The sequence below is a fragment of the Brevundimonas sp. BAL450 genome (assembly GCF_015767455.1).
Taxonomy (GTDB): domain Bacteria; phylum Pseudomonadota; class Alphaproteobacteria; order Caulobacterales; family Caulobacteraceae; genus Brevundimonas; species Brevundimonas abyssalis.
Map to the genome: position 1 here is coordinate 1 of NZ_JADWOW010000061.1, position 57,671 is coordinate 57,671.

The 57,671-nt window shown below is 69.0% G+C and carries 48 protein-coding genes and 1 tRNA gene (1 of these 49 running past the window's edge); 17 read left to right on the plus strand and 32 right to left on the minus strand.

What is annotated here, in order from left to right; genetic code table 11:
- Window positions 1–374: 374 nt before the first annotated feature.
- Genes IWC96_RS14185 through IWC96_RS14205 form a run of 5 tightly spaced genes read left to right on the plus strand, consistent with a single transcriptional unit; the run spans window position 375 to window position 6,440 of the window.
- Window positions 375–1,052 (plus strand): SDR family NAD(P)-dependent oxidoreductase, encoded by a 678-nt coding sequence (locus IWC96_RS14185; protein WP_196839128.1) that lies wholly within the window; start codon window positions 375–377, stop codon window positions 1,050–1,052.
- A 3-nt stretch (window positions 1,053–1,055) separates the two neighbouring features.
- Window positions 1,056–1,895, plus strand: coding sequence for a CoA ester lyase (locus tag IWC96_RS14190; protein ID WP_021697353.1), 840 nt, complete (start codon window positions 1,056–1,058; stop codon window positions 1,893–1,895).
- Window positions 1,896–1,933: 38 nt separating this feature from the next.
- A complete protein-coding gene (locus IWC96_RS14195; protein ID WP_231379105.1) occupies window positions 1,934–3,214 on the plus strand; it encodes a capsular biosynthesis protein in 1,281 nt (426 codons plus the stop codon).
- Window positions 3,211–5,256: a capsular polysaccharide biosynthesis protein gene (locus IWC96_RS14200; protein ID WP_045319026.1), complete on the plus strand. Its 2,046-nt coding sequence runs from the start codon at window positions 3,211–3,213 to the stop codon at window positions 5,254–5,256. Before IWC96_RS14195 ends, IWC96_RS14200 begins: the two co-directional genes overlap by 4 nt.
- 26 nt (window positions 5,257–5,282) lie before the next feature.
- On the plus strand, window positions 5,283–6,440 hold the full coding sequence (locus IWC96_RS14205) for a beta-ketoacyl-ACP synthase III (protein WP_370541145.1): 1,158 nt from the start codon (window positions 5,283–5,285) through the stop codon (window positions 6,438–6,440).
- 226 nt (window positions 6,441–6,666) lie between these two features.
- Here IWC96_RS14205 and IWC96_RS14210 read toward each other — a convergent pair whose 3' ends face one another.
- Window positions 6,667–7,203, minus strand: a complete 537-nt coding sequence (locus tag IWC96_RS14210; RefSeq protein WP_196839130.1) for a porin family protein — start codon at window positions 7,201–7,203, stop codon at window positions 6,667–6,669.
- Window positions 7,204–7,444: 241 nt separating this feature from the next.
- Between IWC96_RS14210 and IWC96_RS14215 the strand changes: the two genes are divergently transcribed.
- Entirely contained in the window at window positions 7,445–8,692 is a 1,248-nt protein-coding gene (locus IWC96_RS14215) for an SGNH/GDSL hydrolase family protein (protein WP_021697358.1), read from the plus strand.
- The gene (locus tag IWC96_RS14220) at window positions 8,692–9,606 is read left to right on the plus strand and encodes a polysaccharide deacetylase family protein (RefSeq protein WP_045319027.1); all 915 of its coding nucleotides are present in this window, start codon (window positions 8,692–8,694) and stop codon (window positions 9,604–9,606) included. Before IWC96_RS14215 ends, IWC96_RS14220 begins: the two co-directional genes overlap by 1 nt.
- Here IWC96_RS14220 and ppdK read toward each other — a convergent pair.
- The 6 genes from ppdK to IWC96_RS14250 form a co-directional block, all read right to left on the minus strand.
- Window positions 9,603–12,293: a pyruvate, phosphate dikinase gene (gene ppdK / locus IWC96_RS14225; protein ID WP_196839131.1), complete on the minus strand. Its 2,691-nt coding sequence runs from the start codon at window positions 12,291–12,293 to the stop codon at window positions 9,603–9,605. The genes IWC96_RS14220 and ppdK overlap by 4 nt on opposite strands.
- Before the next feature lie 166 nt (window positions 12,294–12,459).
- Window positions 12,460–14,370, minus strand: a complete 1,911-nt coding sequence (gene dxs, locus IWC96_RS14230; RefSeq protein WP_021697360.1) for a 1-deoxy-D-xylulose-5-phosphate synthase — start codon at window positions 14,368–14,370, stop codon at window positions 12,460–12,462.
- A gap of 81 nt (window positions 14,371–14,451) precedes the next feature.
- Window positions 14,452–15,291, minus strand: a complete 840-nt coding sequence (fghA, locus tag IWC96_RS14235; protein ID WP_021697361.1) for an S-formylglutathione hydrolase — start codon at window positions 15,289–15,291, stop codon at window positions 14,452–14,454.
- Window positions 15,288–15,671, minus strand: coding sequence for a VOC family protein (locus IWC96_RS14240; protein WP_021697362.1), 384 nt, complete (start codon window positions 15,669–15,671; stop codon window positions 15,288–15,290). Before IWC96_RS14240 ends, fghA begins: the two co-directional genes overlap by 4 nt.
- A gap of 27 nt (window positions 15,672–15,698) precedes the next feature.
- Window positions 15,699–16,304, minus strand: coding sequence for a bifunctional 2-polyprenyl-6-hydroxyphenol methylase/3-demethylubiquinol 3-O-methyltransferase UbiG (locus IWC96_RS14245; protein ID WP_021697363.1), 606 nt, complete (start codon window positions 16,302–16,304; stop codon window positions 15,699–15,701).
- Window positions 16,305–16,308: 4 nt separating this feature from the next.
- Window positions 16,309–17,415, minus strand: a complete 1,107-nt coding sequence (locus IWC96_RS14250; RefSeq protein WP_021697364.1) for an S-(hydroxymethyl)glutathione dehydrogenase/class III alcohol dehydrogenase — start codon at window positions 17,413–17,415, stop codon at window positions 16,309–16,311.
- Window positions 17,416–17,474: 59 nt separating this feature from the next.
- On the opposite strand from IWC96_RS14250, the gene IWC96_RS14255 reads away from it, so the two are divergent.
- Window positions 17,475–18,185, plus strand: a complete 711-nt coding sequence (locus tag IWC96_RS14255; protein WP_196839132.1) for an NAD-dependent deacylase — start codon at window positions 17,475–17,477, stop codon at window positions 18,183–18,185.
- Between the two features lie 87 nt (window positions 18,186–18,272).
- Complete coding sequence (locus tag IWC96_RS14260; RefSeq protein WP_196839133.1) at window positions 18,273–18,905, plus strand: DUF6498-containing protein; 633 nt, start codon at window positions 18,273–18,275, stop codon at window positions 18,903–18,905.
- A gap of 45 nt (window positions 18,906–18,950) precedes the next feature.
- Here IWC96_RS14260 and IWC96_RS14265 read toward each other — a convergent pair whose 3' ends face one another.
- Entirely contained in the window at window positions 18,951–19,523 is a 573-nt protein-coding gene (locus IWC96_RS14265; RefSeq protein ID WP_021697367.1) for an OmpA family protein, read from the minus strand.
- Between the two features lie 303 nt (window positions 19,524–19,826).
- On the opposite strand from IWC96_RS14265, the gene IWC96_RS14270 reads away from it, so the two are divergent.
- Window positions 19,827–20,639, plus strand: coding sequence for a hypothetical protein (locus IWC96_RS14270; RefSeq protein WP_148291468.1), 813 nt, complete (start codon window positions 19,827–19,829; stop codon window positions 20,637–20,639).
- Window positions 20,640–21,286: 647 nt separating this feature from the next.
- Here IWC96_RS14270 and IWC96_RS14275 read toward each other — a convergent pair.
- The 3 genes from IWC96_RS14275 to IWC96_RS14285 are packed head-to-tail and all read right to left on the minus strand — an operon-like array spanning window position 21,287 to window position 24,602.
- Window positions 21,287–22,060, minus strand: a complete 774-nt coding sequence (locus tag IWC96_RS14275) for an RNA methyltransferase (protein ID WP_021698773.1) — start codon at window positions 22,058–22,060, stop codon at window positions 21,287–21,289.
- A gap of 36 nt (window positions 22,061–22,096) precedes the next feature.
- Entirely contained in the window at window positions 22,097–23,560 is a 1,464-nt protein-coding gene (locus tag IWC96_RS14280) for a sulfotransferase (protein ID WP_196839135.1), read from the minus strand.
- A gap of 4 nt (window positions 23,561–23,564) precedes the next feature.
- Window positions 23,565–24,602: a hypothetical protein gene (locus tag IWC96_RS14285; RefSeq protein ID WP_021698500.1), complete on the minus strand. Its 1,038-nt coding sequence runs from the start codon at window positions 24,600–24,602 to the stop codon at window positions 23,565–23,567.
- 280 nt (window positions 24,603–24,882) lie between these two features.
- Here IWC96_RS14285 and IWC96_RS14290 point away from each other — a divergent pair, with 280 nt between their 5' ends.
- The 3 genes from IWC96_RS14290 to IWC96_RS14300 all read left to right on the plus strand — a co-directional run bounded on the left by IWC96_RS14290 (window position 24,883) and on the right by IWC96_RS14300 (window position 27,911).
- Entirely contained in the window at window positions 24,883–26,364 is a 1,482-nt protein-coding gene (locus tag IWC96_RS14290; RefSeq protein ID WP_196839136.1) for a SulP family inorganic anion transporter, read from the plus strand.
- 10 nt (window positions 26,365–26,374) lie between these two features.
- Window positions 26,375–27,223 (plus strand): universal stress protein, encoded by an 849-nt coding sequence (locus tag IWC96_RS14295; RefSeq protein WP_021698498.1) that lies wholly within the window; start codon window positions 26,375–26,377, stop codon window positions 27,221–27,223.
- Window positions 27,224–27,341: 118 nt separating this feature from the next.
- The gene (locus IWC96_RS14300; RefSeq protein WP_021698497.1) at window positions 27,342–27,911 is read left to right on the plus strand and encodes a methyltransferase domain-containing protein; all 570 of its coding nucleotides are present in this window, start codon (window positions 27,342–27,344) and stop codon (window positions 27,909–27,911) included.
- Window positions 27,912–27,913: 2 nt separating this feature from the next.
- Here IWC96_RS14300 and IWC96_RS14305 read toward each other — a convergent pair whose 3' ends face one another.
- The 3 genes from IWC96_RS14305 to IWC96_RS14315 form a co-directional block, all read right to left on the minus strand.
- The gene (locus IWC96_RS14305; RefSeq protein WP_021698496.1) at window positions 27,914–28,627 is read right to left on the minus strand and encodes a hypothetical protein; all 714 of its coding nucleotides are present in this window, start codon (window positions 28,625–28,627) and stop codon (window positions 27,914–27,916) included.
- Window positions 28,627–30,261 carry an alpha-D-glucose phosphate-specific phosphoglucomutase gene (locus IWC96_RS14310; RefSeq protein ID WP_196839137.1) on the minus strand — a complete coding sequence of 545 codons (1,635 nt, stop codon included), beginning with the start codon at window positions 30,259–30,261 and terminating at the stop codon, window positions 28,627–28,629. The genes IWC96_RS14305 and IWC96_RS14310 overlap by 1 nt, the downstream gene beginning before the upstream one ends.
- A gap of 127 nt (window positions 30,262–30,388) precedes the next feature.
- Window positions 30,389–31,063: a nitroreductase family protein gene (locus IWC96_RS14315; protein ID WP_021698493.1), complete on the minus strand. Its 675-nt coding sequence runs from the start codon at window positions 31,061–31,063 to the stop codon at window positions 30,389–30,391.
- A 141-nt stretch (window positions 31,064–31,204) separates the two neighbouring features.
- Between IWC96_RS14315 and IWC96_RS14320 the strand changes: the two genes are divergently transcribed.
- Both IWC96_RS14320 and IWC96_RS14325 read left to right on the plus strand, forming a co-directional pair.
- Entirely contained in the window at window positions 31,205–31,729 is a 525-nt protein-coding gene (locus IWC96_RS14320) for a 3D domain-containing protein (RefSeq protein ID WP_021698492.1), read from the plus strand.
- An 86-nt stretch (window positions 31,730–31,815) separates the two neighbouring features.
- Window positions 31,816–33,279, plus strand: a complete 1,464-nt coding sequence (locus IWC96_RS14325) for a sodium:alanine symporter family protein (protein WP_021698491.1) — start codon at window positions 31,816–31,818, stop codon at window positions 33,277–33,279.
- Window positions 33,280–33,336: 57 nt separating this feature from the next.
- On the opposite strand, the gene IWC96_RS14330 is transcribed toward IWC96_RS14325, so the two are convergent.
- The 5 genes from IWC96_RS14330 to IWC96_RS14350 form a co-directional block, all read right to left on the minus strand.
- On the minus strand, window positions 33,337–34,071 hold the full coding sequence (locus IWC96_RS14330) for a TlyA family RNA methyltransferase (protein WP_045319377.1): 735 nt from the start codon (window positions 34,069–34,071) through the stop codon (window positions 33,337–33,339).
- On the minus strand, window positions 34,068–36,833 hold the full coding sequence (locus tag IWC96_RS14335; protein ID WP_021698489.1) for a valine--tRNA ligase: 2,766 nt from the start codon (window positions 36,831–36,833) through the stop codon (window positions 34,068–34,070). Before IWC96_RS14335 ends, IWC96_RS14330 begins: the two co-directional genes overlap by 4 nt.
- Before the next feature lie 92 nt (window positions 36,834–36,925).
- On the minus strand, window positions 36,926–37,582 hold the full coding sequence (locus tag IWC96_RS14340) for a DUF2497 domain-containing protein (protein WP_196839138.1): 657 nt from the start codon (window positions 37,580–37,582) through the stop codon (window positions 36,926–36,928).
- A gap of 144 nt (window positions 37,583–37,726) precedes the next feature.
- Window positions 37,727–39,307, minus strand: a complete 1,581-nt coding sequence (locus IWC96_RS14345; RefSeq protein WP_196839139.1) for a TolC family outer membrane protein — start codon at window positions 39,305–39,307, stop codon at window positions 37,727–37,729.
- A 127-nt stretch (window positions 39,308–39,434) separates the two neighbouring features.
- Window positions 39,435–40,064, minus strand: coding sequence for a protein-L-isoaspartate O-methyltransferase (locus IWC96_RS14350; protein WP_021698294.1), 630 nt, complete (start codon window positions 40,062–40,064; stop codon window positions 39,435–39,437).
- Between the two features lie 186 nt (window positions 40,065–40,250).
- On the opposite strand from IWC96_RS14350, the gene IWC96_RS14355 reads away from it, so the two are divergent.
- Window positions 40,251–40,324, plus strand: a tRNA-Cys gene (locus tag IWC96_RS14355).
- Between the two features lie 35 nt (window positions 40,325–40,359).
- Here IWC96_RS14355 and IWC96_RS14360 read toward each other — a convergent pair.
- The 6 genes from IWC96_RS14360 to IWC96_RS14385 all read right to left on the minus strand — a co-directional run bounded on the left by IWC96_RS14360 (window position 40,360) and on the right by IWC96_RS14385 (window position 43,625).
- A complete protein-coding gene (locus tag IWC96_RS14360; RefSeq protein ID WP_021698295.1) occupies window positions 40,360–41,154 on the minus strand; it encodes an RNA methyltransferase in 795 nt (264 codons plus the stop codon).
- Between the two features lie 571 nt (window positions 41,155–41,725).
- Complete coding sequence (locus IWC96_RS14365) at window positions 41,726–42,022, minus strand: hypothetical protein (protein ID WP_196839140.1); 297 nt, start codon at window positions 42,020–42,022, stop codon at window positions 41,726–41,728.
- An 11-nt stretch (window positions 42,023–42,033) separates the two neighbouring features.
- Entirely contained in the window at window positions 42,034–42,282 is a 249-nt protein-coding gene (locus IWC96_RS14370) for a hypothetical protein (RefSeq protein ID WP_196839141.1), read from the minus strand.
- Window positions 42,266–42,598: a hypothetical protein gene (locus IWC96_RS14375; RefSeq protein ID WP_196839142.1), complete on the minus strand. Its 333-nt coding sequence runs from the start codon at window positions 42,596–42,598 to the stop codon at window positions 42,266–42,268. The genes IWC96_RS14370 and IWC96_RS14375 overlap by 17 nt, the downstream gene beginning before the upstream one ends.
- Complete coding sequence (locus IWC96_RS14380; protein ID WP_196839143.1) at window positions 42,595–43,371, minus strand: N-acetylmuramidase family protein; 777 nt, start codon at window positions 43,369–43,371, stop codon at window positions 42,595–42,597. The genes IWC96_RS14375 and IWC96_RS14380 overlap by 4 nt, the downstream gene beginning before the upstream one ends.
- Complete coding sequence (locus IWC96_RS14385; protein WP_196839144.1) at window positions 43,368–43,625, minus strand: hypothetical protein; 258 nt, start codon at window positions 43,623–43,625, stop codon at window positions 43,368–43,370. Before IWC96_RS14385 ends, IWC96_RS14380 begins: the two co-directional genes overlap by 4 nt.
- 106 nt (window positions 43,626–43,731) lie before the next feature.
- Here IWC96_RS14385 and IWC96_RS14390 point away from each other — a divergent pair, with 106 nt between their 5' ends.
- Window positions 43,732–44,871, plus strand: coding sequence for a tetratricopeptide repeat protein (locus IWC96_RS14390; RefSeq protein ID WP_196839145.1), 1,140 nt, complete (start codon window positions 43,732–43,734; stop codon window positions 44,869–44,871).
- Here the strand turns inward: IWC96_RS14390 and IWC96_RS14395 are convergent.
- From IWC96_RS14395 to IWC96_RS14425, 7 genes are all read right to left on the minus strand, one after another.
- Window positions 44,856–48,131 carry a hypothetical protein gene (locus tag IWC96_RS14395; RefSeq protein ID WP_196839146.1) on the minus strand — a complete coding sequence of 1,092 codons (3,276 nt, stop codon included), beginning with the start codon at window positions 48,129–48,131 and terminating at the stop codon, window positions 44,856–44,858. The genes IWC96_RS14390 and IWC96_RS14395 overlap by 16 nt on opposite strands.
- 71 nt (window positions 48,132–48,202) lie before the next feature.
- Window positions 48,203–52,051 (minus strand): LPD38 domain-containing protein, encoded by a 3,849-nt coding sequence (locus tag IWC96_RS16265; protein ID WP_196839147.1) that lies wholly within the window; start codon window positions 52,049–52,051, stop codon window positions 48,203–48,205.
- Window positions 52,048–54,312: a transglycosylase SLT domain-containing protein gene (locus tag IWC96_RS14405; RefSeq protein ID WP_196839148.1), complete on the minus strand. Its 2,265-nt coding sequence runs from the start codon at window positions 54,310–54,312 to the stop codon at window positions 52,048–52,050. The genes IWC96_RS16265 and IWC96_RS14405 overlap by 4 nt, the downstream gene beginning before the upstream one ends.
- Before the next feature lies 1 nt (window position 54,313).
- Complete coding sequence (locus IWC96_RS14410; protein ID WP_196839149.1) at window positions 54,314–54,766, minus strand: hypothetical protein; 453 nt, start codon at window positions 54,764–54,766, stop codon at window positions 54,314–54,316.
- The gene (locus tag IWC96_RS14415; RefSeq protein WP_196839150.1) at window positions 54,766–56,931 is read right to left on the minus strand and encodes a hypothetical protein; all 2,166 of its coding nucleotides are present in this window, start codon (window positions 56,929–56,931) and stop codon (window positions 54,766–54,768) included. Before IWC96_RS14415 ends, IWC96_RS14410 begins: the two co-directional genes overlap by 1 nt.
- 3 nt (window positions 56,932–56,934) lie before the next feature.
- Window positions 56,935–57,564 carry a hypothetical protein gene (locus IWC96_RS14420; protein ID WP_196839151.1) on the minus strand — a complete coding sequence of 210 codons (630 nt, stop codon included), beginning with the start codon at window positions 57,562–57,564 and terminating at the stop codon, window positions 56,935–56,937.
- Window positions 57,565–57,653: 89 nt separating this feature from the next.
- Window positions 57,654–57,671, minus strand: the final stretch of a protein-coding gene (locus IWC96_RS14425) for a hypothetical protein (RefSeq protein WP_196839152.1). 369 nt of this gene lie beyond the right edge of the window; only the last 18 of its 387 coding nucleotides appear in the window; the start codon falls outside the window, past its right edge — the gene reads right to left on this strand; it ends in the stop codon at window positions 57,654–57,656.

Sequence of the window (57,671 nt, forward strand, 5' to 3'; positions counted from 1 at the left end):
GCCCGCCCCCGCCCCGCGCTTCTCCCGCACCCCCGGCGCCATCCAGGGCCCGCCTGCAAAAGCGGGCGAAAACGGCCAGGCGGTGCTGGCGCGCTGGTCCGGGGGGTCTATTTAATCCCGCTGTCTGAGAGCGGTGTACAATGGCCTCCGCAGACCCGACCGCTTGAGGCGATTTCGGACAATTCGCACTATTCGCACTCTGTTTTTTCGCCCGTTCCGGAGTCCGAATATCCGTCCACCGGTCGTCGATTTCGGACTATTCGCACTATTCGCACCCTGTTTTTTGCCGACCAGGCTCTGAAACTCTCCGATCCGGCGGTGGAGCCCCCTGACCCCACGCCCTATGGTCCCGCCCAGCCTTGAAGGAGCCACCCATGTCCCGACCCGTCATCGTCATCACCGGAGGCCACGGCGCTCTCGGTTCCGCGGTCGCCAAGGCGGCGGGCGAAGCCGGCTGGACCGTGGCGGTCATCGACCATGCCCGCCAGGAGACCCAGGGCGCCGACATGACCCTCTCCGGCGTCGACCTCACCGAGCCGGGCCAGGCCCAGCAAGCCATTCAGGCGGTCGCCGAACAGCTCGGCCGCATCGACGCCCTGCTCAACATCGCGGGCGGCTTCGTCTGGCAGACCACCGAGGACGGCGATCCCGCCGCCTGGGGCCGCATGTACGCCCTGAACGTGACCACGGCCCTGAACGCCAGCCGCGCCGCCCTGCCCATGCTGAAACAGGCGACCGACGGCCGCATCGTCAATGTGGGCGCGGCGGGGGCGCAAAAGGCCGCCGCAGGCATGGGGGCCTACGCCGCCTCCAAGGCGGGCGTCCACCGTCTGACCGAATCCCTGGCCGAGGAGCTCAAGGAGACGTCCGTCACCGTCAACGCCGTCCTGCCCTCCATCATCGACACCCCCGCCAACCGCGCCGACATGGGCGAGGCGAACGCGGACAAGTGGGTCAAGACCGCCGATCTGGCCGCCGTCATGCTGTTCCTGGCCTCGCCCGCCGCGCGGGCCATCACCGGCGCCCTGATTCCCGTCACCGGCCGGGTCTGAGCCATGACGCCCCGCCGCAGCGTCCTCTACCTGCCCGCCTCCAACCCCCGCGCGGTTGAGAAGGCCCGCACCCTGCCCTGCGACGTGGTGGTGCTGGATCTGGAGGACGCGGTCGGCCCGGACGACAAGGCCGCCGCCCGTGACGCCGCCGTCGCGGCCCTGCGCCAGGGCGGGTTTCAGGCCCGCGAGGTGGGGGTCCGCGTCAACGGTCTGGACACCGAATGGGGCGACGCCGACCTGACCGCCCTGTACGCCGCGTCACCGGCCTTCATCGTCGCCCCCAAGGTCTCCACCGCCGATCAGGCCGCCGCCTTCACCGCCCGCCTGCCGGACGGCGCCGCCCTGTGGGCCATGATCGAGACGCCCCAGGCCCTGTTCCATCTGGACGCCATCGCCGCCACAGCGCGCATGGGCGCCCTGATGCTGGGGGTCAACGATCTGGCCGCCATGCTGCGCAGCGCCCCTTCGCCCGACCGCGAGCCGCTCAAGACCGCCATGAGCCTGACCGTCGCCGCCGCCCGGGCCCACGGCCTGTCCCCCATCGACGGGGTCTTCAACGCCCTGGACGACGACGCCGGCTTCGAGGCCGAATGCCGCCAGGGCCGCCTCTACGGCTTCGACGGCAAGAGCCTGATCCACCCCCGTCAGATCGCCCCCGCCAACGCCGCCTTCGCGCCGTCCGCCGACGACATCGCCTGGGCCGAGGCCGTGGTCGCGGCCTTTGACGACCCTGCGCACGTCGGGAAAGGCGTCATCCGCGTCCACGGCGCCATGGTGGAAAGGCTCCATCTGGCCCGCGCCCGTGACACGCTCGCCTTGCATGATCTCGCCGGAACACTCTAAGACATCACAGACTCGTTATCCTCAGGCTCCAGAACTCATTGTCAGTCGCCTCGCCATCCCCGTCCGCCGGAGCCGATCCGGACGCCAGCGACGAGCCGTCTGAAGCCATTCCCGGTCTGGCCGGACGGCGCTTCCTGATCATCTCGGCGCCCTTCGGCTCCTATTCGCGCAAGCTGGCCTGCGTGCTGCGCGCGAACGGCGCGGTGGTGCGCCGCATGATCTTCAATGCGGGGGATCTGCTGGACTGGGGCTCGCGCGATGCGGTCAAGTTCCGGCGCGGCGGCGACGCCTGGCCCCACGCCCTGGCCGGGCTGGCCGAGACCTACACCGATCTGGTCCTGTTCGGCGAAGCGGGGGTCTACAACCAGACCGTGATCGAACAGGCCGAGCGCCTGAAGGCGTCCGTCTGGGTCATCGAGAACGGCTACTTCCGCCCCCACTGGGTGACCATGGAGCGCAACGGCGTCAACGCTCGCTCGACCCTGCCCCGCTCCGCCGACGGCTATCCCGCCCCGGCGCCGCGCGAGCCGCCCTTTCAGGAGGCCGGGACCATCCTGCCGCACCACGTGTGGAACCTGGCGCGGTATCACACCGTGCAGGTGGCGGGTCGTGTCCTGTTCCCCCGCTACGTCCGTCCCTACACCCGCCACGCACTGGTTCAAGCCGGGGGCCACGCCTGGCGCTACCTGAAACTGCGCCTGGCCTCTCCGCTCGCCACCGACACCGATGTGATCGCGGGACGCGGCCCGTTCTTCATCACCTGCCTCCAGCGCGAGGGCGACACGACCCTGCTGCGCTACTCCGACTACGTCACCAACACGGCCTTCCTTGAGCATGTGGTCGCCGACTTCGCCACGCATGCGCCGCCGCAGGCCCGTCTGGTCGTCAAGAACCACCCGCTGGACCCGGGCCTGGTGAACTATCAGGCGGTCGTGCGGCGGCTGGCGCGGCGCCACGCCCTCGAGGGGCGCGTGGACTTCATCGACGGCGGCAATCTGGCCGCCCTCTGCCGGGCATCCCTCGGCATGGTGGTGAACAACTCCACCGCCGCCTTGTCCGCGGTGGGCTTCGGCACGCCGGTCAAGGTGCTGGGGCAGGCGTTCTTCGACTTCGAGGGCCTGACGGACCAGCAGCCCCTGTCCCGCTTCTGGACCGCCCCGCAGACCCCGGACCACGACCTCTACGTCCGGTTCCGCGAGCATGTGCTCCACCGCACCCAGATCAACGGCAGCTATCATAACCCCGCCATGCAGGACGTGACCGCCCGCCGCATGGCCATGGCTTTCGCCGGGGGCTGGGACCGGGCCCAGGTCCAGTGAGCACGCGCGCGCCCGCATGGGTCTGCGCGCCCGGCGTCCGCCGCCTGCCCAATCTCGCGGCCTTCCTCCCCGAACACGACCTGCGCGCCCTGCCCGGCCGCGACGTTCAGGCGGTGCTGGGCTGGGGCATGAAACCCACCGCCGCCCACGGGCGCCGCTGGTCCGAAAAGCACGGCGTGCCCTATGTGGCGCTGGAGGACGGCCTGCTCCGCTCCGTGGGTCTGGGCGAGGCGGGCGCCACATCGCTCAGCATCGTGGCCGATGATCTGGGCGTCTACTATGACGCCACGCGGCCCTCGCGGCTGGAGCAGTTGATCGCCGGGGCTCCGGCCTGGATGTCCCCCGACCTGCGAATCCGCGCCCGCGCCCTGATCGACCGCATCGTCGAGAGCGGCGTCTCCAAGACCAATTTGGGCGGCCCGCTGAACGCTGGTCTGCTCAAGCCCGGCCGCCGCATCCTGATCGTGGACCAGACGCTGGGCGACGCCTCCATCGGCTTCGGCCTGGCCTCGCCCCGATCCTTCATCGACATGCTGGACGCCGCCCGCCGCGACGAGCCCCGCGCCCAGCTGATCGTCAAGCGCCACCCGGCCGTGGCCGCGGGCCGCAAGCAGGGCTGCATCCCCGCCGACCTCCTCGGCGACGTCACCCTGATCGACACCGACGTCCGCCCCGCCGACCTGCTGGCCCAGGTGGACGCGGTCTATACGGTCACCAGCGGCCTGGGGTGGGAGGCGCTGCTGCGCGGCCTGTCCGTCCGCTGCTTCGGCGCGCCCTTCTATTCCGGCTGGGGTTTGACCACGGACGCCGTGGACACCGGCCGCCGGGGCCAGTTGCGCGATATCGAATCCATCGCCGCCGCCGCCCTGATCCGCTACGCCCGCTATGTGGACCCGGTCACCGGCCGCGCCTGCGAGGCGGAACAGGCGCTGGAGCGCCTCATCGCCCTGCGCGACCGCGCCGACCGGCTCGCGGGACTGAACGCCTGCGTCGCCTTCGCCCCGGCCAAGCGCCCGCCCGTGCGCCGCCTGCTGAACTCGCCAAAGGGACCGGTGCGCTATTTCGCCTCCGCCGCCCGCGCCCGCACCGCCGCCGAAACCGAAGACGGGCGCATCGTCTGCTGGGCCTCGCGCACCGGCGCGGATTTCGAGCAGGCGACCGAGGGCTTCACCGGTCCGATCCTGCGCATGGAGGACGGCTTCATCCGCTCGCGCGGGCTCGGTTCGGACTTCGTCGGCGCCCTGTCCGTGACGCTGGATGATCTGGGCGTCTATTACGACGCCACGCGCCCCTCGCGGCTGGAGACCCTGATCGAACAGGGCGGCTTCTCGCCGACCCTGCTGGACCGCGCCGCGCGCCTTCGGGAGCGGATCGTTTCGGCGGGGCTCAGCAAGTACAACCTGCCCGCCCCGGCCGGGGCCTTCGACGCCTGGCCAAAGAAGCGCCAGCGCATCCTGATCGTCGGCCAGGTGGAGAACGACCAGTCGATCCTCAAGGGCTGCGCCCACATCCGCACCAACGCCGGACTGGTGGCCGCCGTGCGGGCGGACCATCCGGACGCCTTCCTGATCTACAAGAACCACCCCGACGTGCTGGCGGGCAACCGTCCCGGCATGCTGGACGGCGCGGCGCTGGACGCCGTGGACGCCTCGGCCGACGGGCTCGACATCATCCAGTGCCTGGACCACGCCGACCGTCTGGCCACCCTGACCTCCCTGTCCGGCTTCGAGGCCCTGCTGCGCGGCAAGCCCGTGACCACCTACGGCACGCCGTTCTTCGCCGGCTGGGGCCTGACCGAGGACCGCGTCCCCTGTCCGCGCCGCACACGCCGGGCGAGCCTGGACGAACTGGTGGCCGCAGCGCTGATCCTCTACCCCGTCTATGTGGCCCCCAACGGCTGGCCCTGCGAGGCCGAGGATCTGGTCGAGGCCCTGATCACCGCCAAGGGCGTTCCGCCGCCCCGGGCGCCCGCCAACCAGATCGCCCGCTGGTGGACCGGCATCCGCGCCAGTCTCGACCGCACGCCGCCGCCGTCCTATTGATGGGCCTCGTCAAGGAAACGAACCCAGTGAACGATTCTCCCAGAGCGGTCATAGCCGCCACCGGCCTGCACACGCCCGAACACGCGCTCTCGAACGCTGAACTGGTGACGGCCTACAACGCCTTCGCCGAGCGCTTCAACGCCGCCAACGCCGAGGCCATCGCCGCCGGCGAGCTGGAGGCGCTGACGCCGTCCTCGTCCGAGTTCATCGAGAAGGCCTCGGGCATCAAGTCCCGCTTCGTGGTGGAGAAGTCGGGCATCCTCGATCCGGACCGCATGGTCCCCCACATCCCCGAACGCTCGAACGACGAGCTGTCGGTGCTGGCCGAAATGGCGGTCAAGGCCGCACAGGAAGCCATCGCCCGCTGGGGCAAGCCGGTCAGCGAGATCGGCGCCGTCATCTGCGCCGCCTCCAACATGCAGCGCCCCTACCCCGCCATGGCCATCGAGGTGCAGCAGGCCCTGGGAATCGAGGGCTTCGCCTTCGACATGAACGTGGCGTGCTCCTCGGCCACCTTCGGCCTCAAGACCGCCGCCGACTTCATCGGCTCGGGCTCGGTCAAGGCGGTGCTGATGGTGAATCCCGAGATCTGCTCGGCCCACCTGAACTTCCGCGACCGCGACAGCCACTTCATCTTCGGCGACGTGGCCACCGCCGTGATCGTCGAGGCCGCCGATCAGGCCACCGGCGGCTGGGACATCCTGGGCACGCGGCTCAAGACCGTCTTCTCCAACAACATCCGCAACAATTTTGGCTTCCTGAACCGCGCCGCCCGCGACGACGTCACCGCCATCGCCGACGGACCGCGCCCCGACGGCATCACCGACAAGCTGTTCGTCCAGCAGGGCCGCAAGGTCTTCAAGGACGTGGTGCCCATGGTCTCCGAGATGATTGTGGATCACGCCCGCGATCTGGCCATCGATCCGACTGCCCTCAAGCGCCTGTGGCTGCACCAGGCCAACATCAACATGAACGAGATGATCGGCAAGCGCGTCTTGGGCCGCGAGCCGGCGCCGGGCGAGAACGTCATCATCCTGGACGACTACGCCAACACCTCGTCGGCCGGATCGATCATCGCCTTCCACCTGCACAACGAGGGATTCGCGCCGGGCGACACCGGCTTGATCTGCAGCTTCGGCGCCGGCTATTCCGCCGGCTCGGTGTTCGTCCGGAAGCGCGCCTGACGCTCAAGCCGCAAAGCCCCGAGGGCCAAGGGTTAGCGCCACAAGGCGCTCAAGCAGCGAGCGGCCGCGTCGCGAGCGTTAGCGCCCCAACATGCGCTCAAGCAGCAAGGCCCCGCGGGCCGCGCGATAGCGTCCCAACAACGAGAAAGGCGCGCTTCCTCTCCGAAGCGCGCCTTCCCTGCTCGATAGCGGGGCTCCGTCGCCGGAGCCCCGATGTCATCCGGCCTTAGAAGCGGCGGATGTAGCTCACCGAGTAGACGTCGGCTTCGCCGCCGTCGTCGGTGAAGTCGCGACGGGTCCAGTCGCCGCGGACGCCGTTCTGGCCGTCGAAGAAGTAGTTGGCGCCGACGCCGTAGTTCCAGCTTTCGCCGTCTTCGGTGACGCTGACGCCCGCGGCCGAGGCCTCGAGTTCAGTCGTGCCGTAACCCAGGCGGGCGAACAGCTCGAAGTTCGGGTTCACCGGCAGGAAAGCCACGCCATAGGCGGCCAGGTCGTAGTTGTGATCGATGTCGGCGGTGACTGCGCCAATGGTGACTTCGTCGTCACGGACGCCGAACGAGCCTTCGCCTTCGAAGCCGAAGTACGGCGTCAGCTTGGCGCCGAAACGGCCGGTGATGGCGCCGAGTTCGACATCGGCTCCGTCAGCTTCCATGTGCGAGTAACCCAGCGAACCGTAGTATTCGGGCGCGGGCCAGCTTTGCGCCATGGCGGGCGCGGCGGTGAACATGGCGATAGCGGCGGTAGAGAGAAGAATCGTTTTCATTTAGTAACACTCCGTGAGCAGCGACTTCTTTGGTCGCCAGCCCCAAATCCCAGCGAATGTTCAAATAGGTATCCCATGAGGCAGTTCCAAGGCCAAACGATTACACAAGCGTAACGGTGGCCCAAAAGACACACACCGCGTTCTGCGGCCCCCTTGACGATGTGGGTGGAAAGCCGGACCCTTCAGGCCTGATAGCGCTACCACGACATTGAGATCGCGGCGCGCGACAGGGAGGACGATCATGATCTCGAGACGCCGCCTGGTGAGCGCGTTCGCCGCCCTCGGCCTCATTCTGGCGCCGGTCGCGGCCCTTGCCGATGACGGGCGATGGGTCGGCGCTTGGGCGTCGTCCCAGATGGTCGCGGAGAACGAACACGCCCTGCCCGACAGCGCCATGGACGACGTCACCCTGCGACAGGTGGTGCGTCTGACCGCGTCCGGCGACCGGATCCGGGTCCGGGTCTCGAACGCCTTCGGCGACGCGCCCCTTCGCATCGCCCGCGCTGCGGTAAGCCGACCAACGACCCGCGACGGCGCCATAATCGATCCGGCCATGGTCAGGCGCCTCACCTTCGCGGGCCGGCCCGACGTCATGGTCCCGGCCGGGGCCGAGTTCGTCTCTGATCCTGTGGACTTCGAGGTGGAGGCCCTGTCGCATCTGGCCATCACCCTTCATGTGGCCGACGCCCCTTCGCGCCTGACCGCCCATCCCGGCGCCCGGGCCACCAGCCGCATGGCGTCGGGCGACCAGACGGGCGCCGCCGCCCTGACCGATGAGACCACCTTCACCCGCTGGTATCTGCTCTCCGGCGTGGACGTGCTGGGCCCGCCAGAGGCCGGGGCGATCGTCGTGCTGGGCGACTCCATCACCGACGGCTATGGGGTCCAGCCGGACACCGACGCCCGCTGGCCCGACTTTCTCGCCGAGCGGCTGCAGGCTGATTCCCGCGCGTCCCACCTCAGCGTGCTGAACCACGGCATCGGCGGAAACCGGGTGCTGCGCGACGGTCTGGGCCCCAACGCCCTGGCGCGGTTCGAGCGAGACGTGCTGGGCCAGACCGGCGTGACCCACCTGATCCTTCTGGAAGGCGTCAACGATCTGGGTGTCCTGACCCGCGACGCGCCGGCGACGCCCGAGGCGCATGCCCAGCTGGTCGCCGACATGATCGCCGCCTACGCCCAGATGACCGCCCGGGCGCGGGAGCGGGGGATCACCGTCATTGGAGCCACCATCACGCCCTACGGGGGCTCGGACTACTATCATCCGGACGCGCAGAACGAGGCGGACCGGCAGGCGATCAACGCCTGGTTCCGGACGCCCGGCAATGTGGACGCGGTGATCGACTTCGACGCGGTCATGCGCGATCCGGAGCGGCCCACGCACCTGCGGGCCGAGTACGACAGCGACGGCCTGCATCCGTCCATTGACGGGTACCGCGCCATGGGCGAGGCGGTGGACCTGACGCTGTTTCTGACGCACGAAGACTGATGCGCTTCGCCCTGATCGTCCCTTTCATCGTTTGGGCCGCCCCCCTGTGCCTGCCCGCCGCCGCGGGGGCGCAGCAGATCGCCATCACCATTGATGACGCGCCGGTGCACGGCCCTGTGCCGGAGGGCGAGGCCTATGTGGGGGTCGCCGCCCGCATGATCGCGGCGCTGAGCGAGGCGGGCGACGCCCCGGCGACCATCTTCATCAATGGCGGGCCCGTCGAGCAGAACCCGGACGCCGCCGCGGCGCTGGACCTGTGGCGGGCGGCGGGCCACCCGCTCGGCAACCACACCTGGACGCACCAGAACCCGAACGCCATCGGGGCGGACGCCTACGAGGCGGAGATCCTGCACAACGAGCCGCTGCTGGCCGTGCTGATGGGCGAGCGGGACTGGCGCTGGTTCCGCTATCCGTTCCTGGCCGAGGGCGAAGATCCGGTGCTGCGCGACCGCATCCGGGCCTTTCTGGATGAGCGGGGCTACCGCGTGGCCTCGGTCACCATGAGCTTCGACGACTGGGCCTGGACCGAGCCCTATGTGCGCTGCCGGGCGCAGGGCGACGACGCGGCCGTCGCCCGGATGGAGCGGGCCTATATACAGGCCGCAGACGCCGCCTTCGACCACTCCAGGGCCATGGCCCGCGCGCTGTACGGCGAGGACATTCCCTATGTCCTGTTGCTGCACACCGGCGCGTTCCACGCCCGCATGCTGCCTCAGGTGCTGGCGTTGTATCGCGGCAAGGGCGCGACGTTCGTCTCCCTCGAAGAGGCGCAGAGCCACCCCTTCTATGAGGCGGACATTCGGGTCACGCCGTCGGACGGACCGCTTTATCTGGAGACGGCGCTGGCGGCGCGGGGACAGACCGCACCGCCCAAACCCTGGGACATCGCCTGGCTTGAAGAGGTCTGCCGCTAGCGATCCTTTTCGCGCTCGGTGCCCGCCTGCGCATGCAGCGCGGCCTGGGCCGCCGCCAGCCGCGCGATCGGCACGCGGTAGGGCGAGCAGCTGACGTAGTCGAGACCGGCTTCCTCGCAGAAGGCGATGGAGGACGGGTCGCCGCCGTGCTCGCCGCAGATGCCCAGCTTGACGTCCGGGCGCACGGCGCGGCCGCGCTCGGCGGCGATGCGGATCAGATCGCCGACGCCTTCCTGGTCCAGCCGCACGAAGGGATCGGTCTCGAAGATGCCCTTGTCCATGTAGGCCTGCAGGAAGCGGCCGGAATCGTCGCGGCTGATGCCGAAGGTGGTCTGGGTCAGGTCATTGGTGCCGAAGCTGAAGAACTCCGCGTTCTCGGCCAGGTCCCCGGCGCGCAAGGCGGCGCGGGGCAGCTCGATCATGGTGCCGACCTGATAGTCGACCCTGTCGCCTGCCGCCGCGAACACCGCCTCGGCGGTGCGATCGGTCAGCTCGCGCAGATATTTCATCTCCAGACCCAGCGCGACCAGCGGGTGCATGATCTCGGGCGTGGGCGCGGCGCCGGACTCGGCCTTCACCGCCAGCGCGGCCTCGAGGATGGCGCGCACCTGCATCTCATAGATCTCGGGATAGGCCACGCCCAGCCGGCAGCCGCGATGGCCCAGCATGGGATTGGTCTCGGCCAGATCCTTCGCGCGGCGCTTCAGCTTGGCCGCGTCCAGACCCGATGACGCCGCCAGGGCGTCGATGTCCTCGTCCGAGTGGGGAATGAATTCGTGCAGCGGCGGGTCCAGCAGCCGGATCGTCACCGGCAGGCCGGCCATGATCTGGAACAGCTCGGTGAAGTCCGCCTTCTGGAACGGCTCGATCTTGGCCAGGGCCGCGCGACGGCCCTGTTCGTCGTCGGCGAGGATCATCTCGCGCACCGCCGCGATGCGGGTCTCGTCGAAGAACATATGCTCAGTGCGGCACAGGCCGATGCCCTCGGCGCCGAAGCCCCGCGCAGTCTTGGCGTCCAGCGGAGTCTCCGCATTGGCCCGCACCTTCAGGCGGCGGACCTTGTCGGCCCAGGCCATCAGGGTCTGGAAATCGCCGGTCAGTTCGGGCTCGATCATGTCGACCGCGCCCTCCAGCACCTCGCCCTTCGAGCCGTCGATGGTGACGATCTCGCCCGCGCGGAACTCGCGACCCCGGGCACGGAACAGGCCCGCCTCCTCGTCGATGTGGATTTCTCCGGCGCCGGAGACGCAAGGCCGTCCCATGCCGCGCGCCACCACCGCCGCGTGGCTGGTCATGCCGCCCCGGGCCGTGACGATGCCGCGCGCCGCGTGCATGCCGTGAATGTCCTCGGGCGAGGTCTCCTCGCGCACCAGAATGACCGCGTCGCCCAGCTGGCCCAGACGCTCGGCCTCGTCGGAATCGAACACCACCTTGCCCGTGGCCGCGCCGGGGCTGGCGGGCAGGCCGGCGGCGATGACGTTGCGCTGGGCCTTCGGGTCGAGGGTGGGGTGCAGCAGTTGGTCCAGCGCCGAGGGATCGACCCGCTGGATGGCTTCTTCCTGGCTGATGACGCCCTCGGCGGCCAGATCCACGGCGATCTTCAGCGCGGCCTTGCCGGTGCGCTTCCCGTTGCGGGTCTGCAGCATGTAGAGCCGGCCCTGTTCGACCGTGAACTCGATGTCCTGCATGTCGCGGTAGTGGCTTTCCAGCTTGCCCACCACGTCCACGAACTGGCCGAACACCTCCGGCATGGCCTCTTCCATGGAGGGCGCGCTCTCGCCCATCTCCTCGCGGCCCGCCTTGGTCAGGGACTGGGGCGTGCGGATGCCGGCCACCACGTCCTCGCCCTGGGCGTTGATCAGGAACTCGCCGTACAGCTTCGCCTCGCCCGTGGACGGGTTGCGGGTGAAGGCGACGCCGGTGGCCGAGGTCTGGCCCATATTGCCGAACACCATGGACTGGATGTTCACCGCGGTGCCCCAGCTCTCGGGGATGTCGTGCATGCGGCGGTAGAATTTGGCCCGGTCGTTCATCCAGCTGTCGAACACGGCGCCCACGGCGCCCCACATCTGGGCGGCGGGGTCCTGCGGGAAAGGCTCGCCCTGCTCGCGCTCGACCACGGCCTTGTAGTCGGCGACGACCTTCTCCCAGTCACCGGCCGTCAGCTCGGTGTCGACCGAGACGCCGAGGCGGTCCTTGTGGTCGTCCAGCACCTCCTCGAACAGGTCATGGCCGATGCCCAGCACCACATTGGAGTACATGGTGATGAAGCGGCGATAGCTGTCCAGGGTGAAGCGCCGGTCCCCGGACAGGGCCGCCAGCCCCTCCACCGTCTGGTCGTTCAGGCCCAGGTTCAGAACCGTATCCATCATGCCCGGCATGGAAGCGCGGGCGCCCGAGCGCACCGACACCAGCAGCGGATTGGCCGCGTCGCCGAAGCGCTTGCCGGTCAGGGTCTCGACCTGTTCCAGCGCCGTCTTCACCTGGCCCTCCAGATCGGCGGGGTAGGTCTGGCCCTGGGAGAAATAGTGGACACAGGCCTCGGTGGTGACGGTGAAGCCGGGCGGCACCGGGAGCCCGAGGGAGGACATCTCCGCCAGGTTGGCGCCCTTGCCGCCGAGGAGGTTCTTCATCGAAGCGTCGCCGTCGGCGGAGCCGCCGCCGAAGCCGTACACCCACTGGGTCATGTCTGCGTCGTTCCTGAGTTCAGTCTGTGGAATGGGCGGGGTTGGTCCCCGCCTCTGAGCCGGCGCGAAGCTAGCGCGGCAGTGCAGCAAAGGCCACGCCGCGCCGTAACAAATCGTGAGCGATCGTGACGGTTCCTTCTCCGATCGGCGGAGAGGAAAGCCGGCGTCAGGCCCGCGCCTTTGCGCTCGCCGCATCCACGCCCAGCGCGGTCAGGGCGGTCGCGGCGATATGCTCCGCGTTCAGACCGGCCTGGGCGTACATGGTCTCGGGCTTGTCCTGGTCCTGGAACACGTCGGGCAGATGCAGGGTCCGCACCTTCAGTCCCGCGTCCAGCGCGCCCTTCTCGGCCAGCATCTGCAGCACGAAACCGCCGAAGCCGCCCATGGCGCCCTCCTCGACCGTGATCAGGGCCTCGTGCTCGCGGGCCAGACGCAGGATCATGTCCTCGTCCAGCGGCTTGGCGAAGCGGGCGTCGGCCACGGTGGCGGACACGCCCCGCGCCGCCAGAGCCTCGGCCGCCTTGAGCGATTCCTGCAGCCGGGTGCCGAGCGAAAGGATCGCGACGGTCGTCCCCTCACGCACGATGCGGCCCTTGCCGATCTCAAATGGGGCGGCCAGTTCGGGAATCTCCACCCCCACCCCGTCGCCGCGCGGATAGCGGAAGGCCGAGGGCCTGTCGTCGATCTCGAGGCTGGTGGCGATCATGCCTGCCAACTCTGCCTCGTCCGAAGCCGCCATCAGCACCATGCCCGGCAGGGCGCCCAGGTAGCCGATGTCGAACGACCCCGCGTGGGTCGGCCCGTCGGCGCCCACCAGACCGGCCCGGTCCAGGGCGAACCGCACCGGCAGCGACTGGATCGCAACGTCGTGCACCACCTGGTCGTAGCCGCGCTGCAGGAAGGTGGAATAGATCGCCGCGAACGGCTTCATGCCGTCCGCCGCCAGCCCTGCGGCGAAGGTCACCGCGTGCTGCTCTGCGATGCCCACGTCGAAGGTGCGGTCCGGGAACGCCTGGCCGAACAGGTCCACGCCGGTGCCGCCCGGCATGGCGGCCGTGATGGCGACGATGGACGGGTCGCGCTCGGCCCGCTTGATCAGCTCGGTCCCGAACACCTTGGTGTAGCTGGGCGCATTGGAGATGGACTTGGACTGCTTGCCCGACACCACGTCGAACTTGACCACCCCGTGGTACTTGTCGGCGCTGTTCTCGGCGGGCGCATAGCCCTTGCCCTTCTGGGTCACCACGTGGACCAGAACCGGCCGGTCCGTGATGGCCGCGGCGTTCTTCAGCACCGGAACCAGCACATCCATGTCGTGGCCGTCGATGGGGCCGACGTAATAGAAGCCCAACTCCTCGAAGAAGGTCCCGCCCGTGACCATCCCACGGGTGTATTCCTCGGCCTTGCGTGCGGCATCGCGGAACGGGCGCGGCAGATGCTCGGCCATCTTCTTTCCGAAGCGCCGCATGTTCTGATAGGCGCCGCCGGACACGAGCTTGGCCAGATAGGCGCTCATCCCGCCGACCGGCGGGGCGATGGACATGTCGTTGTCGTTCAGGATCACGGTCAGCTGGCCGGTGGTCTCGGCCGCGTTGTTCATGGCCTCATAGGCCATGCCGGCGGACATGGAGCCGTCGCCGATGACCGCCACCACCTTGTTGCCGGACTTCTTCTGGTCCCGCGCCGCCGCGAAGCCCAGGGCCGCGGAGATGGAGGTGGAGGCGTGCGCCGCGCCAAACGGGTCGTAGTCGCTCTCGGCCCGCTTGGTGAAGCCCGACAGGCCGCCGCCCTGACGCAGGGTGCGGATGCGGTCGCGCCGTCCGGTCAGGATCTTGTGCGGATAGCACTGGTGCCCGACGTCCCAGATCAGGATGTCCTTGGGCGTCTCGAACACATGGTGCAGGGCCACGGTCAGCTCGACCACGCCCAAGCCTGCGCCCAGGTGCCCGCCGGTCACGGACACGGCGTCGATGGTTTCGGTTCGCACCTCGTCGGCCAGCTGTCGCAACTGGGCGACGCTGAAACCACGGGTGTCAGCGGGAAAGGCGACGGTGTCGAGAAGCGGAGTGTCCGGCATAGGCCCTTCTAGTCCGTGATCGGCGCGGAGGCGATAGCCCCTGTGGCCGCATGGACATCAACGCACGGCAGGCGGATCGGATCAGCCCTTCAGCCGCGCCGCATGGAAGGCCACGTGATCGTCGATGAAACTGGCCATAAAGAAGTACGAATGGTCGTAGCCCGGCTGCATCCGCACGGTGAGCTTCTGGCCCGCCTTGTCGGCCGCCGCCTTGAGCAGTTCGGGCTTGAGCTGGTCGGTCAGGAATTGGTCGCCGTCGCCCTGATCCACCAGAATGTCGTCGTAGACCCCCGAAGCCGCCCCGGATTCCAGCAGCAGCGCCGCGTCGTGCTTCACCCATTCCGCCCGGTCGTCGCCCAGATAGGCGGTGAACGCCTTCTCGCCCCAGGCGCATCGGGTCGGCGAGGCGATGGGGGCGAAGGCCGAGACGCTCTGGAACAGCTCGGGATGGCACAAGGCCAGGGTCAGGGCCCCGTGCCCGCCCATGGAGTGGCCGAAGACGGAGCGCGTCTTCGTCGTCGGGAACCCGGCGTCGACAAGGGCGATCAGCTCGTCCGTGACGTAGCTCTCCATGCGGAAGTGCGGCGCCCAGGGCGCCTGGGTCGCATCCACATAGAACCCGGCCCCCTGCCCCAGATCATAGGCGTCGTCGTCCGCCACGCCCTGACCTCGCGGCGAGGTGTCGGGCGCCACAATGATCACCCCATGCTCGACCGCCGCCCGATACGCCCCGGCCTTGGACGTAAAATTATCCTCGGTGCAGGTCAGGCCCGACAGCCAGATCAGCACCGGAAACGGCCCCTCCCCCGGCGGCGTGAACACCGACAGGGTCATGGGCGTGCCGGTGATCGCGCTGTCATGACGGCAGTACCGCAGCGTGCCGCCGTGGACGATATGGGTCTTGGTGGTTTGCAGGGTCATTTCGGCCTGTGCATGGCGCAGATCTTGTTGCCGGACGGATCGCGCAGATAGGCCAGCACCAGCTTCCCGAACGCGCCGTTGCGCTCGCCGGGCGGGTCCTCGATGGCCGTGCCGCCCGCCGCGACGCCGGCGTCGTGGAAGGCCTGGACCATCTCGGGGGTTTTCGCATGAAAACCGATGGTGCCGCCGTTGGCGTGGCAGGCGGGCTCGCCGTCGATGGGCGCCCCGATCGCGAAGGCCCCTCGGTCCGTGCGCCACCAGAACCGCCCCTTGGGGTCCGGCCCCTGCGCCCCCGGAATCCCCAGCGCGCCAAGCGCCGCGTCATAGAACCGGCGTGACGCCTCAATGTCGTTCGCCCCGACGGTGATGTGCGTGAACATAGGTTTCCTCTCTCGTTCCTGCTGGTCTTAGCGGGCCAAAGACAGCCACGTCCATCTGACTCCCATGGCGCGATTGCCGGCCTGCAGGGACTCCGCCTGGGCAGCCAGCCGCACCGACAGACCATGGCGGCCTGCCAGGGCAATGGTTTCGTCGGCGGTCGTTGCGAACACGGGCCGGGTCGCGGCCCCAGGGCCGTGCCGAACCGAAAGGATGATCTGGCCGCCGTCCGCGACGAGGGCGGCCAGATTCGCCATGGCGGGAGGACGCATCGTTTCGTCCAGATGCTGCCAGACCGCCGAGAGAACGATCAGATCAAATTGCTCGCGCAAGGCCCGGACGACGTTCAGATGCGGCAGCCGGTCGTCCAGCCAGCGGACCCGATCCCCCCGGAGTCGTTCCCCGGCCTGACGCAAGGCCTCAACGGGCTCGACCGCCGTCGCCTCATGGCCCTGCTCGGCGAACCAACCCGCGACGTAGCCTGTGCCCGCGCCCACATCGAGCATCCGCCCCGCCGTCGTCGGCAGGACAGTCATCACCGGGGCCAGAAGCCGCGCCGGATCGAACCCTTCCATCCGGCCGATCTGATCCGCCGAAGCATCCGCATAGCCGCGCAGGACCGTCTCGACCGTCATGGCCTCAGAACACCACCACGCTGCGGATGCTCTTGCTCTCATGCATCAGGTCGAAGGCCTTGTTGATGTCCTCCAGCGGCAGGGTGTGGGTGATCATGGGGTCGATCTCGATCTTGCCGTCCATGTACCAGTCGACGATCTTCGGCGTGTCGGTGCGACCGCGCGCGCCGCCGAAGGCCGAGCCGCGCCAGACGCGGCCGGTGACCAGCTGGAACGGGCGGGTCGCGATCTCCTTGCCCGCCTCGGCCACGCCGATGACGATGCTCTCGCCCCAGCCCCGGTGACAGGCCTCCAGCGCCTGACGCATCACCGTGGTGTTGCCGGTGCAGTCAAAGGTGTAGTCGGCCCCGCCGCCGGTCATCTCCACCAGATGGGCGACCACATCCGACACATCCTTCGGATTGACGAAGTGGGTCATGCCGAACTTGCGGCCCCACGCTTCCTTGTCAGGGTTCAGGTCCACGCCCACGATCATGTCGGCGCCCACCATCTTCAGGCCCTGGATGACGTTCAGCCCGATGCCGCCCAGGCCGAACACCACGCAGTTGGCGCCCGGCTCAACCTTGGCCGTGTTGACAACCGCCCCCACGCCCGTGGTCACGCCGCAGCCCACGTAGCAGGCCTTGTCGAAGGGCGCGTCCTTGCGGATCTTCGCCAGGGCGATCTCGGGCAGCACGGTGTAGTTGGAGAAGGTCGAGCAGCCCATGTAGTGGGCGATGGCTTGGCCCTTGTAGCTGAACCGGCTGGTGCCGTCGGGCATCAGGCCCTTGCCCTGGGTGCCGCGAATGGCGGTGCACAGGTTGGTCTTGCGGCTGAGGCACGACTTACATTGCCGACATTCCGGCGTGTACAGCGGGATGACGTGGTCGCCCACCTCCACCGAGGTCACGTCCGGCCCGACTTCCACCACCACGCCCGCGCCCTCATGGCCCAGGATCGAGGGGAAGATGCCCTCGCTGTCCAGCCCGTCCAGCGTATAGGCGTCGGTGTGGCAGATGCCCGTCGCCTTGATCTCCACCAGCACCTCGCCCGCGCGCGGTCCCTCCAGATCCACCTCGACGATTTCGAGCGGACGTTTGGCTTCGAATGCGACGGCGGCGCGGGTCTTCATGGGCAGGCTCCAGAGTGATGGCCCCCTTCTAGGCCATGCCGGGGATGCTATGAAACCGCATGAGCAAACGAAATCTCGTCGTCCTGACCGGCGCCGGCGTCTCGGCTGAGTCCGGCGTGCCCACCTTCCGGGCGGCGGACGGGCTTTGGCTGGGCCATCGGGTCGAGGACGTGGCGACGCCCGAGGCGTTCGCGCGCGATCCGGCGCTGGTGCAGGACTTCTACAACAAGCGGCGCCGGCAGCTGGCGACCGTCCACCCCAACGCGGCCCACCGGGCCTTGGCCGCGCTGGCTGCGCGGTGGGAGGGCGGCTTTCTGCTGGTGACCCAGAACGTAGACGACCTGCACGACCGCGCCCACGCCGAGACGCCGCCGGCGCCGGGGTTCGACCTGATCCACATGCACGGCGAGTTGAGGAAGGCGCGCTGCACGACCTCGGGCGTGGTCTGTGACTGTCCCGACGATCTGGAGACGGACCACGCCTCGCCCCACCATCCGGCCGGACGGCTGCGCCCGCACATCGTCTGGTTCGGGGAGATTCCGCTGGAGATGGACCGCATCGAACAGGCGCTGAGCCGGTGCGACCTGTTCCTGTCGATCGGCACCTCCGGCGCGGTCTGGCCGGCGGCGGGCTTTGTTCAGGCGGCGCGGATGGCGGGCGCGCGGACGGTCGAGATCAACCTGGAGCCCACGGCCGGGCGGCGCCTGTTCGATGAGGGCGTCTACGGCCCGGCGTCCCTGACCCTGCCCGCCTTCCTGGAGGCGCTCTGAGCGTCATCTTCCGTCAGCGGTCCGCGCCTTTTCGTCGGCGCCGCCACAGGCCAGTGTGCCGTCATGGCGGGCGATGTGATCACAGGCATGGGACGACGGTTGGGCGGGGCGCGGCTTCTGCTGATCGTCCTGCTGAACCTGATTCCGGTGGGCGGGGTGCTGTGGCTGGGCTGGGACGCCGGGCAGATCCTGATGCTCTACTGGGTCGAGAACATCATCATCGGGGTGATGAGCCTGATCCGCATCCTGACCGCCCGCCAGCCGGACACCCTGGCGCCGGGTTCGACGCAGATGGGAACGATCGGCGTCGGCTGCTTCTTCATCGTCCACTACGGGCTGTTCACCCTGGTCCACGGCGTCTTCACCATGATGCTGGCGGCCAGGATCATCGACGGGGGGGACGGCCTGTGGGAGCGGGTGTTCGCCAATCCGAGCTTCCACTTGGCCGTGCTGGGGGTGATGGGGCTCCAGGTCGTGATCCTTATCCGCGAGTGGTGGTCCAGCGGCCTGTGGCGCCGGTCCACGCCCGGGATGGAGATGTTCCGCCCCTATGGCCGCATCGTGGTGCTGCATGTGACGGTGCTGGCCGCCGCCTGGTGGCTGAGCGGAACGGCCGCGCCGATGGGGGCCGTGCTGATCCTGTGCCTGATGAAGGCGGTGGTGGAGCTGGCCCTGACTGCGGTCATCTCCCCCGCCGCGCGCTCACCGCAGGGAGCGTGACCGGAGCCGGACGACGCGCGCCCAGCCCCGCATCACGTCACGCTGTCAGCTCAGGACGACGATGGCCACGCGGCGGTTCTGGGACCGGCCTTCGGGGGTGTCGTTGGGCGCCACCGGTTCGCTCTCGCCGTAGGAGATGGTGGACATGCGGTTCAGGGCCACGCCCTGACGGTTCAGATAGCGGCGCACGGCCTCGGCGCGGGCCTGACCCAGTTCGTCGTTGTAGGATTCCGGGCCGGTGGAGTCGGTGTAGCCCTGGATCTCCAGATAGACGTTGGCGTTCTCGGCGCGGAGGCGCTGGGCCAGCTCGTTGAGGCGCTGCTCGGCTTCGGGCGACAGGCTGTCCACGTCCGTGGGGAACTTCACCGAGTCATCGGACAGGACCACCTCGTAGAGGAACTTGCCCTCGGCCAGCACATGGGCGTCGTTGGCGCGCTGGAGGGCCTGTCCGGCGGTGCCCTCGACGCCGGTGAGGCGCGTGTCGGTGGCCGTCACGCGATCATCGACCACCTGTACGTTGTCGCGCACGAACTGGTGGCTGGCGCAGGCGCCGGCCATCAGACCCACGGCGGTGATGGTCGCGCCGACCTTCAGCGTGCGGCGTGTGGAAGTGTTCAAGTCAGGTCTCCATCCCAGTGGGGGCGCCAGTCCCATCGTCGCGCGCCGCCACGTTTTTCGGCACGAAAGGCCGCTTGATGACGGGGTTTTGACCAGAAAATGTCAGCTTGGCCGTAGTATTTCGTCCATCCGTGCAATAATCGTGTTCGATCAGGAACCCGCGCCTGAGCAGACGCGTTGGGCCGCTCAGAGGCCAAGGGGCCGGGACGCGGTCCTCCTTTCAGCGATCACTGATCTCATTTTCGCACCCTGCCCGACCGCCGGCGCCACGATGCTGACGCGGACGAACTTTTTTCTGTGGGCGTGAGCGATTTTTCTCGATCCGGTGCGCGCCGCCCCCGCTGGAGCCGCCTGGCCGTCCGGTCCGGCGTGTTCCTGATCGTCGCCGGGGTCGAGGTCGCGCTGTTCCTGACCCTGTCCCGCATGGGTCTGATCGAGCCGCCGCTTGCGCCGCCGCCCGTCGTTGTAACCCTCGTCAATCCGCCGCCAGTTCCGCCACCCCCGCGGGTCCCCGAACCGGTCCTCGAGGATTCACCCGCTCCCGCCGACGCGGCGCCGCCGGACACGGCCCTGCGCGTCGCCCCGCCCTCGCCGCCACCACCGCCCCTACGCCCGCCGCGCTTGCCGCCGCCGGAGGTGGAGACTGTCCCCATAGCGCCCTCTCCCCCCGCCCTGCCGGTGCTGACGTCATCGCAGACGGCGGGCGCGCGGACGGCGGGTCGCGGCGCGGGCGGCGGGGCCGGCGGCGCGGGATCGGGATCGGGCGCGGGCGGATCACGCGGCGGCTGCGACATGGTCAGCCGCCTGCAGGATGCGTTGCGCGGCGATGCAGACGTACGCGCCGCCATCGACGCCGCCAGCCGCCAGCTGAACGCCTCGGGCCGGGCCATCCAGGTCTGGGACGGCGACTGGCTGCAGAACGGCGACGAGGCGGGCAAGGGTCTGGCCGGGGTGCGCCAGGCCATCGCCATGGAGGTCGCCTTCGCTCCCGCCGACTGCCGCACCGAGGCCATGCGAGGGCTGGTGCTGCTGACCTTGGGTGACGGCGCCGGCGCCTCCCGCATCGCCCTGGGCGCCCCGGCGTGGCGTTGGTCGGACCTGCTGGAGATCGACTGACGGGGTCTGGGGCTGTGAGACTCTGGCGGCGAAAAAGAGTGCAATGAGAGTCTCACTTTTCGCCGCCAGAGCCCCTTGTCATCCCGGCCGGAGCGAAGCGGAGAGCCGGGACCGGACGTCCTTGATAAGCCCGCCCGGAAAGCCACGAGGCTGAGCCGGGCGACAGGGTGACGGAACCCTGGCCCCGGATCGACGCGCTGCGTCATCCGGGCCTGACAAGGCAGGAGCGCGCTTCCCGTCCCGGATAGCGCCTGCGGCGCTTCCGGGATGACAAGGCGGGTCATGGGACCGCCCGGTGAGACTCCAGGCGCGAAAAAGAGTGCAATGAGAGTCTCACTTGGCGTCGGACAGCGGGGGCCGAGGCCATCCCATAGACCCCGCTCATCCCGGCGAAGGCCGGGATCCAGATCATAAGGCGGGGTGGCTGGAGACGGGCCCCAACGCATCTCCGGCTTCCTCCGGCGCGCGCCATCTGACCCCAGCCTTCGCTGGGGTGAGCGGAGGGGTGGAGGGGGCGGTGTCCCGGGCTCATCGCACCATGATAGGGGACCTGACACGGGCGGGATGAAATCGACCGCGATCGGTGGCCAATCCCTTGTGTGCAAGGGCATTGGGCGGCGGAAATGCGGGATTATCCCGGCCTCCCGCTACTCGCCGCGCGCCTTCTTCTCCGCCAGCTTGGCCAGCACGCGGCCGCGGCCCTTGGACAGGGCGTGGATCACGCCGCGGAAGGTGGCCACCTCCTGCTCGGTGAAGGCGGCGCGGCCCAGCATGACGCGCAGGTTCTGGCTCATGGAGCGCTTCTTCTCGGGCGGATGGAAGAAGCCGCCGGCGTCCAGCTCGGTCTCAAGATGCTCGTACATGCCCAGCAGCAGGTCATTTGAAGCGGGCGGCTCGCCCTGGCGAAACTTCGGCGGCGGGGCGTCCAGCACCAGGGTGCGCCACTCATAGGCGTTGATGGCCACGGCCTGGGCCAGGTTCAGGGAGTGGTGGCGCGGGTCGATGGGGATGGTGACGATGCCCGAGGTCAGGGCGATGTCGGTGGTCTCCAGCCCGGCCCGCTCGCCGCCGAACAGCAGCCCGGCCTTCAGGCCCGAGGCGGTGTCGTCATAGAGCACGCGGGACGCCTCGCGCGGGGTGCGCACCGGCTGGCGCGTCTCGCGGGGGCGGGCGGTGGTGGCGAAGACGGTGTTCAGGTCGGCGATGGCCTCGGCCACGGTGTCGAACACGCGCACGCCCTCCAGCACCCAGTCGGCGCCCGAGGCGGTGGCCCAGGCCCGGTCCTGGGGCCAGCCGTCGCGCGGGGCGACCAGCCGCAGGTCCGACAGGCCGAAATTGGCCATCACCCGCGCGACGGAGCCGATGTTGTCGGCCATCTGCGGCTTGTCGAGGATGACGGCGGGCGGGGTCAGGTCGGTCATGCCGCTCCCCTACAGCGCCGGGCGCGTCGGCGAAAGTCAGGCCCGGCCCAGGGCGGCCTTCAGCGGTCCCAGATGGGGCGCGTAGTTGCGCCACCGGCCCGAGGCCCGGCGATAGAGCGGCTCGCGCACCTGCCACACGCTGGCGGTCCGCACGGCGTTGTCCAGGGCGTGGAACGACAGGCAGCCGTCCTCCCAGGCCAGACCGCAGAAATCCAGCAGCCCGCGCACCTTCTCCTCCGGGTCGGCCACCAGGGCGTCGTAGTCCAGGGTGTGGATGTCGTCGGGCCACAGGGATTTCCAGTGGTCCATCAGCCGCTCCTGCTGGATCAGCCAGTGGGCCGTGTCCTCCAGATCCAGCGCCCACGGCATGGCGTGGCTCAGGTGCAGGAACCAGCACGACAGGCAGTTGTCGAGCGGGTCACGGCGGGTGTGGATGATGCGCGCCTGCGGGAACAGGGTCTTGATCAGGCCCAGGTGAAGGAAATTGTCCGGCCGCTTGTCGGTGATCACATCGGCGCCCGGCAGGCGCGTCCGGAAACCGTCCAGATAGGCCGCGCGCAGGGAGGCGATGCGGCCCTCGTCCAGTGTCTTCAGGCTGTCGGGCCAGGGCTGAAGGTCGCGCCGGACCAGAGCGGGCAAAAGCTCAAGCTCGCCCCCTGGGGTGACCCGGCTGTGCGCGGCCAGGATCTGCTCGGTCAGGGTCGAGCCCGAGCGGAACATGCCGCAGATGAACAGGGGCGCGTCCTCGCCGCCCTCGCCATCCCCGGCGTCGGGAAAGGCCGCGATCAGCTGGTCGACCACCGTCTCCTGCGCCGCCCGGTCATAGCGCGCGCCGGGCGGCCCCGGGATCAGGCGGCTGTCGCGGTTGGCCTGTGCGTACGTCGCGAAGGCTTCGTCATACGCCCCGGCTTCGTCCAGCATCCGGCCGAGGGCGAAGCCCAGATCGGCCCGCGCCATGCGCTCGTCCGGCGAACCCGTGCCGATGGCCTTGAGGGCGGCGCGCAGCCGGCCGATCAGCGGATCGTCCGGCCCGGACGCCCGGGCGACGCCCGCCAGCCGCGCCAGGGCCAGCACATTGCCCGGCTCCAAGGCCAGCGCCTGCTCATAGGCCGCGCGCGCCGGATCGCGCCGGCCCCGGTCCTCATGCAGATTGCCCAGATTGAGCCAGGCGGGGGCGAAGCGGGGATTGAGTTTCAGCGCCTTGTCCAGCTCGGCCTCGGCCTCGTCGGGGCGGTGCAGGTCCTCCGACAGGATCACGGCCCGGTTCAGCCGCGCCTCTTCCGGCCCGCGCACGCCCAGCTTGAGCGCCCGATCATAGGCGTCCAGCGCCGCCTCGTGCCGCCCGATCCGGCGTCGCAGCCGGCCCAGATCGAACCAGACGTCGGCCAGCTCGGGCCGCAGCGCCAGCAGGGCCTCGAACGCCGCGACAGCCTGCTCCAGCCGCCCCGCATTCTGGTGATCGAGCGCCTGTCTCAGCCAGTCTTCGGGCGATTGCGCCAAGAGATCAGTCCGTCCCGATCATGGCGTCCCAGGGATCGGCGGTCCCCGCCTCCACCTCAGCCACCGCGACGGCGGGCCAGCCGACGCGGGCGCCCGCGCTCTCGCGCCAGGCCAGCACGATCAGGTCGCGCAGCTCGCCCGCCCCGGCGCCCAGCCGCTCCACCGCGAAGGCCCCGCCGCGCGGATCCCCCTCGGCGAAGGCGCCGTCGCGCTCGAGCCGGTAGAAGGGCGTCACCTGGGCCACACCCTGGCCGAGATAGCGGGCGGTGCGGCGCTCGATGGCGGCTTCGCCCAGGTCGGGCTCGGGCATGGCGCTCTCCACCAGATCCAGACGCGCCACGCCGCGCACATAGGCGCCTTCGAACAGGCCGTGGGTGCGGCGCGAGGTGGTGAAACCCTCGGGATTCGGGGTGTCCCGATCCCAGCCGTTGTAATGGATCGAGGTGTGCAGCGGCTGGCTGGCGTCGCCCACATAGTGGGACCAGACCCCCAGGTCGCGGATCAGCAACGCCTCGCGGCGACGACGATCCTCGGCGTACCAGGCGCGCCTGCCCGGATCGGTCTCGCGCGCCTCGGCGGCGTTCAGCACGCGCCAGTAGGCGAAGTCGCGCACCAGCTGCTGCCAGCCGTCGATCAGGGCGTAATAGAGATACCCGGCGTCATCCACATCCAGGCCGGCCTGGGTCAGGGCCGCTTCATACTCGCTGCGCAGCTCGGGCATGGCGTCGATGTGGGGGCCGGCGGCGGTCAGCACATGGCCGTTGTCGTCGAAGTCGATGAAGTGGGCCGTGTCGCGCTCCCGGGCATGGGTCCGCGGCCCGCCCTTCCAGCGGTCGGGCTCGCGGGTCAGTTCGCCCACCTCGGTGGCGGCCTCGGTCGTTCGCAGGAAGGCGGGGATCTCGTCCGGCAGCGAGCGCATGGCCGCCACCGCGATCAGCCGGTGGCCGGTGGCGCCCCAGGCCCCTACATCGGCGGCCGGGGCGGCGATCACGGCCACGGCGGCGAGGGCGAGGAACGCTCGTTTCAGGGGGGCGCGCTGCATGGGACAATCCGGTGGGGTTGGCGTTATGAGGGGACTTAGCCGATCCCGGGTTCCGCCTCCAGCCGGTCAAGGCTGGACGTCCGCGGCCGCTGATTTTCTGTTGCGCTGCACAAGATATCTGTTAGGAGGGCCGCGCACGTGCTGCTGTCCTTTCTGGACGGTCTAACTGCGGCGTCGGGGCCTCTCCCAGCCGCATCTGCGTGCATCGGAACAATTGAATCAGAACCGCCCTGCGGCGGTCACGCATGGCCGAGACCGGCTGTGCGAGAGGATGTCCTGAATGAATCTCGCAGTCCTGCGCCAGACCTGGCTCGGAAATGTTCGCGGCGACCTGCTGGCGGGCATGGTGGTGGCCTTCGCCCTGATCCCCGAAGCGATCGCCTTCTCCATCATCGCGGGCGTCGATCCGGCGGTGGGGCTGTACGCCTCCTTCGCCATCTGCGTGGTCATCGCCTTCGCGGGCGGACGACCGGGCATGATTTCGGCGGCCACGGGCGCCATGGCGCTGGTGATGGTGGTTCTGGTCCGCGAGCACGGGCTGCAGTACCTGCTCGCCGCCACGGTGCTGACCGGCGTCCTCCAGATCATCGCCGGCTATCTCAAGCTGGGCGTGCTGATGCGCTTCGTCTCCAGGTCGGTGGTGACCGGTTTCGTGAACGCCCTGGCCATCCTGATCTTCATGGCCCAGCTCCCGGAGCTGACCAATGTGGGGTGGCAGACCTACGCCATGGTGGCGGCGGGTCTGGCGATCATCTACCTGCTGCCGCGCCTGACAAAGGCCGTGCCGTCGCCGCTGATCGCCATCGTCGTCCTGACCGCCCTGGCCATCTTCATGGGCATGGACCTGCGCACCGTCGGCGACATGGGTGAACTGCCCTCGACCCTGCCGATGTTCCTGCTGCCGGACATCCCGCTGAACCTCGAGACCCTGCTGATCATCCTGCCCTATTCGGCCACCCTGGCCGTGGTCGGCCTGCTGGAGTCCCTGATGACCGCGACCATCGTCGACGATCTCACGGACACGCCCAGCGACAAGAACCGCGAGTGCAAGGGTCAGGGCCTGTCCAACATCGTGGCCGGCTTCATGGGCGGCATGGCGGGCTGCGCCATGATCGGCCAGTCGGTGATCAATGTGAAATCCGGCGGCCGGGGACGTCTGTCGACCCTGTCGGCGGGCCTGCTGCTGCTGTTCATGATCGTGGCCCTGGGGCCGTGGGTCGCGCAGATCCCCATGGCCGCCCTGGTGGCCGTGATGATCATGGTGTCCATCGGCACCTTCAACTGGGCCTCCATCCGCAATCTGAGGGAGCATCCCAAGAGCTCCAGCTTCGTCATGCTGGCGACCGTGGTGGTCACGGTGGCCACCCACGACCTTGCCAAGGGCGTGTTCACCGGCGTGCTGCTGTCGGGCATTTTCTTCGCCCAGAAGGTGGCGCGCATCGTCGCCGTCCGCTCCACCGAGGTGGATGGCGGGCGCGGCCGCGAATATGTGGTCCTCGGCCAGATCTTCTTCGCCTCGGCGGACGCCTTCGTGAACAGCTTCGATTTCAAGGAAGCGGTCGAGCATGTGCGCATCGACGTCAGCCGCGCCCACTTCTGGGACGTGTCGGCCGTCGCCGCCCTGGACAAGGCCATCTTGAAGTTCCGCCGCGAAGGCACGACGGTGGAGGTGATCGGACTGAACGAGGCCAGCGCGACCATGGTCGACAAGTTCGGCGTCCACGATAAGCCGGGCGCGCTTGAACGCCTGCTGAGCCACTGAGGAAACGGCCATGACCAAAGTTCTCGCGTGCATCGACGCGTCAATCTATGGCCTCAGCGTCTGCGACCACGCGGCCTGGGCCGCGCGCCTCCTCAAGGCGGATGTGGAGCTTCTTCATGTGCTCGACCGCGCCCCTGACGCCGTGGCGGCGGACATGTCGGGCAGCATCGGCCTGGGCGCCCGCGAGCACCTGCTCGAAAATCTGACGCGGCTCGATGAAGAGCGCGGCCGTCTGCGGATGGAGCGGGGCCGCGCCCTTCTGGAAGGCGCCGAAGCGCGTCTGCGGGACCAGGGCCTGACTGTGGTGACCCGCCTGCGTCACGGCAGTCTGGTGGACAATGTGACCGAGCTGGAGCCCGAGGCCCGCGTGGTGGTTCTGGGCAAGCGGGGCGAGGCGGCGGATTTCGCCAGGCTGCACCTGGGCGGCTCGGTGGAACAGGTCGTGCGGTCCACCACCCGGCCCGTGCTGGTGGCCTCGCGCGCCTTCAAGCCGGTCCAGCGCATCCTGCTGGCCTATGACGGCGGCGCCAGCTCCCGGAAGGCGATCGCGTTCCTGGTGTCTGACGCAGCGTTCAAGGACTTCGACGTCCACGTGGTCATGGCCGGAACGGCCCGTGCCGAGAACGAGGCCCACATGGCCTGGGCGGACTCCCAGCTCAAGGCCTGGGGCGGCGCCTACACCATGGAGCTGCGCGCGGGCGACCCCGAGAGCGTCATCGCCGACTATGTGAAGAAGGCGGAGATCGACCTGCTGACCATGGGCGCCTACGGCCACTCGCCCATCCGTCGCTTCATCGTCGGCAGCACCACCACGGCCATGATCCGCACCTGCCTAATCCCGGTGCTGCTGTTCCGTTGAGGATCTGAGCCCGTTCGCCGCCAGTCTTTCCAGGGAGGCCGCAATCCAGTTCGCCGATCCGGAAAAGCCACAGGGCCGCGTCGCCCCGTCCAGCCTGCATGAGGGCCGGATCCAGGCCGTGGTCGACGCCCTGGTCCGGTGCGGCGCGCGGCGCGTCGCCGACCTCGGCTGCGGCCCCGGCCCGTTGTTCGAACGGCTGATCCGCGAGGACCGGTTCGACGCCCTCACCGGGGTGGAGCTGCGCCTGGGTGATCTGGACACCCTCAAGGCGCGGGTCGCCTCCATCGAAACCAGGGCGGAACTGCGCTTCATCCACGGGTCGTTCCTGGACCCCGCCCTCGATCTCGGCGGGCACGACGCCTTCGTCATGCTGGAGACGCTGGAGCACATCGAGCCCGACGCCCTGTCGCAGGTCGAGCGCGCCTTCTTCGTGCTCAGACAACCGCGCACGGTGATCATCACCACGCCCAACGCCGACTACAATCCACTGCTGGGCCTGAAGCCGGGGCGCAAGCGACACTGGGACCACCGGTTCGAATGGGGCCGCGAGCGGTTCCGGCATTGGGCGAACGGGGTGGCGGACCGCAACGGCTGTGCGGTGCGCTTCGACGACGTCGGACCCTGCGCGGCCGGGCTGGGCGCGCCGACGCAGATGGCGGCGTTCGAACGCCGCGAACCCCGCCCCTGATCTCAGCGCCTGCGTCCCAGATACAGGGTGCATTGCGACGGTTCGCCGGTCAGCGGGTTTTCGAAGCGCACATCCTCGGCGCGCACGTCGGCGAACACGCCCCTCAGGGCGTGGATGAAATGGTCCTCTGCGGGATCGTCCGACCACATGGCGAACACCCCGTCCGGCCGCATGCCGAGCGCAAGATCGGCCAGCCCCCTGGGGGTGTAGAAGGCGGCATGGTCCGGGGCCAGCAGGCGCGTCGGCGAGTGGTCGATGTCCAGCAGGACCAGATCATAGGTCTCGTCGCTGTGCCGGGGACTGCCGGGCGAGAACCAGGTGAAGAAGTCGGCCAGGCGCAGGACGCAGCGCGAGTCTTCCCGCAGCGGCGGCGCCAGAGGGACCAGCCCCTCCTCGTGCCACTCGATCACCGGCTGCAGCGCGTCCAGCACCGTCAGGCGGGTAACCCGCTGGTCCTCCAGCGCGGCGCGGGCCGTGTAGCCGAGGCCAAGCCCGCCCACCAGCACCGACAGCGGCCGATCCGGCGCCATGGCCAGGGCGCGGCGCGCCAGCTCGGACTCGCCCTCGATGAACAGGTCCGACATCAGGTGCTCGTCGCCGAGCAGGATCTCCACCACATGCCGGTCCACCGCCGGAACCCAGCGCCGGCGCAGGATGGCGGGGCCCTTCGCCGTGGGACGGTAATCGAGCTCTTCAAAGCGTTTCATGTCGGCCATCAGGTGATCGTGGAGGGAGCGGTGCGGTCCAGGCGTTCGACGATGCGCGCCGCCTCCGCCGCCGCCGCCGAAAGCGCCGACAGGGCCTCGGCCACGGGGGCGTCGATCGCGCCCGATGGCGCTTCAAACCGCTCCACATAGACCCGCAGGGTCGCGCCGCGCGCGCCGGTGCCCGACAGGCGATAGGTGATGCGGGCGTCCGGCGTCAGCCACAGCCGCACGCCCTGCTGCTCGGCCACCGACCCGTCGACGGGGTCCACATAGCGGAACTCTTCGGCCTTCCGCACGGTGAAGCCGCCCACAGTCCGGCCCGGCATCTGGTCCAGGTCCGCGCGCAGGTCGCGCATGAAGTCCGCCGCAGGGGCCGCGTCCAGATCCTCGAAATCCAGCCGCTGGTAATAGTCCCGGCCGTAGAGGCGCCAGTGATCCCGCACGATGTCCGGCAGCGGCCGGCCCTCGACCGCCAGCAGGTTCAGCCACATCAGCACCGCCCACAGGCCGTCCTTCTCGCGCACATGGTCCGCGCCGGTGCCGAAACTCTCCTCGCCGCAGAAGGTGATGCGGCCGTCGTCCAGCAGGTTGGTGAAATACTTCCAGCCGGTGGGGGTCTCATAGACCGGCAGGCCCAGCCGTTCGGCGACCCGGTCCACGGCGCGACTGGTGGGGGCCGAACGGGCCACGCCCTTCAGCGGCCGGGTGCGATAGGCGCCGATGCGCGCGGCATTGGCCGTCAAGATCGCCAGGCTGTCGCCGGGCGACACGATCATGCCGGGCCCCAGGATCATATTGCGGTCCCCGTCCCCGTCCGAGGCGGCGCCGAAGGACGGCGGCTGGTCGCCGAACAGGGCCGCGGCCAGTTCGGGCGCATGGTTGGGATGGGGATCGGGATGCCCGCCGCCGAAGTCGGGCGACGGGGCGCCGTTCATCACCACCCCGCTGGCGCCCAGCCGGGTCTCGAGGATCTCCCGGGCATAGGGCCCGGTCACCGCGTGCATGGCGTCGAACATCATGGAGAAGTCGGGCCGGGCGATCAGGGCGCGTATCTGGTCGAAATCGACCAGGGTCTCCATCAGGTCGGCGTAGGCCGTGACGGGATCGATGACCTCCACCGCCATGCCGTCCAGATCGAAGGTCCCCGGCCGGCCCAGCGGCGGCGCCGGCTGGTCCGACAGGCTGTAGCGTCTCAAGGCCATGGCCCGGTCACGGACCGCGTCGGTCAGGGACGCCGGGGCGGGACCGCCCGAGGCGCCGTTGAACTTGACGCCGAAATCGCCGTCCGGTCCGCCGGGATTGTGGCTGGCCGACAGAATGACCGCGCCGAACGCCTCATGCCGCCGCACCAGATGCGACGCCGCCGGGGTCGACAGCAGCCCCCCCTGCCCCACCAGCACCCGGCCGAACCCGTGCGCCGCGGCCATGCGGATCACTGTCGCCGCCGCCTGATCCGAGAAGAACCGTCCGTCGCCGCCGACGATCAGGGTCGCGCCCTCCGGCGGCGCGGCCACCTCGAACAGGGCCTGGATGAAGGTCTCCAGATACTGCGGCTCCATGAACCGGCGGGTCGGGCGGCGCAGGCCGGACGTCCCCGGCGCCTGGTCGTCGAAGCCGGGCGTGGCGTGGTGTTCGGTGGTCATTCAGATCCCTGGTTCGGCGGATTCAGTTCTGGTCGTCGTCCGCCTCGACCCGGCGATGCCGATGCGGATCGTGGATCGAGACGTCGGGCGTGCCTGTCCCGTGTAAGGCATCTGGCGTCCGGGTGGTTCATATCCAGTTCGAAATGCCGCTCAGCGGCTTCTTGCCCAGCGCCGCGACCGGCACGGTGGCGTCCGGCGCCGGATGGCCCGCCACCAGCAACAGGAACGGCTTCTCGCCTTCGGGGCGGCCGCAGATGGCGTTCAGAAAGCCCATGGGCGCGGGAGTGTGGGTCAGGGTCGCCAGCCCGGCCTGATGGAGGGCGCAGATCAGCAGACCCGTGGCGATGCCGACGCTTTCGGAGACATAGTAGTTCTTCCGGTCGTCGCCGGGCCGGGGACCGCCGCGCTTCTGGCCGAACACGGCGATCAACACGGGCGCGGTCTCCAGAAAGCCCTTGTCCGGGTCGGTGCCCAGGGGCGCGAGCGCATCCAGCCATTCCTGGGGCGCCTTCTCGGCATAGAAGGCGCGCTCCTCCGCCTCGGCCTCGCGGCGGATGCGGGCGCGAGCCTCGGCGCTTTCGATGACGGTGAAGAACCAGGGCTGGTGATTGGCCCCGGAGGGCGCCGAACCGGCAGTCAAAATCGCCTGCTCCACCACCGGGCGCGGCACGGGCCGATCGGAGAATTCGCGCACCGTGCGCCGCCGCGCCATCTGCTCGCGGAAAGCGGTCGCGGCCGTGACGATCTCGTCGTCTGTCCGCACGGGATAGCCGGTCAGGGGCGTGGACGGATGATCGCGCATGACGGACTCTCCAGCAGCAGTCTGGACATTCCATGCCGTCGCCGCGTCAAGCCGTCCAGCAAGGGCGCCACTTTTTCGCCCGCGGAATGAGTCATTCAGCCCGCGCCGGCGACCACCAGACCCGGCGTAACCCGAGTCCTCATGATGCTGACCGTCGCCGCCGCCGTGGCCGCCCTGATGATGCTGTTCGCCAATCCGGCCAACGCCGAACCGGCGCTTGAAGGCCCCGTGGCCTACAACGAGATCATCGCCGAGGAACAAGCCCAGGCGGAGGCGCAGGCGCTTCTGGAAGCGTCGTTGCACGAGGCGGAGCCCGACTGGCGGCTGTCGGCGCGGCTGTATCACGCGGGCGGCGGCGGGGCGACGGGGATGGACTCCCTGGGCTGCCAGCCCATCGCCATGCGGACGGTTGCGGTGGACCCCCGCGTGGTGCCCCGGCGCACGCGCCTGTACATCCGCGAGACCGTCGGCCTGCGTCTGGCGGACGGCCGCACCCATGACGGCTTCTGGTACGCATCGGACACCGGCGGGGCAATCAAGGGCGCCAAGATCGACCTCTACACCGGCCACGGCCGCGGCTCGATGGGGCCGGTCATGCCGCTGAACATGTCCACCCTGACGGTGGTGAACGCAGGGTCGTTCGATGGCTGTCCCCCCGCGGAGTGATCCGGGGGCTGGCCACGGCCTCCGTTTACCGTCTAAGTAACCCCGAGTAACGGCCCGTGAGTGCGGGCGTTGGGGGACAATTCGACATGACGACACCGGCTCCTCAGGGGATCGAGGCCTTTTACGCGGGCGTGACCAACGTCAGCGATTTCATCTGGGGCGGATCGTGGAACGGCGAGGCCGTTATTCCCTTCCCGCCCATGGTCATCGTGCTGCTGGGCGTGGGCGCCTGGATCATGATCGGCCTGCGCTTCTACCCGATCCTGAAGCTGGGCGAGGCCTTCGCCGGCCTGTTCAAGAAAGAGAAATCCGGCAAGGGCGAGATCTCGCCCTTCGCGGCCCTGTCCACCGCCCTGTCCGGCCAGGTGGGCACCGGCAATCTGGCGGGGGTGGCCACGGCCATCACCCTCGGCGGCCCTGGCGCCCTGTTCTGGATGTGGGTCACCGCCCTGTTCGGCATGGCCCTGGCCTTCGCCGAGGGCTCGCTGGCCATCCGCTACCGCTCGGTGGGGCCTGACGGCGCCTATCGCGGCGGCCCCATGAGCTACATCATGAAGGGCCTCGGCAAGAAGTGGACCTGGCTGGCCATCCTGTTCTGCCTCGGCACCCTGTTCTCGGCCATCGCGACCGGCAACATGATCCAGGCCAACTCCATCGCCGACTCCATCACCAACCTGGCCCCCGTGCCGGAATGGGCGGCCGGCCTGTTCGTGGCCGCGGCCGTGTTCGTGGTCATCATCGGCGGCATCAAGTCCATCGGCAGCGTGGCCGAGAAGGTCGTGCCGATCATGGCCATCGCCTATCTGCTGATGGCGCTGCTGGCCCTGATCATCAACATCGAGGACCTGCCGGCCTCCTTCGGCCTGATCTTCAGCAGCGCCTTCACCGGCACGGCGGCCACCGGCGGCTTCCTGGGCGCGGGGGTCATGATGGCGATCCGCGCGGGTGTGGCGCGCGGCCTGTTCTCCAACGAGGCGGGTCAGGGCTCGACGCCCATGGCCCACGCCGTGGCCAAGACCGACGATCCGGCGCGCCAAGGCCGCTTCGCCATGATGGGCACCTTCATCGACACCATGGTGATCTGCACCATGACCGGCCTGGTCATGCTGACGGTGCAGGGCGCCTTCCCCGCCGGGGGCGGCACGGTGGAGCATGTCTGGAACTCGGACCTGCGCGGCTTCGAGATGACGCTGGCGGCCTATACCGCCGCCTTCCCGACCCTGCTGTTCGGGACCACCACCATCGGCGGTCTGGTGGCCTCGGTCGCCCTGATCCTGTTCGTGTTCACCACCCTGCTGACCTGGAGCTACTACGGCGAGCGGGCGGCGACGCACCTGTTCGGCCAGAAGGTCGCCATTCCGTGGCGCCTGCTGTGGGTCGGCATGATCTTCGTGGGCTCGTTCCAGCACATCGAGTTCGTCTGGCGCATGGGCGACATCTCCAACGCCGCCATGGCCCTGCCCAACCTGGTCGCCCTGGCCGCCCTCTCCGGCGTCGTCTTCGCCATGGCGCGGGGCGACAAGACGGCGGGCAAGGACCACGAGGACTGACGCTCGAAAGGCCCTCTCCCCGTCGGGGGGAGGGCCGCTCGGGGCGGCTGACGAGGATCAGCCGCGCAGGGTCGCCCAGACCAGATATTCGCGATTGCCGTCGCCGCCCGTGATGGGGCTGTCCGTGGTCTCGCGCACGGTCCAGCCCTGCTCGTCCAGCCAGGCGACAGCGCGCTCCAGCGCGGCGGCGCGCGCCTCGGCGTCACGCACCACGCCCTTGCGGCCCACGTCGCCCCGGCTCTCCATCTCGAACTGCGGCTTGACCAGGGTCACCAGGTCGGCCCCCGGCGCCGCAAGCGACAGAGACGTCGGCAGGACCTTGGCCAGGCCGATGAAGCTGACGTCGCAGACGATCAGCTCGGGTGCCTGGTCGATGAGGTCCGGGGTCAGGGTGCGGGCGTCGGTCTTCTCCAGATTGACCACGCGCGGGTCGTCGGCCACGGCCGGGTGCATCTGGGCGTGGCCCACGTCCACGGCGAAGACCTGCGCGGCGCCGCGTTCCAGGCACACCTCGGTGAAGCCGCCGGTGGAGGCGCCCACGTCCAGCACCACCCGCCCCTCGACCGCCACCGGCCACAGGGTCAGGGCGTGATCCAGCTTCAGGGCCGCGCGGCCCACGAAGCGGTGCGCGGGCTCGGCCGTGACGGCGGCGTCCTCCTCCACCTTCTGCGACGGCTGTTTGGCGGGCTCGCCGTTGACCATCACACCGCCCGCCTCGATGGCGGCGCGGGCGCGGGCGCGGGTGTCGAACAGGCCGCGCGCGACCAGCAGTTGGTCCAGCCGGGTTTTCAGGTCAGGTCCTCCAGCCGCTTCAACGCGGCCTGCATCTTCGCCTTGCCCGCCTCGGCGGCGGCCAGCTTCTCGCGCTGTTCGTCCACCACCTCGGGCGCGGCGCGGGCGACGAAATTGGGATTGCCCAGCTTCTTGTTCACATGGCCGATGTCGGCGTCGAAGTCGGCCACGGCCTTCTCCAGCCGCGCGCGTTCGGCGCCCAGATCGATCAGGTCGGCCAGCGCCAGTGCCGCCGTGGTCGAGCCGGAGACGAAGGTCACCGCGCCCGCCGGCGCCGCGTCCGCCGTCTGCACCGACGAGACCCGGGCCAACGTCTGAAGCAGATCGCGGTGACGCTCCACGCGGGCGGCGGTCTGGCTGTCGGGCGCCACAATGGTCAGCGGCGGCTTGGCCGACGGCGGCACGTTCATCTCGCCGCGCAGGGCCCGCACCTCGGTGACCAGATCCACCAGCCAGCCGATCTCGGCCCCGGCGTCCGCGTCGATGAAGGTCTCGGGGAATTCCGGCCAGGCCGCGCCCATGACCAGCCCCTCGCCGCCCAGCTGGGTCCACAGCTCCTCGGTGATGAAGGGCATGACCGGGTGCAGCAGCTTGATGGTCTGGTCCAGGGTCCAGGCGGTCATGGCCCGGGTCTCGGCCTTCGCCGCCTCGTCAGCGCCGCCGAACACCGGCTTGGCCAGCTCCAGATACCAGTCGCAGAACACGTTCCAGATGAAGCGGTACAGGGCGCCCGCCGCGTCGTCGAAACGCCCGCCCTCGATGGCGTCCGCCACCTGACGCTCGGTCTTGACCAGTTCGCCGCGGATCCAGCGATTGATGGTCTGCTCGACCGTGGCCGGATCGAAGCCCTCGACCCGCGCCGCCTCGTTCATCTGGGCGAAGCGGGCGGCGTTCCACAGCTTGGTGCCGAAGTTGCGGTAGCCCTCGATACGCTGCTTCGACAGCTTGATGTCACGAGTCCCCGACAGGATGGCCATGGTGAAGCGCAAGGGATCGGCGCCCAGGTCGTCGATGATCTCCAGCGGGTCGATGACGTTGCCCTTGGACTTCGACATCTTCTGGCCCTTCTCGTCGCGGACCAGGCCGTTGATGATGACCCGCTTGAAGGGCACCTCATCCATGAAGTGCAGGCCCATCATCATCATCCGGGCGACCCAGAAGAAGATGATGTCCGCCGCCGTGACCAGATCGGACGTCGGATAGAACCGCTCCAGATCCTCGGTCTTGTCCGGCCAGCCCATGGTCGAGAACGGCCACAGGGCGGACGAGAACCAGGTGTCGAGGACGTCCTCATCCTGAACGAGCAATTCCCCATTCGTCAGCTTGAATAGAAGAGCGCCACCGCTGGGGTCGTCGCGATAGTGTTCCGCTGCGGCAGCGTTTGCCTCCTCAGCATTCTCTGCCACAAAGATATGCCCGTCCGGCCCGTACCAGGCCGGAATCCGGTGCCCCCACCACAGCTGGCGCGAGATGCACCACGGCTCGATGTTGCGCAGCCATTCGAAATAGATCTTGGAATAGCTGGCGGGCTCGAAGGTGGTGTCGCCCTGCTCCACCGCCTTGATGGCCGGCTGCGCCAGGGTCTTCGCATCAACGTACCACTGGTCCGTCAGCCACGGCTCGATGACCACGCCCGAGCGGTCGCCGTGCGGGACCATGTGCTTCGTCTTCTCGATGGCCTTCAGCCAGCCCTCTTCCTCGGCGCGCGCGACGATGGCCTTGCGCGCGGCAAAGCGGTCCATGCCCTCGTAATCGGCGGGCACGTCGGGGGTGTCGGCGGCGGTGATCCGGGCCAGGGAATCCATGACGTTGAGCGTGGCGAGACCCGCCCGCTTGCCCACGCCGAAATCGTTGAAGTCGTGCGCCGGGGTGATCTTCACCGCGCCCGAGCCCTTGGTGGGGTCGGCGTAGTCGTCGGCGACGATGGGGATGCGCCGGCCGGTGATCGGCAGGATCACCGCCTTGCCCACCAGCCCGGCATACCGCTCATCATCCGGATGCACCGCCACGCCGGTGTCGCCCAGCATGGTCTCCGGACGGGTGGTGGCGACCACGATGTAGTCGCGGGTCTCATATTCGGTGGGCTTGCCGTCCTCGTCGAAGGCGACCGGGTGCTCGTAGGTGACGCCGTCAGCCAGCGGATAGGCGAAGTGCCAGTAGGCGCCCTCGACCTCCTTCTGCTCGACCTCGAGGTCCGAGATGGCGGTCTGGAAGTGGGGGTCCCAGTTGACCAGCCGCTTGTCGCGATAGATCAGCCCGTCCCGGTGCAGCTGCACGAACACCTTGCGGACGGCCGCGTTGAGGCCCTCGTCCAGGGTGAAGCGCTCGCGGCTCCAGTCGCACGAGGCGCCCAGGCGGCGCAGCTGGCGCACGATGGTCCCGCCCGACTCGGCCTTCCATTCCCAGACCTTGTCGATGAAGGCGTCACGGCCCAGGTCGCGGCGGCCGATGTTGCCCTCCGCCGCCAGCTTGCGCTCCACCACCATCTGGGTGGCGATGCCCGCGTGGTCGGTGCCGGGCAGCCACAGCACCGCCTTGCCCTTCATGCGGTGATAGCGCGCCAGAATGTCCTGCAGCGTGTTGTTCAGCGCATGGCCGATGTGCAGCGATCCGGTCACGTTCGGCGGGGGAATGACGATCGAATAGGCGTCGGCGGCGCCGTCGGTGGCGGCGCGCTCCCGGGGCGCGAACAGGCCGCTCGCTTCCCACCGTTCATAGTGGCGCGGTTCGGCGGCCCTGGGGTCGAAGGTCTTCTCAAGCATCGCGTGATCGTTTCGTGGGAAAGAAAAAGGCGGCCCCGTCGGAGCCGCCTTCCGTAGATAGTCGGATGAGGCCCCCAGGGCCAGCGTCGGCGTCAGGCGCCGCCCTGGCGGGAGATGCGTTCCACCTCGGCGCGTACCTCGCGCTCGACGATGCCGGGCAGGTTCGCGTCCAGCCAGTCCTTCAGCATCGGGCGCAGCAGTTCGCGCACGATGTCCTCCAGCGAGCGGGCGTCGGCGGGCGTGCGCGCGGCGGCGGTCAGTCCGGCGAAGGCCGAGGCGGCGGCGCCCGCGGCGGCGGCGCTGACCAGCGGCGAGGCCTGCGCGGCGACAGGGGCGGGTTGCGGGGCCATCTGCGGGGCAGGCGCCGGTTCGGGCTCAGGTTCAGGGAACGGCTCGGGCGAGGACACGTCCAGGTCGCCGATGCTCTCCTCGGCGGCGGGCGCCTGATAGGGCTCGGTCAGCTCCAGCACCTCTTCCTCCTCCTCGGCCTGCGGGGCCGGGTCGGGGGCGGCGGCCTGGGCCTGGGGCTGGGGCTCGGGTTCCGGCTCGGGCTGGGATTCAGGCTCGGCGGCGGGCGCTTCCTCGGCCTGGACGGGCATGGGATCGGGTTCCGGCTCGGACGGCGCCGCCTCGGCGGCGGGTGCGTCGGCGGCGGGCGCGTCGGCCGGGGCGTCGTCCTCGGAGATGATCCGCCGGATGGAGGCGAGAATCTCCTCCATGGTCGGTTCCTGGGCGGACTGATCGGTCATGGCGAATCCCCGAAGCGGACGATCACAATCTTCAAGCGTCAAGGGCGTGCGCGCCGTTCGGCGCGTCTTCCCCCTGCCCTTGTCGTCGCACTTAGAAGCCGAGGAATCAACGCTCGTTTTCGCCGCGCCGGCGAATTGACGCGCCTATTCGGTCGGAGCCGTGCGGATGATTTCGGACTTCAGTTGCTCGTCGATCGGGGCGTCCACCTGATCGTTCGCCGGCATGATCGAGGGGGCGGCGATGCGGTCGATGGCCTCGATCACCCCGTCCCACGGCAGGCCGCCGCGGTTGCGGACCTGCTGGAAGTTGGAGGCGGGATCATAGGGGTCCAGAGACGGCGCAAGATCCGGGCCTTCCAGACGCCCCATGGCGGCCAGAAGGGCGGCCTGGGCCACATAGTCGTTGCGCCGGGCGGTGACCAGATTGACCTCGGCGGAGCGCAGCTCCAGCTCCTGGTTCAGCACGTCCAGGGTGGTGCGCAGGCCGACCTGGGCCTCCTGGCGCACGCCCTCGGCGGCGATGCGGGCGGCGCGCACGGCTTCCTCGCCCGCCTGCAGCGAGGACTGGGCCGAGATCATCTGGGCGTAGGCGGTGCTGACGCTGCGCAGCACCTCGCGGCGCTCGCCCTCGACACCGATCTGGGCGGCGTTGGCCTCTTCCAGCGCCTGGGCCACGCGCGAGCGGTTCAGGCCGCCGGTGAACAACGGCACCGAGACATTGGCGGTCACGTTCAGGCTGGTGCGCTCGAACGGGTCGAAATCATTCAGGCGGCTCGACCCGCCGTAGCTGGCGTTCAGGCTGGCGGACGGCAGGTACTGGCCCCGTGCGGAGGCCACCCGGGCCTCGGCGCCGCGCAGCTGGTATTCCGCCGCGATCAGGTTGGGGTTCTCGGCCAGGCCCACGTCCAGGGCTGCGTCGAAATCGGCCGGCACGCCCGGCAGGGGCGGCGGCGTCTCGAGATTGGCGGGGGCCTGGCCGACGACGGCGGCGTAGCCCGCGCGGCTGACGGACAGCTGCGCCTGGGCCGTGGCCAGATCGGATTCGGACTGGGCCAGGCGCGCCTCGGCCTGGGCCACGTCGGTGCGGGTGATCTCACCCACCTCGAAGCGGGCGCTGGCTTCTTCCAGCTGACGGCGCAGGACCTGCAGGTTGTCCTGGCGGATGCGCAGGATCTCCATGTCCCGCTGCACGTCCACATAGGCCTGGATCACGCCTTGCAGCACTGACTGTTCGACCGCGCGCAGGTTCTGGCGCCCGGCCATCACGCTGGCTTCGGCGGCGTTGATGCCGTGGGCGATGCGGCCGCCGGCGTAGAGGGTCTGGGACAGGCCCACGCTGACGCTGCCGGAATTGCTCTCGCGCGCGGCCCCGCCGCTGGAGAAGGCCGCGCCGGGGATCGTGCCTGTGGAGTCCGGGATCCCGTCGCCGTCGGTGTCGATCGGCACCGGGATGTCGGCGATGGCGCCGCCGCTGGCGGTGTCACCGTAGTTGCGGGTGTACGAGGCCCCGACCGAAGCGTCGATGTTCGGACGCAGTCCTGCGCGGGCCTGGACATAGGTCTCGTCCAGCGCCCGCTGCTGCGCCCGCTGGGCCAGCAGGGTCGGGTTGGTCTGATACGCCAGGGCGATGGCGTCCTGCAGCGAGTCCGCCGAAACCGGCCCGGCCAGAGCCGCCATCAGGGCCAGAGCGGCGGCGGAAGCCAGCGCGCGGGTACGTCTCACCATGACCAGTCCTCAAAAGCTCTCGGCGCGAAATGCCGCGCACGTCACTCTGGTTTGCGGAATGCCCGCCGTTCGCGCCAGTTAAGTTTTTTTCACGCGGAACGGGCGTCGTTCCGTCGCGCGGTTCGATTCAGAAACTGAAGGCCGGTTCCGGCGTCATTCCCACCAGCATCGGCGGCGCCGCATCGAACAGGTCGCGGCGCGAAAATCCGTCCCGTCCGCGCAGGTATAGCACGCCCCGACCCGCCGCGCCCGTGCGCTCCACCACCGCCAGACGTCCGCCCACGGCCAGGGCGTCCAGCCAGGCCTGGGGCCGCACGCCCACGGCGCCTTCGCTGATGATGATGTCGTATCCCTCGCCGTGCGGCTGATCGAACGGCGCGACCACCGTCTCGACCCCGGCGTCGGCCAGGGCGGGCGCGACCACGTCCAGCACCGCCTGATTCGCTTCCTGGGCCGTCACCTTGGCGCCCAGACGGGCCAGGACGGCCCCGGCGTAGGGCGCGCCGATGGCCAGGGCCGTCTCGCCCGGCCTCGCCTCGACCGCGCTGAGCAGCTTGGCGGCTTCGCGCGGCAGCATCAGCACGCGGCCGCCGGCGATCTCGCATTCCACCTCGGCATAGGCCGAGAAAACCCGATCCGGCGCGCAGAACCGCTCGCGCGGCACGGCCAGCATGGCGGCCTGAAGCGCGCGGTCGGTCACATCATTCACGCGGACCTGGGAATCCACCATCATCGTGCGGGCGGCGGCGAAGTCCATGACAGCTCGAATCCTGAAAAGCCTGTGGCCGGAAAATCTGCGCGCCTTATAGGTCCGCCCGCCCCGCTCCGGCAAGGCCGCGCACCGGTCCGCGTGGTGAACGCAGAAATGGCGCGTTGCGGCGGCGCGGACGATCTGATAGCGAACGCCCCTCGCTCAAGCGACGGCCCTCAGACGGGCCCCGGCGGCCTGATGGCGGAGTGGTTACGCAGCGGACTGCAAATCCGTGTACGCCGGTTCGATTCCGGCTCAGGCCTCCAAACTTCTTCAGAATATTGTTCGAGCGTTCGGCGGCTCAGCCGAACCGCATCTGATGCAGGGCCACGGCGCTGGTGGCGGCCACGTTCAGGGAATCGAAGCCGCCCGCCATGGGGATGGCCACGGTGCGGCAGCGGGCCATGACGGCGGGCGACAGCCCCGGCCCCTCGGCGCCCAGGATCAGGGCCGCCCGCCCGCCAGGGCGCACCTCCGACAGCGACTGTTCGCCCGAGGGGCTCAGCGCCAGCAGGGAGAAGCCCGCCGCTTCCAGCCCGTCCAGCATGGCCAGCGGATCGAGCCCGGTCACGAAGGGCGTGCGCAGGGCCGCGCCCACCGAGACGCGAATGGCCTTGCGATACAGCGGGTCGCAGCAATGGGCGTCCAGCAGCACGGCGTGCGCGCCGAAGGCCGCGGCGTTGCGGAAGATGCCGCCCATGTTGTCGTGGTTGCCCACGCCGCAGACCGCCACCACCAGGCCGTCGCCCGGCGCGGCGGTCAGCAGATCGGCGAGGTCGGGCTCGGCGGGCTTCTCGCCCAGCGCAAGGATGCCCCGGTGGATGGGAAAGCCCGCCACCGCGTCCATCACCCCCTGTCCCGCCGCATAGACCGGCGCGGCCAGCCGCTCCAGCACCGGACGGAGGGTCTCGATGCGCTGTTCGGCGATCAGGGCCGACACGGCGCGGCAGCGGGACTGGGGCGATGCCAGCACATTCAGCACCACCGCCCCCTCGGCCACGAACAGACCCCGGCGCCCGGTCAGGTCGCGCTCGCGGATCTGGCGATAGTCCGCCACGCGCGGATCGTCGGGGTCGTGAATCGGGATGGGCGTCATGGTTTACCCGGCATTAACCAAATCACCCGAAGGAGGAAGAGTCTTCACTCTTTCGGAGACACCCACCATCACCGAACTGATTTCGCCCGGCTTCACCGCCGGGCTTTTTTTGTGCCCACTTCCAGCTTGGCAAGGGGGCCCGGCCGACGCCGTCTAGCACCGACGCCGACCGGGGCCGAGGCTAGCGAAAGACCGCCAGCACGAGCGTCGCCGCCGCCACGGTCGCGAGGGTGGCGAAGAAGTGGCGGTGGATGAAAAGCAGAACACGTCCGCCCATCGGAAAGCTCGTTCATGACACCAGCGGCCGCATGCCGCCTCGCCTGCCAATATGGTTTCGCCTCCGGCGCGAAAAAGTGGCGCGCGAAACGCAAACGCGTGAACAGGTCGTGAACTGTCGTGAGGTCCCGGCGAGGGGCGATGGCTCCGCGGGTAGGATTCGAACCTACGACCAGCCGATTAACAGTCTGGGTCGACCGGCTGAAATCATTGGGAAACGTCCAACTGTTCCGCGTCCGTTCGCGCATCCTAACGCATTGAAAAGCATGGACGCGAACAGGGATGTTGGACGGTTTCAGCCCTGTTCCGCGCGCCGCTCATAGGCCCCTTCACGGGCGTCGGCGATGTCGCTCTGCACGCTGGCCCAGATGATGCCCGCCATGCCGAGGATGACCGTGACCACCAGCCCCGCGAACCCCTTCATGAGCGTGCGGATGCCCCGGTCGATGGAGTCGGTCTTGTCCTGAACGGCCTTCACGGCGCCCTTGGTCTCGGTCACGGTCTTGTCGAGCTCGCCGTATCGCTTGGCGCACTCCAGTTCATGCTCGGCGATGCGGTCATAGGCGCCTGCCACGGTCTTCTTCTCGCTCACAGTGCTGGTCCTTACCAGAGACGCCACCACGGGCGGGTCAGTTGTTCTCGGGCGGCCCTGTCTCGGGCCTCGCACCGCTCCACCGTCTCGATGGCGTCGGCCTTGTCGCGGTTGGCGATGTTCAGCTGGCCGGTCTGGGCGATGCCGAACAGCTGCCAGTCCAGCGCCGGGTCGCCGTTGTCCTCGATCACCGCCGACGGCACGGGATCGCGCCACCTATCCGCCAGCAGCGTCGAGCACCCGTCAGTCGGGGCAAGCACCTGGATTGAGCCTGCACAGGCGCCGGCGAGCGACAGCATCGCGAGCAGCGGGATCAGTTTGATTGCGGACTTCATCCTGGGCGTCCTCGACTTCGGTTCGGGTGGCGTCACGGGCGTCGTCATTGCCGTCGCGGACGACCGATGCGTCCTGTGCGGCGCCGGTGCGTCCGTCGGCGATGGTGGAGTTGGCTTCGGCGCGCTTGGTGGCGTCACGGGCGGGCTTCGTCACGGCGCAGTAGCCGAGGGTCAGCAGGGCGATCAGGCCGATGGCGGTGATGATCCAGCCCGCGCGGGTGAAGGTGCGGAACAGGGTCATGCCCGGCTCCACTTCGCGAAGGCCCGTGCGATCTTGATGTGGTACTCGTTCTTGGCGTAGCCCGCGCCGTTGTAGCCTCGGGCGAATGGGATCGCGCTGGCGTGCATGGTCGTGATCTGGCGAAGCGCCGGCGCAAGGCCACTGTTCTCCACGAATGCGACAAAGGCCATCAGGTGCGCCCGGACGCCGGACTTCATGGCATCCACGAAGGCGTCCACCGTGTCGAACCCGGCCAGCTTGTGATTGAAGCCCATGATCTGGGGAGCGCCCCACGATGCGGACCGGAGCGCGGCGGTGCGGTCCAGCTGCATGGCGCGGTTCAGGCGTTCGTATTCCCCCTGCCCGCCGACATAGAGGGCGCGGTTCCAGCGCGGCGACGACAGGTTCGGGTGCGCGGCCCGGAAGCGGCCCTTCGTCTCCCGGTCGAAAATGTGGGCTTCGAACAGGATCTTGGGCAGATGGGCGCCGTCGATGAAACCGCCCGGTCCGTCGAGGGCCAGGATGTCGCCGCGAACGTCAGTGAACCAGCCAGCGCCGGAAGCTTCGACCTCGAAGACGGCCCTGATCTGGGCGGGTGAGCACCGCAGCCGCGCCGCCGCGTCGGCAAAGTCCTGATCGGTCAGGTCCAACTCAATCAGGTCGTCGGTGCTGGCGTCCATGCGCGGCAAGCCGAACGCATCGGCCACCGCGTCAATCAGCGGGACATGCGAGGTGGCCAGCTTGCCTTCGGGGGCGAACCGGCGAACGGCGTTGAACAGGTCAGCCCGGCTCATGCCACCCCCCGCAGCTTCTCGAAGGTCTTGTTCCAGATCACCAGCCCGGCGAACCCGAGAACGGTCCACGCATAGGGCTCATCCATCGGGCGGCCGATCGCATGGCCGAACCAGCAGACGTAGCCGACGCCGATGACGACGTTCCAGTGCGCGGCCGGGCGCCAGGCACGGTCGAAAATCTGCCAGACAGCATGACGACGGCCCGCCCAGTCAGGCAGGGGGATGTGATCCGGGGGAGGTGTGCGGCTGGCCATGGCGCGCAGGGTCGCGCGGGGCCGACGACGCAGGAACGCACCCGTGGGGATGTGGCCCCACGGTTCGGTCTAGGCGGGCGGGGCGGGTCGGGATATGAAAGCAGCCATGCAACCGATGCCGCTTGAGCACGCCCGCTTTCGGGTCTTTCCGCGCCAGTCCCATCAGCTGGCGATCTTCTTTTCAGGCTCCAGCACGCCCGACCATGAGTTCAGGTGGTGGAAGATCGGCAACCGGATCGACGCCTCCGTCATCCTGGTCAACAACGGCCCGAACGAATGGTATCAGGGCGGCATTGACGGGCTGGGCTCCACCCGCGTTGAGGTCACGAACACCTTTCGGGCCTACGCCAAGGTGCTGGGGGCCAAGCGGCTTTACACCGTCGGCACGTCCATGGGCGGAACCGGGGCCATCCTGCACGGCGTCCCGTTGGGCGCTCGGGTGCTGGCCTTCGCCGCCGAGACGCGGATGGACTGGCCGTGGTCGAATGTCCGGCGGCTGATGGTGCCCGGCTTCAAACCGCCCGCCTCAAACCTGCGGCCGATCATGGCGAAGGCCCGTGCGCCGATTTACCTCTACGCTGGCGAGTGCGAACCGGTCGATCTCGTGTCGGCCCAGTATGTCGCTGACCTGCCCAACGTCTTCGCGGAAAGCATGCGCCGGGTCACGCACGGCCCGCCGAGCTATCTGAAAGCCCGCGACCGGCTGGACCCGCTGATCGACGCCTTCCTGCAAGACGAGCACCTGCCCAAGATGCCCGAGGGCGGCTGGGGACTGGAGGGCGACTTCGCCGTGCACCTCTATGACGCCTACTGCGCGGATCGGGAGAAGCGGTTCGAGGACGCAGTGCGCGCCGCCAACGCCGCCGTCCGGTTCTACCCCCGCTCCGAATACGCCAACTATCTGCTGGGCAAGGGCCTGCTGCACCTGAAGCACTACGCCAAGGCCGAGGCGGCGTTGCAGGAGGCGGTGAATCTGCACCGGGGCCTGTGGCCCGCCCGCCTTCATCTGGCCACCGCCATCGAGAAGCAGGGCCGCGCGGTCGAGGCCGTCGCGCTCTACAAGCAGATGGACAGGAACGTCATCGTAGGCGGCCGGGCCAACTACGCCTTGGGGCAAATCTACCTGTCCAAGGGCAGTACGGCGTCAGCCCTGAAACGGTTTCGGAACGCCGTTGAGTTGGACCCGCACAGGGCTGCATTCAGGGCCAGGCTCGATCAGGTGGCCGGCGCTTACGCCACGCGCTGATAGACACACGAGCCGATGATGCGCGTGGTGTCAGTGATTTCCGAGTGCTGCACGGCGGCCAGCGTCGTGGCCGTCTGCTGGTAGATGCCGATCTCACCCGACACGATGCGGGTGAAGCAAGCCCCCCCGGCAAGTCCGCTCGCACTGATCAGGCCCACCGAACCGGCGGACGTGACCGACCCGGCGGCGGTCGGATAGGGCAGACCGGAGACGGTAGCCGCGCCGGTGGACGACCCCTTGGCCGACAGGGTGAAGTCGTAATCGACGGCCACCCGGTCCTCGTAAACCGTGAACGTCGCCCGGTTGATGGCCAGCGACATGCCCGTGGTCCCGCCGCCGAGCTCCAGTTGCGGGGTCCAGGTTCCAGAAAGGAACACCGCGCCGCCCGTCGCATCGGTGTTGCGAGAGAAAAACACGGGATCTCCGCTGGAAAGCGCCGCGATCTGCGTCTTGGCGGTGATCGGCGTTCCGACGAACACGCTTTCTGAGAGCGAGGCAAACGTCGCGGTGGAGGAAACCACGAAGTTGACCGCGATGAACTTGCTGTTCTCGAACCGCAGGTTCCGGCCGGTGTAGTGCCCGCCGGCCATGATCACGTCGCGTGTAGCCAAGGCGGAGTCCGCAGGGATGGTGGCCCGGCGCTGGCCGCCGTTGCTGAAGATGGTGCCGGTCTGGACCACCTGCGCGCCGGTGTCGATGAAGGTTCCGTACTGGCCAGAGTCGATGACCTCGCCGCCGTCGATCATGACGCCAACGCTGTCGGAAATGTCATAGCCGCGCGACCCCTGCCGGGCGATGACGCCCCGGAAGATGGTGCTGCGATTGCGATGGTCGATGGTGAACACGGTTCCGGCCGTGGCCGCCGTGGGCAGGGGCGTGACCTTCACGGTGGTCTGACCGCCGCCGCTCAGCACAAACTCTTCGGCATAGACCACGCCGCCGGAATACAGCAGGGGGTCGCCAATCAGGATGTTCACGCCCGACACCGCTGCGTTCAGGCCGATTTCCGTGGCCCCGATGGCGTAGGTGGAGCCGTCCGTCGTGATGGTCGGCTCAGCGCCCATCAACTCGATGGCCCGCGTGCCGGACACGATCTCACGATGCTTGAACTCGCAGTCGGTGAAGGACGCCCGATCAACGCCATTGACGATCAGGTGGCCGGCGGACTTGATATTCTCGAACGTGTAGCGGCCCAGGCAGTTGGCCAACTCGATGCCGCCGATAACCGGGTCCGGCGTGCCGCTACGGTCGGCATTTTCGCGCGCCTCCATCCAGAAGTCGCGGAAGGTGAAGTTGCCCCGCATGTTGCGCAGATAAATGACGCGCTCGACCACCGTGGCGGACGGCGGATCAGCAGGGCCGTAGTCGAAGGTGAAGCCCTCGAACACGACATTCTTCCACTCGGGCTGGCGCCAGCGGGAGTAAGCCTGGCCCCCATAAGCCGTGCCGTCGTATTCGCTGTCAGCATAGCCCGCGAGGTCCGCATCGGACTGCTTGGACGTGCTGTAGCCGGAATCGTCGATGGCCGTCACGGCGTTGATGCCGGTCCCGGTCAGGCCCTTGGAGCGGATGCGCTTGAAGCTGAAGCCGTCATAGACCCGGCCGCGGTCTTCGGGGTGCGCAAAGGTGTCCGCCTCGTCGCCAACCGGCAGGTCCACCAGCTGGCCGCCCTGCACCGGGCCCGTGTACTCCACGCCGATCACGTCGATGCTGTAGGAGGCCGAACAGGCGATGAAGCGGCCGACGTTCTCACAGCGGTTGTTGCGCAGCGTCCATGTGCTGGGGTGGTGGCTGTAGTGCCCCGGCTCGAACCGCGACTGCACCGTGCTGGAGGCCATGGAGCCGTTGACGACAGCAGCCCCGCCCGCGCTGTCGGTGATCACCTCGTTGTCGGTGAAGGTGCCCAGCACCAGCTTCAGGCGCAGGGTGCCAGTCGTGCCCGCGTCCTCGTCCACCACAATGTAGGCGGAGGCCCCGGACGTGGCCCCGGTGACGATGGCGCCGGGGGTGAAGGCGGCGGTCTGCGCGTCATAGTCGATGGCGTGAGTCGAGACGCCGTGGGACCACGCGCCCCAGTGGAACAGCACCGCGTCACCGTGATAGCCGGACGCCGCCGCCGGGCCGTTGCCCACGAAGTCGTTGTTCTCGATGATCCCGTGCTTGGCGCGGGACAGCACCGAAATGGCGTGGCCGTTGAAGTTGCCTTCGCGGTCGAACGTGTTGTCGCGGATGATGACGTTCTTGATCAGCATCGGCTCGTCCTGATCGGGCGGCACGAACCAGCGCTGGACTGACAGGCAGGTGCCGTTGTTGCCGGAGCCGTTGACGATGGAGCTGCTGGCCTTGGCAGTGATGCGCAGGCCCTGGATCGTCACGTCGGACGCCAGAACGTGCATGCCCTCGGAGACGTTGGAGCACTCGATCTTCAGTTGGACCTGACGGCTCGCGCCCTGGATCAGAACCGGGTATTCGATGGGCGCCGCGCTTTCGCGCACGCGCTCCGCAAACAGGTAGCCGCCGAGACGGTTCGGAATGACGGGCTTGCCTTTCAGGTAGGCCCAGTAGATCGCATCGCGCCACGGCTGATAGTTGTCGGTGCTGTCGTCGGCCTTGCCGCCGAACATCTCCAGCGCGGCGTACTGGCTCGCAAGCTCCCACCACGCCCCGTCAGCCGACTGCACCTTGCCCGCGTGGGCTGGCTCCGTGGCGGACCAGACATACAGTCCGCCCCCGCCATCACCAGCATCCGCATAGCCCGCGACATTCAGTGCCTTCACCCACGACGGGATCGTGACCAGCGCCACCCGCGCCCGCGTGCTGATGTCCAGCGCGGTGACGAAGGCGGCGGCCGTCAGTTCCTCGGCGGTGGCGAGTGCAGCGGCGGCCGTGGTGTTGGCCAGGTTCGCCCGGCGCAGGATGTCCTGATCGCGGGCGGTGGCCTTGTCCAGATCGCTGTTCAGGTTGGGGATGCTGAACGGGCCGGTCTTGCTGAAGTCGGTCTCGCGCTCCGGCTCAATCAGCCGGTCCACGGTGACGGTGACGTTCGAAACCGCCTCATCCAGGGTCAGCGTGCCGGAGCCGTAGGCGCCCTCGATTTCCTCGCCGTTCTGGAGATCAGACCCCTCAACCGAGTAGTCCGCCGTCGCCAGCGTCTCCCCGTCGATCCTGACGATGATGTCGCCCGGCGCCCAGAACGGGAACGGGATCGCGAACACGCTCTGGGGTGTCGAGCCGACCGTGTAGTCGATCGGCTCGTCCATGGGGGGGATCTGGACGTGATGGGCCATGGCGGGGAGGGTCGGGCCTAACCGCCCCGGTCAGAACGCACCCGCTAGAACCCGGAACGCCCCATCGCATCCGATGCCAGGTCCAGCAGATCGGCCCGTTCGCCGTCCTGCATGATGCGGGCCTCCACCTCCGGCCACAGGTCGTAGGTGGCCTCGTAGGAATAGGCGCGGTCGCGGCCCACGGTCAGGCGGCGTTCCAGTTCGTTCGCCACGTCCGGGCTGATCTCGCGCACATCCTCCCAGAGACTGGCGCGGTCCAGCATCTGCCGGCTCTCATATCCGGGCTGGCGGGTCAGGATCATGGCGTTGCGCATCTCGGCCACCGCCAGCCGCTCCAGCGCATCCTGCAACATGGCCTTGTCGCGCGGGGTCAGTTCCGGCAACGGCTCGCCGTCGTCACGGGGCCTGCTGCGGTAGAACTCGCCGATGACGCGGCCGATCTCGGTGTTGACCGTGCGGGCCCGCGCCAGAGGATGCAGACGCCGCTGCGCCGCAGCCTGCCCCTCGTCCAGACCCACCAGCTGCGACTGCACATAGACCCGGCCGCTGTCGTCCAGATCGTCCAGCAGGTTCGCGGCCTCGCTCGGGCGCCCGGCCTCGATGCGCTCCCGGACGCTGTTGATGGTGCGGCCCAGATCGGACTGGCGACCGCCGGCGCGTTCGAAAAAGGCCGTCTTGTCCTGATTGCCGCGCTGCGACTCCGTGAAGAACCGGCGCGACAGGGGCATGTCGGGAAGCTGGCCCTCGGGACGGTCGGGGTCGGTCAGGTTCGAGGCGTTCAGAAACCAGCGGCCCCATGACCCGGCGAAGCCCTGCACGATGTGGTCGACCTTGGCCGGGCTGACGTTGATCGCCTCCCCCAGCGTCATGGCGAACTCGCTGGACCAGTTCGTGTACTGGTCCATGGGCAGGTCATCGAGACGATCCTGCGGCACGATGGGCGTGCCGGTGCGCAGGTTGGTGTTGGTGGCCAGTTCGGTCGGCACTTTCAGGAACGGCGTGTCGGCAGGCAGGGCCAAGGTCTCGGCGACCCCGCGCACCAGCTTTTCCCAGGCCGTCGGGTCATCGAAGTGGATGGCCTCGAACGCCCGCTCCGCCACGATCGACGGCAGCGCCAGTTCGAACGGCTTCGGGATCAGGGCGAACCGGTTGCCGCCCAAGCCGATGGCCCAGTTGTTGGTGCGCGTGTACTCGCTCAGCCCCTGATACCATTCGTCGTCGCGGTAGGCCGCCGTCAGGGCCAGGCCGAACGCCGCCATCATGGACACCTTGGCCCACGCCTTGCCCGCCAGTTTCAGGGCCGCGGCGTCTTCCCGGCGCATGGCCTGACCGGGCTGCAGTCCGAACATGGGGCGCAGGGACTCGCGCAGGCCCACCCGCCCGGCCGCGCCGTCGGCCGACAGCACCCGCACGGTCTTGTCCATGCCCTGAATGGTCGCGTTCAGGAACGTCACCACCTTGCGGGCGAAGGCGAGACGAGACCCGTTCCGGCCGAAGTCGATGAAATCGCGCGCGGTGAAAGCGGCTTCGATCAGGGCGTCGTATTCCTCCATCCCGTCGCGCTTGGCCCGCTCGAACGCCCGCTTGAACAGGCCGACCCGCGTGCCGGTCTCCGACAGTTCGGCGGTGCGCAGGAAGCCGGGCAGATCGGTGAACGTCTGCGCCACATAGCCCTTGCGGGTCAGCTTCATGATGTCGGCCTGCTGCGCGACCTCGCGCACGCCCGCCGTCATGGATCCGCCGGAAAGCCCGCCGCCCAGATTGTAGAGCCGGACGGCATCGGCGCCCGTCACCTCGTCGACCATGCCGCGCACGCCGTCGAAGGCCGGGATATACCCTACGTCCGTCAGCACCCATGCCGCCATCTGGTCGCGGACATAGTTGGTGAACAGGAATTCCGGGTTGGTCGTGATGCCCGCCCGCAGAACCTGCGCCGGCACCGCCAGCATGTTGCCGACGATGTCGCCCATCTCGCGCGACATGCCAGTCAGGGCTTCGAACGTCTCGCGCCCCCAGTCCGCGTCAATCAGTTCCCAGGCTTCGCGCTTGCCGTCGCGCCAGGTGTAGAGGATCGGCCGGCCGCCGTCGTTGATCTCGCCGGGGCGGTACAGGGTGACGCCGTCCTCGCCGAACAGGTCGTCGATCTTGTCCGCCGGGCGCCCGCTGATCTTGGCCAGTTCTTCATTGCTGGCGCGGGTGGCGCGCATCGACGCCTTCACGGGGCGCATGATCGGATTGGCGGCGTCGGGGTCGGCCGCCTTCACCAGATCGTCGAGGCGCTTGGCCATGTCGACGACAGAGCGGTTCAGGTCGTTCTGGCGGACCCGGCGGTTCACCTCGTAGGTGCGGCGGATCAGGGTCTCCATCGGCCCCTCGATGTCCCGCTGCGAGCCCCGGAACTTCTTGGCCGCCGACCCCCTGTTCGAGCCTCCGCCACCGCCGCGCCCCGGCCCGTCGTCCATGACGCGGTTCAGCGGGACGTAGAAGTCCCGGGCGGCCAGCGCCGCCTCATAGTCGGCGCGCGCGATCAGGCCGGCCTCGAACTGCTTGCGCCACAAGGCCTGCGCATAGCTGTTGGTGGCCTCGGCCAGTTCGGCGAACTCGGGATGTTCAGCGTCCATGCGGGCGAGGAAGGCGTCGGTCTGTTCCTTCGACACGCTAATCGGCTCGCGGTCCAGTTCACCCCGGATGAAGCGGTCCCACTCCTGCGTCGAACGCTTCGCCGCGATGTACTGGTTGAACCGGGACAGGCCCGCCTCCGCCGCCTCCCCGGCTCGCACCGAACGCGCCGTCACAGCCGTCACCACGTCAGCCAGGGCCGGGCTTTCGGCGGTGAGCCGACGATAGCCATGGACGCCCTGCGTGATGTCCATGTGGCCGATGTTGAACACGTCATAGCCGCCGCGCGCCAGCTTGCGCGGGTCCGACCCCGGCGCCAGGTCGAGCGGCTGGCCGGTGACGCCCTCGATCTCGGTGCGCAGGCGCTCAACCGTCCGGGCCAGCGGGTGCTGGGCGCTCACGGTCGCGGTGTAGAGCCGGGCGGTGTAGTCGGCCACGGCCCCGAAGACCCCCTGTTCCGTCACCTTGGCCCGCGCATCGGCAAGAAACCCGCCCCGCTGCACCGGCTGGACGATGTCGAAGGTGTCGGGAATGGGCGCAGGAGCGCCGTCAGGGGCGGTTCCGGGCGTGATCGCGTCGTCGCCCGTCCGAACCGCTGTCGCGGCGTCCACGGCGCCCTCTGCCGCTTCCCCGGCCGCATTGAGGCGCGGCGGGTCGGTGAAAGCGCGGCGCACGAAGTCGGTCGTCCGTCCGGCGCCCCTGATGCCAAGGTCCAGAATGCCGCCGAGAGCCAGGCCCTCCACCGCATCCTTGGCCGCTGCGATGCCCTCGTTCTCGCCCTCGACGCGGGCGGTCGGCAGGCGCACGCCGGTGTAGTCGTCGATCAGGTTCGACAGGTTGGCGTCCTGCACATTAGACAGGGTAATGTCCGTGCCCGCGCCAGCCGTGGCCCCGGTCGCCAGCGGACGGGCAGCGGCCCCGGCGACATTGGCCGCCAGACCACGCGCGGCGCCCACGGTCCCGCCCACATACGGCAGGGCTCCCCGGGCGAACCGGCCGGACGCCCGCGACGGCTGCTCCACCATCTCGCCGAACTGCTGGGTCTGAAACTGGAAGTCGACGCCCAGAGCCCGCAGCCCCGCATCAATGGGGGCGTTCACCAGTCCGGTGACAGCTTCGGCTGTGTCGGCCACGGCGCCCAGATAGATGCGGCGCCAGCCCTCCAGCACGCCTTCGCGTTCAGGGGCGCGGCGAGGCGCCGGGCTGACCACCGGCGCCGCCGACCACCAGTCCTCCTGATCCGCGCGCGGCGCGCTCTCCCACCAGTCGGTCACGGCTTCACCCGGATCGAGCCATCAGGAGCGATGAACCGCGTCCCGCTGGGCAGGTTGGCGAACTCCGATTCTGACGAGACCTGCACGGGCGGCGCGGCACGGCCCTGCGCCCCGTTGGTCATGGCCTGCTGACGCGCGGCGGCCGGAACCTGCCGGGCCTGCGCCTGTGTCGGCTGACCACCGCGTGCACTGACGCCCGCCAGTTCCGCCGACACCTCCGCCGCGAACTGCGTCGAGCCCGCCATGGTCAGAACCTGGGCCAGCACCGCCTCGCCGTGGCCGCTCGTCCGGCCGGGCTGGCGATACTGCTGCAGGATGGTGTCTCGCATCTCGTTGAACAGGACCGTGTTGCCCTCGGCCTGCGCCCGCTGCATCACGCGGACATACGGCATGGCGACCTCGTTGGGGATCGGCCGGCGCTCACGGCTGGCGATGCCCGCCCGCTCCTGTGCGGACAGGTTGGCTTGCACGAAGTCGTAGCCCCGCGACGGGTCCGCCATGAACGCCTCGCGGGCGCTGGACACGTCGATCTGCTGTGCAACCGCGCTGGCCGGGTCGGTGCGGCGAATGGACTGCGCCTGCTCCAGCGCATTCCACGCCGCCGCCGAACGCCCGCCGCCCATGGCCGCCGCCACCCGGCGCGGATATTCCGCCGACCGGGGATTGCCGCGCCCCTCGACGCCGTTCAGCCAGGCATCCCAGCCGATCTCGCCGGACCGGGGATCCCCGACTGACTCCAGCCAGCCGTCCACATTGCCCTCGCCCGCATGATAGGCCGTCACAGCCAGCCGGGCGTCGCCGCCATACCGGTCCATCAGGGTCCGCAGGTATTCCCGGCCCAGACGCTGGTTATAGGCCACATCGTTCAGCAGGCGGTTCCGGTCGAACGGCAGGCCCAGACGTTCGGCCATGCGCTCGGCCGTCGCGGGCAGCAGCTGCATGGCGCCGACGGCCCCACCGCCCGCCGGACCGGCGCCGTCGGGGTCGCGGCTGACCTGAAACGGATTGCCGCCGGTCTCGACCTGTGTGACCGCCGCCACCAGGCTCTCGAAATCCTCGGGACTGCCGACCGCCGCCGGAAGCTGGCCGCCGCTGGATTGCCGGGTCTGCCACTGCGCGATCCGGCGCGCGGCTTCCTCGGGCGGCAGTTCGGCCAGATTGCCGACCTGATTGTGGAACTCGCGCGCATCGGCCAGCTGGCGCACATAGGTCAGCGCCAGATCGTCGCCGCCGATCTCGCGCACTTCCTCAAGGCTGATGTCCGCCTCGACGCCGGTGAACGCGACCTGTCCGACCGCATCCTCGATCCGCCGGGCCATGTCCTGTTCGGCGCGGGCGCGGGTCTGGCGTTCGGCGTTTTCCCGTTCCTGGGTGATGCCCTGTTCCTGACCGACGCGCAGCCGGGCCGCCTCGAACGCGCCCTGCCGCTCCATCTCGTTCAGCGGCAGGCTTTCATCCGTCGGGATGGTCTGGATGAACTCCAGCGCGGCCTCGTAGCCGCCCTCGCGCAGGATGCCGACCGCCTGCCCCGCCACGGCCGCCGCCTTGATGCGGCCCACCTCGGCGTCGTAGCGCAACAGCGCTTCCTCCGGGGAAATGGCCAGCGCCGGATTCGCCACCATGGCGCTGAAGACATCGCGCAGTTCCGACAGGCGCCCGGCGTTCGGACCCTCCGGCGACAGTCCGGCCAGACCCTGCTCGCCCAGTTCGCCGATGATGTCCTGCGACAGGCGCGCCGCTCGTGACTCCAGTTGGCTCCCGGCCTCCCGGACGTCCTGTTCGGCGCGGCGGTTCCGCACCCGGCCCAGCCGTTGCGTGCTCTCACGGTCGAAACTCTGCGCCAGCACCGGCGCCAGATCGGCCGGCGCATTGCCCACCAGCCCGGCGCGATACTCCGCCGCCGCCCGGCTGTAGGCTTCCGGGTCATAGCGGTGCTCGACCTCCAGCGCGTCCATGTCGCCGTCGGCCTGGGTCGCCATTCGGGCCAGCGTGCCCTCCCGCATGATCGCGTTGTAGTCGGCGTCCGACTGGGTCAGGACGGCGCGCTGGTTGTAGCGACCCTCGGCCATCTCGGTCTGGGCACGGCGCTGCGCCTCCAGACGCGCTGACGGCTCCAGCACCTGATTGATCTCGTCGATGGCCCCGGCCACCTGCCCCAGCGCATCCGCCGTCGCCCGCTCCCCGGCGCCGAAGGACCGCATGTCGGTCAGGGTGGTGATGGCCGCGCCTCGGCTCTGGGGCAGTCCGGTTCCGATGGCCATGTCAGCCTCCCCCGGCGGCGTTCAGATAGCTGCCGCCTTGCGCGAACGACCCGGCCGCCTGCATGGCCGCAATCGGCATGGCCCACTTGGCGGCGGTCCGATAGCCGCGCGCCGCGGCCCCGGCCGCCTCGGCACGGTTCATCTCGCCGAGCCGCGCCACGGCCTCGTCGCGATAGGCGTCCTTCATGGTGCGTTTCCGGATGGCTTCGTTGGTCGCCGAGTTGACGTTGACCCCGCGCGCCGACTGGATCGCGTCGATGTTGCCCAGCGCCACCGCCAGTTCCTCGCGCGACCGTTCCGCGATCTGCGTCCCGCGCAGCTTCGCCATCTTCTGTTCGATCTCGGCGCCCACAGCCGACGCCGCGTTGGCCTTGGCGTTCATGTAGCCTTGGGCCAGCGTGGCGCCGCCCTTGAACAGCGCGCCGATACCGAGTGCGATCGTGAACGGGTCCATCAGCGCGTGACCTCCAGGCTGTAGCCGTACAGCCGCCACGGCGCCGGATAGGGCTTGGTGAACGGCACCACCGGCTCGTCGAACCAGCCGAACACCGGAACAGGCGAAAGCTCGTCGCGCAGCGGGGGCGCGGCGGTGATGTCGTCGTCCGCCCGATACGGCGGCAGCAGGTTCCCGTTCACGGCCATGTAGCGCCCGGCCCAGCGCACAAGGGCGCGAGTGATCCGCACCTTCCGGCGCCGGTTCCGTTCATCCTCGGCAGGCATGGGCGCCCAAGGAACGCACTCCGCCTCGAAGTTGTAGCCGATCTCGATGGCGCCCTCGGTGTCGATGCAGCCGAAGTCCCCGTTCGCATCCACCTCGACGATGCCCAGATAGGCGTCATCCACGGTCAGGCTCACGGTCCGGTTGGCGTAGTTCGTCTTGCGATAGACCACCTCCGCCGGGCTGACGCCGCTCGGGGTCAGGATGGTCTGGTCCGTCGCGAGGCCCTGCAGATCAGCGGCCTCGACATCCTCGGCGCAATCCATCAGGCGCGACGGCTCGAACACCTCCAGCGTATAGACGCCCTCGCGCTCCACCAGAGCCCAGCACTCGCCGTCGGCGGCGGCCACCGACCGCACGACACCCTCGGTCTCCCACGGCGTCCAGCCGAAAATCTCGGCGCTGTCACTGTAATAGGTCACGGCCAGCGTGCCGTCGGCGTTGACGGCGACCACATAGCGCTCCGGCCCGTCGGCCTGGCCGTTCAGATAGGCCATGGACCGGGGCTGGTCGATCAGATGCGCCGACAGGATCGAGACATCCACCGACCGCCATGACCGGCGCACATCACCGGTGGGAAAGGCGCCCAGGATCGACGCCCCGCCCGCCTTGGCGAACATGACGCCCTCGGAAATCGCCACCGGCTTGCACAGGCTGGACCCGTCGGGCCCGACCTGAATGACCTGAAAGCTGGTCGGCCGGATCGGGTTCTGCTCCGACTCCGGGTAGTAGAACAGCCGGCGCGCCGTCATGAACAGCAGCTGCTCCGCGCTCACGATGTGCTGGATCGCCCCGGCCGCCTCGTCCTGCAGTTCGACGAAGATGCCATCCTCGTCGCCCACCCCGGTCTGGAAGTCGTCCAAGGCCCCCAGAGCCGACGCCATGACGCCGAACGGAATGGCCGCGAACCGCCCCAGCCACAGACGGCCCTTGTGGATCGTGCCAGTGCCGGGGAAGCCGCGCACATCGCTGATGGCCTGTTCGTCCCAGTCCAGCGTGGCCGCGTTGGTGGTGTTGGTCTGGGCGCCGGTCGTGGTGGTGGACCCGCTCGGGCCGATGACGGTCTCGCCTTTCGACAAGGTCGCGTCCCAGAGGAAGTTCGTGAAGTCCAGCAGGATGGCCGTGATGGTCCCGGCGCCGGTGGCCGTCACCTCGGCCTGGGCATTGCTGTCCTTGCCGCTGATGATCTCGCCGACAAGGAACCCGTCGGACGACGACACCGGGATGCTGACGGTCGGGAACAGCCGCTGCCGCACCGTTCCGGTCACGGTCGTGGCGTTCGTGTAGGCCGTGATCTCCACCTCGCGCCCGTTCAGGCGGACCCGCTTGCCCACATGCCCGGCCACGAAATAGGCGGCGCTGGCGGTCAGGGTGATGGAGCCGGTCAGGCCCGACGGCGTCAGGGTGACGCCATCATCAGCGAACCGGTAGTAGGGCTGGCGGATGCTGTTGCCCAGACCGGGCGCGAACGTCAGGTCGGACACGCTCCAGGTTCCATCGCTGGCCCGGCGGATCACCTGCGTCTGCATGTCCTGATGGAACACATAGGCCTCGGCGCCGAACGGGGCGATCACCAGTTCCGGCAACTCATCCGCCGTCCACTCGCACCCGGTGATCTCCTGAACCTGCGTCCGGGTGGCCTTGTCGAAAATGCGCAGGCGGGCGGCGGTCAGGACGGCGAAATAGACGACGCCGTCGATCACCATGTCCTGCACCCAGCCGTCGCCGTGGATGTTGGCCAGCCGGGTCGTGCCGTTCCGCCCCTCGGCGATCCCCGACACCCGGAGGCGGCAGTTCTTCAGGCTCCGCGCGCTCGTCGCACGCACCTTCAGGTCCGACCGCCACAGATGGTCAGAGCCGACCTCGCCGCTCTCAAAGCTTTTCTGTTCGAACTGGGGCACGGCCTACCTGCGCACGTTCCACGACGGCCGGCGCCGGGCTTCTCCCAGATCCCATGACCGCGCGTCCGTGGCGGTGCCGGACCGCTGCGACCGCACCCGGGCCCGCTGCTGCTTCCGCTCGGCGACCTGTTCGTCGCGATTGCCCTCGGTCGTCTGTTCGCTGATGGCCTTGCGGAACACCGCCTCCATGCGGCGCTGCAAGGCGGCCTCGAAGTCGGCGCTGAACCGGCTCTCGGCCACGCGATAGGTGCCCAGCGCATAGAGGACATCGGAGCAGTCGATGGTGACGATGGCGGCTGCGGCGACCGTGTCGCGTTCCTCGCTCGAAACACGAATGCCGCACTCGGTCTGCACATAGGTCAGGGCCAACAGGCCCGGCGGACGCAGCCACATCTTGCGCCACGGCCGTTCCGGTTCAGCCTCCAGCGCGGTCAACGCCTGCGACCGGCGCGCCCACGGCCAGGTATGCTCGCACAGCATATCGTTGACGATGGCCTCGTAGTGCTCCTCGGCGATGCGGGCCACCTCGGCATTGTCGTCGAGGCTCACCAGCGAACCGAAACCGGTCATGCTGGCGGCGCGCTTGATGATCTCGATCTTGGAGGTGCCCATGGCGGCGAGGGTCGCGCGCACGGGGCCGCGTCAGAACGCACCACAGAAAAGGCCCGCCGGTCGGAACCAGCGGGCCAGTCTGTGACTGCCGGGAGGGGGTGGCAGTCGGCTCAGGAATGTTCGGCCAG

Excerpts from the sequence above, each read along its gene's own strand:
- IWC96_RS14250 (WP_021697364.1), bottom strand. The coding sequence starts at position 17,415 with ATGAAGACCCGCGCCGCCGTCGCATTCGAAGCCAAACGTCCGCTCGAA.
- IWC96_RS14245 (WP_021697363.1), bottom strand. The coding sequence starts at position 16,304 with ATGACGGTCGAGACGGTCCTGCGCGGCTATGCGGATGCTTCGGCGGAT.
- IWC96_RS14255 (WP_196839132.1), top strand. The coding sequence starts at position 17,475 with ATGAGCAAACGAAATCTCGTCGTCCTGACCGGCGCCGGCGTCTCGGCT.
- IWC96_RS14340 (WP_196839138.1), bottom strand. The coding sequence starts at position 37,582 with ATGACCGATCAGTCCGCCCAGGAACCGACCATGGAGGAGATTCTCGCC.
- IWC96_RS14410 (WP_196839149.1), bottom strand. The coding sequence starts at position 54,766 with ATGGACCCGTTCACGATCGCACTCGGTATCGGCGCGCTGTTCAAGGGC.
- IWC96_RS14305 (WP_021698496.1), bottom strand. The coding sequence starts at position 28,627 with ATGGCCGACATGAAACGCTTTGAAGAGCTCGATTACCGTCCCACGGCG.
- ppdK (WP_196839131.1), bottom strand. The coding sequence starts at position 12,293 with ATGACCCAGTGGGTGTACGGCTTCGGCGGCGGCTCCGCCGACGGCGAC.
- IWC96_RS14220 (WP_045319027.1), top strand. The coding sequence starts at position 8,692 with ATGCGCTTCGCCCTGATCGTCCCTTTCATCGTTTGGGCCGCCCCCCTG.
- IWC96_RS14295 (WP_021698498.1), top strand. The coding sequence starts at position 26,375 with ATGACCAAAGTTCTCGCGTGCATCGACGCGTCAATCTATGGCCTCAGC.
- IWC96_RS14315 (WP_021698493.1), bottom strand. The coding sequence starts at position 31,063 with ATGCGCGATCATCCGTCCACGCCCCTGACCGGCTATCCCGTGCGGACA.
- IWC96_RS14320 (WP_021698492.1), top strand. The coding sequence starts at position 31,205 with ATGATGCTGACCGTCGCCGCCGCCGTGGCCGCCCTGATGATGCTGTTC.
- IWC96_RS14390 (WP_196839145.1), top strand. The coding sequence starts at position 43,732 with ATGCAACCGATGCCGCTTGAGCACGCCCGCTTTCGGGTCTTTCCGCGC.
- IWC96_RS14310 (WP_196839137.1), bottom strand. The coding sequence starts at position 30,261 with ATGACCACCGAACACCACGCCACGCCCGGCTTCGACGACCAGGCGCCG.
- IWC96_RS14335 (WP_021698489.1), bottom strand. The coding sequence starts at position 36,833 with ATGCTTGAGAAGACCTTCGACCCCAGGGCCGCCGAACCGCGCCACTAT.
- IWC96_RS14380 (WP_196839143.1), bottom strand. The coding sequence starts at position 43,371 with ATGAGCCGGGCTGACCTGTTCAACGCCGTTCGCCGGTTCGCCCCCGAA.
- IWC96_RS14210 (WP_196839130.1), bottom strand. The coding sequence starts at position 7,203 with ATGAAAACGATTCTTCTCTCTACCGCCGCTATCGCCATGTTCACCGCC.
- IWC96_RS14215 (WP_021697358.1), top strand. The coding sequence starts at position 7,445 with ATGATCTCGAGACGCCGCCTGGTGAGCGCGTTCGCCGCCCTCGGCCTC.
- IWC96_RS14350 (WP_021698294.1), bottom strand. The coding sequence starts at position 40,064 with ATGGACTTCGCCGCCGCCCGCACGATGATGGTGGATTCCCAGGTCCGC.
- IWC96_RS14360 (WP_021698295.1), bottom strand. The coding sequence starts at position 41,154 with ATGACGCCCATCCCGATTCACGACCCCGACGATCCGCGCGTGGCGGAC.
- IWC96_RS14260 (WP_196839133.1), top strand. The coding sequence starts at position 18,273 with ATGGGACGACGGTTGGGCGGGGCGCGGCTTCTGCTGATCGTCCTGCTG.
- IWC96_RS14385 (WP_196839144.1), bottom strand. The coding sequence starts at position 43,625 with ATGGCCAGCCGCACACCTCCCCCGGATCACATCCCCCTGCCTGACTGG.
- IWC96_RS14345 (WP_196839139.1), bottom strand. The coding sequence starts at position 39,307 with ATGGTGAGACGTACCCGCGCGCTGGCTTCCGCCGCCGCTCTGGCCCTG.
- IWC96_RS14375 (WP_196839142.1), bottom strand. The coding sequence starts at position 42,598 with ATGACCCTGTTCCGCACCTTCACCCGCGCGGGCTGGATCATCACCGCC.
- dxs (WP_021697360.1), bottom strand. The coding sequence starts at position 14,370 with ATGCCGGACACTCCGCTTCTCGACACCGTCGCCTTTCCCGCTGACACC.
- IWC96_RS14275 (WP_021698773.1), bottom strand. The coding sequence starts at position 22,060 with ATGACCGACCTGACCCCGCCCGCCGTCATCCTCGACAAGCCGCAGATG.
- fghA (WP_021697361.1), bottom strand. The coding sequence starts at position 15,291 with ATGACCCTGCAAACCACCAAGACCCATATCGTCCACGGCGGCACGCTG.
- IWC96_RS14285 (WP_021698500.1), bottom strand. The coding sequence starts at position 24,602 with ATGCAGCGCGCCCCCCTGAAACGAGCGTTCCTCGCCCTCGCCGCCGTG.
- IWC96_RS14190 (WP_021697353.1), top strand. The coding sequence starts at position 1,056 with ATGACGCCCCGCCGCAGCGTCCTCTACCTGCCCGCCTCCAACCCCCGC.
- IWC96_RS14395 (WP_196839146.1), bottom strand. The coding sequence starts at position 48,131 with ATGGACGAGCCGATCGACTACACGGTCGGCTCGACACCCCAGAGCGTG.
- IWC96_RS14405 (WP_196839148.1), bottom strand. The coding sequence starts at position 54,312 with ATGGCCATCGGAACCGGACTGCCCCAGAGCCGAGGCGCGGCCATCACC.
- IWC96_RS14240 (WP_021697362.1), bottom strand. The coding sequence starts at position 15,671 with ATGTTCACGCACATCACCGTCGGGGCGAACGACATTGAGGCGTCACGC.
- IWC96_RS14325 (WP_021698491.1), top strand. The coding sequence starts at position 31,816 with ATGACGACACCGGCTCCTCAGGGGATCGAGGCCTTTTACGCGGGCGTG.
- IWC96_RS14290 (WP_196839136.1), top strand. The coding sequence starts at position 24,883 with ATGAATCTCGCAGTCCTGCGCCAGACCTGGCTCGGAAATGTTCGCGGC.
- IWC96_RS14185 (WP_196839128.1), top strand. The coding sequence starts at position 375 with ATGTCCCGACCCGTCATCGTCATCACCGGAGGCCACGGCGCTCTCGGT.